Origin of the sequence: Acinetobacter sp. WCHAc060033, assembly GCF_004209125.1 — a bacterium.
Taxonomy (GTDB): Bacteria; Pseudomonadota; Gammaproteobacteria; order Pseudomonadales; family Moraxellaceae; genus Acinetobacter; species Acinetobacter wuhouensis.
The window spans coordinates 1-57,671 of record NZ_SGSW01000010.1 but is presented as its reverse complement, the minus strand read 5'-3'; the positions used below and the strand labels follow the sequence as shown (position 1 = coordinate 57,671).

At 38.1% G+C, this 57,671-nt stretch carries 53 protein-coding genes and 2 pseudogenes; 24 read left to right on the top strand and 31 right to left on the bottom strand.

The window, feature by feature from the left end:
• The first annotated feature begins 32 nt into the window (after positions 1-32).
• The 13 genes and pseudogenes from EXE10_RS06120 to EXE10_RS06065 all read left to right on the top strand — a co-directional run bounded on the left by EXE10_RS06120 (position 33) and on the right by EXE10_RS06065 (position 7,604).
• Positions 33-473 (top strand): hypothetical protein, encoded by a 441-nt coding sequence (locus tag EXE10_RS06120; RefSeq protein WP_130112733.1) that lies wholly within the window; start codon positions 33-35, stop codon positions 471-473.
• Between the two features lies 1 nt (position 474).
• Positions 475-861 (top strand): hypothetical protein, encoded by a 387-nt coding sequence (locus tag EXE10_RS06115; protein WP_130112732.1) that lies wholly within the window; start codon positions 475-477, stop codon positions 859-861.
• Positions 858-1,370, top strand: coding sequence for a hypothetical protein (locus tag EXE10_RS06110; RefSeq protein ID WP_130112731.1), 513 nt, complete (start codon positions 858-860; stop codon positions 1,368-1,370). The genes EXE10_RS06115 and EXE10_RS06110 overlap by 4 nt, the downstream gene beginning before the upstream one ends.
• 2 nt (positions 1,371-1,372) lie before the next feature.
• Positions 1,373-1,537, top strand: coding sequence for a hypothetical protein (locus EXE10_RS21435; protein WP_165382990.1), 165 nt, complete (start codon positions 1,373-1,375; stop codon positions 1,535-1,537).
• Position 1,538: 1 nt separating this feature from the next.
• The gene (locus EXE10_RS06105) at positions 1,539-1,784 is read left to right on the top strand and encodes a hypothetical protein (RefSeq protein ID WP_130112730.1); all 246 of its coding nucleotides are present in this window, start codon (positions 1,539-1,541) and stop codon (positions 1,782-1,784) included.
• Between the two features lie 12 nt (positions 1,785-1,796).
• Positions 1,797-2,786: a YqaJ viral recombinase family protein gene (locus tag EXE10_RS06100; RefSeq protein ID WP_130112729.1), complete on the top strand. Its 990-nt coding sequence runs from the start codon at positions 1,797-1,799 to the stop codon at positions 2,784-2,786.
• Positions 2,787-2,797: 11 nt separating this feature from the next.
• Entirely contained in the window at positions 2,798-3,808 is a 1,011-nt protein-coding gene (locus EXE10_RS06095) for a RecT family recombinase (RefSeq protein ID WP_130112728.1), read from the top strand.
• Between the two features lie 53 nt (positions 3,809-3,861).
• Entirely contained in the window at positions 3,862-5,367 is a 1,506-nt protein-coding gene (locus EXE10_RS06090) for a 3'-5' exonuclease (RefSeq protein WP_130112727.1), read from the top strand.
• Positions 5,355-5,672, top strand: a complete 318-nt coding sequence (locus tag EXE10_RS06085) for a hypothetical protein (protein ID WP_130112726.1) — start codon at positions 5,355-5,357, stop codon at positions 5,670-5,672. The genes EXE10_RS06090 and EXE10_RS06085 overlap by 13 nt, the downstream gene beginning before the upstream one ends.
• Before the next feature lie 57 nt (positions 5,673-5,729).
• Entirely contained in the window at positions 5,730-5,951 is a 222-nt protein-coding gene (locus EXE10_RS06080; protein WP_070152236.1) for a hypothetical protein, read from the top strand.
• Positions 5,944-6,309 (top strand): hypothetical protein, encoded by a 366-nt coding sequence (locus EXE10_RS06075; protein ID WP_130112725.1) that lies wholly within the window; start codon positions 5,944-5,946, stop codon positions 6,307-6,309. The genes EXE10_RS06080 and EXE10_RS06075 overlap by 8 nt, the downstream gene beginning before the upstream one ends.
• Positions 6,309-6,590, top strand: a complete 282-nt coding sequence (locus tag EXE10_RS06070; RefSeq protein WP_130112724.1) for a pyocin activator PrtN family protein — start codon at positions 6,309-6,311, stop codon at positions 6,588-6,590. Before EXE10_RS06075 ends, EXE10_RS06070 begins: the two co-directional genes overlap by 1 nt.
• Positions 6,591-7,193: 603 nt before the next feature.
• Positions 7,194-7,604: pseudogene (locus EXE10_RS06065) on the top strand (hypothetical protein).
• Positions 7,605-7,701: 97 nt separating this feature from the next.
• Here the strand turns inward: EXE10_RS06065 and EXE10_RS06060 are convergent.
• The 7 genes from EXE10_RS06060 to EXE10_RS06030 are packed head-to-tail and all read right to left on the bottom strand — an operon-like array spanning position 7,702 to position 18,877.
• Positions 7,702-9,099 (bottom strand): efflux transporter outer membrane subunit, encoded by a 1,398-nt coding sequence (locus EXE10_RS06060; protein ID WP_130112777.1) that lies wholly within the window; start codon positions 9,097-9,099, stop codon positions 7,702-7,704.
• A 17-nt stretch (positions 9,100-9,116) separates the two neighbouring features.
• Positions 9,117-12,209 carry an efflux RND transporter permease subunit gene (locus EXE10_RS06055; RefSeq protein WP_130112723.1) on the bottom strand — a complete coding sequence of 1,031 codons (3,093 nt, stop codon included), beginning with the start codon at positions 12,207-12,209 and terminating at the stop codon, positions 9,117-9,119.
• Complete coding sequence (locus EXE10_RS06050; protein WP_130112722.1) at positions 12,206-15,301, bottom strand: multidrug efflux RND transporter permease subunit; 3,096 nt, start codon at positions 15,299-15,301, stop codon at positions 12,206-12,208. Before EXE10_RS06050 ends, EXE10_RS06055 begins: the two co-directional genes overlap by 4 nt.
• Positions 15,302-15,304: 3 nt before the next feature.
• The gene (locus EXE10_RS06045; protein WP_130112721.1) at positions 15,305-16,513 is read right to left on the bottom strand and encodes an efflux RND transporter periplasmic adaptor subunit; all 1,209 of its coding nucleotides are present in this window, start codon (positions 16,511-16,513) and stop codon (positions 15,305-15,307) included.
• Positions 16,514-16,527: 14 nt separating this feature from the next.
• Positions 16,528-16,875, bottom strand: a complete 348-nt coding sequence (locus tag EXE10_RS06040; protein WP_130112720.1) for a DUF3325 domain-containing protein — start codon at positions 16,873-16,875, stop codon at positions 16,528-16,530.
• On the bottom strand, positions 16,872-18,569 hold the full coding sequence (locus tag EXE10_RS06035; RefSeq protein WP_130112719.1) for a PepSY-associated TM helix domain-containing protein: 1,698 nt from the start codon (positions 18,567-18,569) through the stop codon (positions 16,872-16,874). Before EXE10_RS06035 ends, EXE10_RS06040 begins: the two co-directional genes overlap by 4 nt.
• On the bottom strand, positions 18,566-18,877 hold the full coding sequence (locus EXE10_RS06030; RefSeq protein ID WP_087552918.1) for a hypothetical protein: 312 nt from the start codon (positions 18,875-18,877) through the stop codon (positions 18,566-18,568). The genes EXE10_RS06035 and EXE10_RS06030 overlap by 4 nt, the downstream gene beginning before the upstream one ends.
• Before the next feature lie 218 nt (positions 18,878-19,095).
• Between EXE10_RS06030 and EXE10_RS06025 the strand changes: the two genes are divergently transcribed.
• The 3 genes from EXE10_RS06025 to EXE10_RS06015 all read left to right on the top strand — a co-directional run bounded on the left by EXE10_RS06025 (position 19,096) and on the right by EXE10_RS06015 (position 23,224).
• Positions 19,096-19,605 carry a sigma-70 family RNA polymerase sigma factor gene (locus EXE10_RS06025; RefSeq protein ID WP_130112718.1) on the top strand — a complete coding sequence of 170 codons (510 nt, stop codon included), beginning with the start codon at positions 19,096-19,098 and terminating at the stop codon, positions 19,603-19,605.
• Positions 19,606-19,618: 13 nt separating this feature from the next.
• A complete protein-coding gene (locus EXE10_RS06020) occupies positions 19,619-20,572 on the top strand; it encodes a FecR domain-containing protein (protein ID WP_130112717.1) in 954 nt (317 codons plus the stop codon).
• A 135-nt stretch (positions 20,573-20,707) separates the two neighbouring features.
• Positions 20,708-23,224, top strand: coding sequence for a TonB-dependent siderophore receptor (locus EXE10_RS06015; protein WP_130112716.1), 2,517 nt, complete (start codon positions 20,708-20,710; stop codon positions 23,222-23,224).
• Positions 23,225-23,415: 191 nt separating this feature from the next.
• On the opposite strand, the gene modB is transcribed toward EXE10_RS06015, so the two are convergent.
• From modB to EXE10_RS05955, 12 genes are all read right to left on the bottom strand, one after another.
• The gene (gene modB / locus EXE10_RS06010) at positions 23,416-24,111 is read right to left on the bottom strand and encodes a molybdate ABC transporter permease subunit (RefSeq protein WP_130112715.1); all 696 of its coding nucleotides are present in this window, start codon (positions 24,109-24,111) and stop codon (positions 23,416-23,418) included.
• Positions 24,112-24,128: 17 nt separating this feature from the next.
• Positions 24,129-24,890, bottom strand: coding sequence for a molybdate ABC transporter substrate-binding protein (modA, locus tag EXE10_RS06005; protein ID WP_130112714.1), 762 nt, complete (start codon positions 24,888-24,890; stop codon positions 24,129-24,131).
• 40 nt (positions 24,891-24,930) lie between these two features.
• On the bottom strand, positions 24,931-26,157 hold the full coding sequence (locus EXE10_RS06000) for a molybdopterin molybdotransferase MoeA (protein WP_130112713.1): 1,227 nt from the start codon (positions 26,155-26,157) through the stop codon (positions 24,931-24,933).
• The gene (gene moaCB / locus EXE10_RS05995; RefSeq protein ID WP_130112712.1) at positions 26,157-27,080 is read right to left on the bottom strand and encodes a bifunctional molybdenum cofactor biosynthesis protein MoaC/MoaB; all 924 of its coding nucleotides are present in this window, start codon (positions 27,078-27,080) and stop codon (positions 26,157-26,159) included. The genes EXE10_RS06000 and moaCB overlap by 1 nt, the downstream gene beginning before the upstream one ends.
• A gap of 62 nt (positions 27,081-27,142) precedes the next feature.
• Positions 27,143-27,721, bottom strand: coding sequence for a molybdenum cofactor biosynthesis protein MoaE (locus tag EXE10_RS05990; RefSeq protein ID WP_130112711.1), 579 nt, complete (start codon positions 27,719-27,721; stop codon positions 27,143-27,145).
• Positions 27,722-27,725: 4 nt separating this feature from the next.
• Positions 27,726-27,998 carry a MoaD/ThiS family protein gene (locus tag EXE10_RS05985; protein ID WP_130112710.1) on the bottom strand — a complete coding sequence of 91 codons (273 nt, stop codon included), beginning with the start codon at positions 27,996-27,998 and terminating at the stop codon, positions 27,726-27,728.
• A 1-nt stretch (position 27,999) separates the two neighbouring features.
• A complete protein-coding gene (gene moaA / locus EXE10_RS05980; protein ID WP_130112709.1) occupies positions 28,000-29,058 on the bottom strand; it encodes a GTP 3',8-cyclase MoaA in 1,059 nt (352 codons plus the stop codon).
• A 144-nt stretch (positions 29,059-29,202) separates the two neighbouring features.
• Complete coding sequence (gene mobA / locus EXE10_RS05975) at positions 29,203-29,838, bottom strand: molybdenum cofactor guanylyltransferase (RefSeq protein ID WP_130112708.1); 636 nt, start codon at positions 29,836-29,838, stop codon at positions 29,203-29,205.
• A complete protein-coding gene (locus EXE10_RS05970; RefSeq protein WP_130112707.1) occupies positions 29,835-32,639 on the bottom strand; it encodes a nitrate reductase in 2,805 nt (934 codons plus the stop codon). The genes mobA and EXE10_RS05970 overlap by 4 nt, the downstream gene beginning before the upstream one ends.
• A gap of 205 nt (positions 32,640-32,844) precedes the next feature.
• The gene (nirD, locus tag EXE10_RS05965) at positions 32,845-34,455 is read right to left on the bottom strand and encodes a nitrite reductase small subunit NirD (protein ID WP_130112706.1); all 1,611 of its coding nucleotides are present in this window, start codon (positions 34,453-34,455) and stop codon (positions 32,845-32,847) included.
• 105 nt (positions 34,456-34,560) lie between these two features.
• Positions 34,561-37,107, bottom strand: a complete 2,547-nt coding sequence (nirB, locus tag EXE10_RS05960) for a nitrite reductase large subunit NirB (protein WP_130112705.1) — start codon at positions 37,105-37,107, stop codon at positions 34,561-34,563.
• Positions 37,108-37,142: 35 nt separating this feature from the next.
• Positions 37,143-38,525, bottom strand: a complete 1,383-nt coding sequence (locus tag EXE10_RS05955; RefSeq protein WP_171478492.1) for an MFS transporter — start codon at positions 38,523-38,525, stop codon at positions 37,143-37,145.
• Between the two features lie 439 nt (positions 38,526-38,964).
• Here EXE10_RS05955 and EXE10_RS05950 point away from each other — a divergent pair, with 439 nt between their 5' ends.
• The 5 genes from EXE10_RS05950 (at position 38,965) to EXE10_RS05930 (ending at position 43,928) form a co-directional block, all read left to right on the top strand.
• Positions 38,965-39,558: an ANTAR domain-containing response regulator gene (locus EXE10_RS05950; RefSeq protein ID WP_130112703.1), complete on the top strand. Its 594-nt coding sequence runs from the start codon at positions 38,965-38,967 to the stop codon at positions 39,556-39,558.
• Positions 39,555-40,559: an ABC transporter substrate-binding protein gene (locus EXE10_RS05945; protein WP_130112702.1), complete on the top strand. Its 1,005-nt coding sequence runs from the start codon at positions 39,555-39,557 to the stop codon at positions 40,557-40,559. The genes EXE10_RS05950 and EXE10_RS05945 overlap by 4 nt, the downstream gene beginning before the upstream one ends.
• 410 nt (positions 40,560-40,969) lie before the next feature.
• Positions 40,970-42,178, top strand: a complete 1,209-nt coding sequence (locus EXE10_RS05940) for a DUF1615 family protein (protein WP_068973967.1) — start codon at positions 40,970-40,972, stop codon at positions 42,176-42,178.
• Complete coding sequence (locus EXE10_RS05935; RefSeq protein ID WP_130112701.1) at positions 42,145-42,792, top strand: HAD-IB family hydrolase; 648 nt, start codon at positions 42,145-42,147, stop codon at positions 42,790-42,792. The genes EXE10_RS05940 and EXE10_RS05935 overlap by 34 nt, the downstream gene beginning before the upstream one ends.
• A gap of 158 nt (positions 42,793-42,950) precedes the next feature.
• Positions 42,951-43,928: a hypothetical protein gene (locus tag EXE10_RS05930; RefSeq protein WP_130112700.1), complete on the top strand. Its 978-nt coding sequence runs from the start codon at positions 42,951-42,953 to the stop codon at positions 43,926-43,928.
• 56 nt (positions 43,929-43,984) lie between these two features.
• Here the strand turns inward: EXE10_RS05930 and proB are convergent, their stop codons facing one another.
• The 3 genes from proB to EXE10_RS05915 all read right to left on the bottom strand — a co-directional run bounded on the left by proB (position 43,985) and on the right by EXE10_RS05915 (position 47,385).
• Positions 43,985-45,118, bottom strand: a complete 1,134-nt coding sequence (gene proB / locus EXE10_RS05925; RefSeq protein ID WP_130112699.1) for a glutamate 5-kinase — start codon at positions 45,116-45,118, stop codon at positions 43,985-43,987.
• A 23-nt stretch (positions 45,119-45,141) separates the two neighbouring features.
• Complete coding sequence (cgtA, locus tag EXE10_RS05920; protein WP_068973963.1) at positions 45,142-46,356, bottom strand: Obg family GTPase CgtA; 1,215 nt, start codon at positions 46,354-46,356, stop codon at positions 45,142-45,144.
• Positions 46,357-46,533: 177 nt separating this feature from the next.
• Positions 46,534-47,385, bottom strand: a complete 852-nt coding sequence (locus EXE10_RS05915; protein WP_130112776.1) for a PhzF family phenazine biosynthesis protein — start codon at positions 47,383-47,385, stop codon at positions 46,534-46,536.
• Positions 47,386-47,523: 138 nt separating this feature from the next.
• Between EXE10_RS05915 and EXE10_RS21870 the strand changes: the two genes are divergently transcribed.
• Positions 47,524-47,712, top strand: coding sequence for a hypothetical protein (locus tag EXE10_RS21870; RefSeq protein WP_228256789.1), 189 nt, complete (start codon positions 47,524-47,526; stop codon positions 47,710-47,712).
• On the top strand, positions 47,713-48,114 hold the full coding sequence (prfH, locus tag EXE10_RS05910; protein ID WP_228256791.1) for a peptide chain release factor H: 402 nt from the start codon (positions 47,713-47,715) through the stop codon (positions 48,112-48,114).
• 59 nt (positions 48,115-48,173) lie between these two features.
• On the opposite strand, the gene EXE10_RS05905 is transcribed toward prfH, so the two are convergent.
• Positions 48,174-49,520, bottom strand: a complete 1,347-nt coding sequence (locus EXE10_RS05905; protein ID WP_130112698.1) for a dicarboxylate/amino acid:cation symporter — start codon at positions 49,518-49,520, stop codon at positions 48,174-48,176.
• Between the two features lie 436 nt (positions 49,521-49,956).
• Here EXE10_RS05905 and EXE10_RS05900 point away from each other — a divergent pair, with 436 nt between their 5' ends.
• Complete coding sequence (locus EXE10_RS05900; protein WP_130112697.1) at positions 49,957-50,952, top strand: glycosyl transferase family protein; 996 nt, start codon at positions 49,957-49,959, stop codon at positions 50,950-50,952.
• A gap of 125 nt (positions 50,953-51,077) precedes the next feature.
• Here the strand turns inward: EXE10_RS05900 and EXE10_RS05895 are convergent, their stop codons facing one another.
• The 8 genes and pseudogenes from EXE10_RS05895 to EXE10_RS21430 form a co-directional block, all read right to left on the bottom strand.
• Complete coding sequence (locus EXE10_RS05895) at positions 51,078-51,305, bottom strand: hypothetical protein (protein WP_068973959.1); 228 nt, start codon at positions 51,303-51,305, stop codon at positions 51,078-51,080.
• Between the two features lie 657 nt (positions 51,306-51,962).
• Entirely contained in the window at positions 51,963-52,244 is a 282-nt protein-coding gene (locus EXE10_RS05890) for a hypothetical protein (RefSeq protein WP_130112696.1), read from the bottom strand.
• Between the two features lie 857 nt (positions 52,245-53,101).
• On the bottom strand, positions 53,102-53,284 hold the full coding sequence (locus EXE10_RS05885; RefSeq protein ID WP_130112695.1) for a hypothetical protein: 183 nt from the start codon (positions 53,282-53,284) through the stop codon (positions 53,102-53,104).
• Positions 53,285-53,288: 4 nt separating this feature from the next.
• Positions 53,289-53,711 carry a hypothetical protein gene (locus tag EXE10_RS05880; RefSeq protein ID WP_130112694.1) on the bottom strand — a complete coding sequence of 141 codons (423 nt, stop codon included), beginning with the start codon at positions 53,709-53,711 and terminating at the stop codon, positions 53,289-53,291.
• A gap of 496 nt (positions 53,712-54,207) precedes the next feature.
• Positions 54,208-54,567 carry a hypothetical protein gene (locus EXE10_RS05870; RefSeq protein WP_171478491.1) on the bottom strand — a complete coding sequence of 120 codons (360 nt, stop codon included), beginning with the start codon at positions 54,565-54,567 and terminating at the stop codon, positions 54,208-54,210.
• Positions 54,564-55,067, bottom strand: a complete 504-nt coding sequence (locus tag EXE10_RS05865) for a lysozyme (protein ID WP_130112692.1) — start codon at positions 55,065-55,067, stop codon at positions 54,564-54,566. The genes EXE10_RS05870 and EXE10_RS05865 overlap by 4 nt, the downstream gene beginning before the upstream one ends.
• Positions 55,054-55,326, bottom strand: a complete 273-nt coding sequence (locus EXE10_RS05860; RefSeq protein WP_130112691.1) for a holin — start codon at positions 55,324-55,326, stop codon at positions 55,054-55,056. Before EXE10_RS05860 ends, EXE10_RS05865 begins: the two co-directional genes overlap by 14 nt.
• A 60-nt stretch (positions 55,327-55,386) precedes the next feature.
• Positions 55,387-57,671: pseudogene (locus EXE10_RS21430) on the bottom strand (phage tail protein); the annotation flags it as partial.

Here is a 57,671-nt window from a genome sequence, read left to right as displayed (position 1 = left end):
GGTATAGCAATCGCTATAAGGAGATTATGAACATGGTTTCATTAAATTTCAAATCTATTTTGTTGGGTTTAGGTGGTGCAGTAGCAATGACAGCAGTTTTAGCGTCTGTGCAAATGTATCAACCAGCAAAGCTACCTGTTGAAGAACAGCAGCCGATCACAGTGGCATCAGACACCTACAAGGTAGATGAGCTGGATTTAGGACCATACAACGACTGTCAACATGACTGTCATGCAACCTTATTAACAGCAAATGACCAGTATTACATCGAGGTGAATTTTGACTATTCAGGTTTCGATGATGGTAACGGCTTTAATCGTGCTGTAGGCATTCAGATTGATCGCTTAGAACCTGAATTGGTTGGTGATGAAGATGGCGAAATCAATGCATATCTTGATCGTTATGAAATCGACAAGATCAATGATGCTCTTGAAGACTCTATCGCTGTGAAATTACAGAAATTGAGAGATTAATATGCTTGATTTAATTGAAATTAAAACAGCTTCTAGTGAACCAACTGATCACTCTAAAAGCCTTCAAGCTGATGTATATCGAGCTTTATTTGGTGAACCTGTTAAATACAACGAATTTGAATTCGATGTTGGAAATAAAACTGTTATTTGCCTAATGCATGGCTTTCCTTGGCATGTGGTTTCTAAAGATGAACCATTTGATCAGCATAACGGTGAATTTTGGGGATGGAATCCTTTCAAGGTAAAAGGTTCTGGACGCTTCGGTGGTGGTTGGGCTTTCAAATTTGGCATCACTTCAAATGAAAATTTTCGTGAATTAGTTATTGACGTAGGAATTGGTTCAATTCGTTTGGAAATCATGAATTCACGTAGAGGATTTAGAGCATGAGTTATACAACTGTTTTAGCTGTTCATCCTGGCGAAAAAGTCGAGGAACTATTTGAACTTGGTAATGCTTGGGGTTCAGCACCAGTAATTTGGGATGCCATGGCTCAAAAGTATCTGGATAAACCACATTTTATGGCTGCTACTTTTGAAGATAGTGGTGAAAAACTTTGGGCTCTGTGTCGTGATGAATCTGTTCCATTGGTTCATCGTACCCTCCATTTAATGACAATGGATCGAATGTACATTGAGAAAAAAGATTTCAAACATGCAGCACAAGATATACGTGCATTTTTAAATGATTTTCCTCAGCCTGAAGACCACATTAATCATTGGCCAGCAATTGCAGACTATTTAGATACTGATCCAGATGTACCTGCGATTGGATTTCATATGACTTCTGTTTCTGATAACCCATTTCACGGTGATTGGGATGAAGAAAATGAGGATTACGGTTCTCTAAATTGGGCTACTTGCCAAAGTGTCTATGAAAGTATCAAAGGGAGTGCGTAATCATGGGCACATTACAAGTTCAATACTCTAACCGATCTAATTTACCTGATTGTGATGTTGGGGTGGTGGCTAAAAATATTAAGTCTATTGTTGATGGTGAGGTTGTACATACTGGTGATGATTATCGCCCTCTCGCAACCAAATACTCTGAAAATCAGGTGGTGTGATATGGCTTCGATGACTGAAAGAAAATGCAAATATTGCTTAAAGGTCTTTTTAGCTCGTACTGCTGATGTAAACCGTGGATGGGCTAAGTTCTGTTCTAAATCTTGTAAAGCAAAAGAACAAGAAAAAAGGACAGGACAAAATGCAGCTTACAAAAATATGTGTAAGGAATTAGATGATGAGCGCATATACCACGAAGCCTGTGCAGCAAATGAAATGGGTTGGGATGGGCATAAGGATGCTTATTAAGGAGTTAAATATATGAACACTCAAGTTAATCGTGACCAATTTCTTGCTGGACGTAAAAAAGGGATCGGTGGTTCAGACGTCGCTGCAATCCTTGGTTTTAGCCCATACAAATCACCATACCAATTGTGGTTAGACAAAACTGGTCGTAGTGAACGTAAAGAATCACAAAATGAGTCTGCCCATTTCGGCAACTTACTTGAAGACGTTGTTGCAAAAGAGTTCTCACGTCGCTCAGGTATGAAAGTTCAACGTGTTACTCAGCAATTATCTCTTGAAAACATCGGAGAGTCTTGGGCTATCGGTAACATTGACCGTGCTGTTGTAAATCCTGAAATTGCAGGTCGTGTTTATTTCGATAAAGATGGCAAGTTGACCACTGACCAAGGTTTGGAATGTAAAACGGCTTCTGAATATCTTTCTAAATTATTCGGTGAAGAAGGTTCAGACCAAATTCCAGACTATTACCTTACTCAATGTCTTTGGTACATGAAGCTTACAGGCTTCCAAGTATGGCACCTTGCCGTTCTCATTGGTGGCAATAAGTTCCGTATGTATCGCATTGAACGTGATGACGATTTAATTGAATCAATCTTTAAACAAGTTAAAGCATTTTGGTTCAACCATGTCATTGCTGATGTGCCACCAGACCCTACTTGTTTTGATGATGTTTTACATCGTTGGTCAAATCATGTTGTGGGTAAACAAGTCGAGGCCACTTTTGAGCAAATCAAATTAGGTGAAGAACTGATTGCAGTTCAGGGTCGTCAAAAATCGGATAAGGCTCGTGAAGATGAAATCAAGCTACAGCTTGTTACCTCCATGCAGGATGCTGAAATGATGACTAGCCAAGGCACAACCCTATTCACATACAAAGAGCAATCATCTACTCGTATCGACAGTACGCTGTTGAAAAAAGAAGAACCTGATTTATTTGCGAAATATAGCAAAACTTCCAGCACCAGAGTTTTCCGTATTTCAAACAAATTTAAAGAAACAGTTTAAGGAATTTTATTATGAATACAGCACTAGCAACCCATAAAACAAATCAAGTTGGTTTCTCTGCATTTGATTTAATGATGGATGAAACGGTAATGGCTCGTTTTGAGCGTACCGCTGAAATTATGGCAGGTTCTCGTATGACTGTGCCAAAACATTTGCAAGGTAATGTTGGCGATTGCATGGCAATCATCATGCAAGCTGCTCAATGGCAAATGAACCCTTATGCAGTCGCTCAAAAAACTCACATGGTCAATAACGTTTTAGGATATGAAGCACAGCTTGTAAATGCAGTTATTACTTCACGTGCGCCAGTAAAAGAACGTTTACACTTTGAGTGGTACGGTGATTGGTCGAAAGTAAATGGTAAGGATGATAAATCCCCTACTCTTGGTGTTCGAGTATCTGCAACATTACGAGGTGAGAACGCACCACGTGTAATTGATATTTCTATGGCACAAGTAGGAACAGTTCGTAACTCACCGCTATGGGGTAATGATCCACGTCAACAAATTGCATATTTAGCAACTAAACGTTGGGCACGCCTATATTGTCCAGATGTAATTCTTGGTGTTTATACACCAGATGAAGTCATTGAACGTGAAGAACTTGATGTTACCCCTGTTCAATCAACAGTAAAAAAACATCAAGGTTCGAGTGGGCTTAAAGCTCAAATGGCTGAACGTGAACAATCACAAGAAACTGTCATAGATATGGCTCCTAATTTTGATGTTGAAGGGCTCATTAATCAAATTAATGCTCTAAGCACAATTGAGGAATTAAAGGCTTTAGCTAAAACAATTCCTGCCGATCTTGGCGAACCTGCAAAAACAAATATTTCTACTGCGTATGCCAACCGTAAAAATTATGTGCAATTACTGGTTGATTTGGATGGTGCCGATACCATCGAGTTAATCAATTCAATTATGGCTGAACGTTTTGAACCTAATACAAGTTCAATGAGTGATGAGCAAATTGATGAAGTTAGCGCACTATTTGAACGTAAATCAGCAGAACTTACACCTTAACTAATGGCATGTGGTGCCCTCACACATGAGGGTACCAATAGTGAGATAGAAATATGAATCCAACTATTGAACAACAACATGCCATTGATATGGCATTACATGGACAGTCTTGTAAAGTGACCGCATACGCTGGTGCTGGTAAGACCTCTACCCTTAAACTGATTGGTAATGCAAAACATCACCAACATGGAATGTACTTGGCATTTAACAAGGCAATTGCAACAGAAGCACAGTCTAAATTTAACCATAATGTTAAGTGCAAAACCTTTCATGGCCTAGCTTATAACTCTGTTCCACGTTGGCTGACCAATAAACTAAAAAATCGTCGCTTGATGTCAAACCAATTGGCATCTCGACATGATCTTGAGAATTATCAAGTACCAGTGGCATTGGTTAAACAACGTGGTGAGGATGACCAGAAGCGTTTATTTAATTCAAAACGTATGGCCACATCTATGATGAATGCTGTTGGTTATTTCTGCCGTTCTAATTACAGCGAAATTCAACTCTCACAAGTCTATGCTGCTTTGCCCGATTGGATGGATGATACATACCGTGCTGAATTGGCAAATATCCTTTTACCTAAGGCACATGATTACTGGAATGACATTTTAAATCCTGCTGGCATTAATCGTCTCGAACATGACCACTACCTAAAATATTGGGCATTGAGCAATCCAGTGATTAATGCTGACTTTATTTTATTTGATGAAGCACAAGATGCTGATCCAATCATGTTAAATGTCTTGAGTAAACAACGTGCTCAGGTAATTTATGTGGGTGATCGTCACCAGCAAATCTATGCGTTTCGTGGTGCTGTCAATGCGATGCAATCCCTAGATATTGCTGAAACACGTTTGAGTCAATCATTCCGTTTTGGTGAAAACATTGCTGATCTTGCGAATAAAATTTTGTTCAATGTTTTGGATGAAGAAATTCCATTACGTGGTTTTGAACAGATAGATTCACAGGTTAATGAAATTAGCGATGAAATTGCCGATGCATTTATTTATCGCACCAATGCTGCTGCCCTTTCTAATATGGTTGAGCTGGTCAAAATTGGACGTGAACCACGTTTAGAAGTTGATACAGGTTCTTTATTAAAAAATATTGAAGATGCTCAAAAAGTTAAGTCTGGAATAAAAGTCCACGATGGTAGTGTGTTTGAAGGCTTTAGCAATTGGGAAGAAGTCATTGAATACACCAATGAAGTTTCAGGTAATGACTTAAAAGCACTTGTTAGCCTTATCAATAAAGTGGGTGAAGAAGCTCTAATCAGCTCATTACTAAAAAGTAATTCTAGTGATTATGACTGCATTGTGACTACAGCTCATAAGTCTAAAGGCTTGGAGTTTAACAAGGTCAAGCTTGGTGGTGATTTCTTTTATAAAGAAGCTGCTGCACCTGGTGAAAAAATCCTAACCGAAGATGAAGCTCGCCTTTTATATGTTGCTGCCACTCGAGCTAAAAAGCAGTTAGATATTTCTGCATTGAACCCACTATTTAAAGCTATCGGATATAACGCCCAAGCTGAGGTAAATGCCTTATGCGTCCAATAGTAAAACAAAAAAACTTCTTAGGCTTCAAAATCTGGTTAGAAAAACTGGGGTATGAAGTGAAGCAGTTAGATGGTGGTTTTGTGGCACGAGCAAAAAGTCGAGAAGCACAACGAGCATATAAAAAGTCACATCATTATGTGCGTGTTGGCTCAGACCTTTCAGGTAATCAAGCAGCTTATGAGCTTGGGGCTGAATTTGAAAACCATCTTCGTGCACCTGAACAGACTTGTACAGCAAAAGCAGAAAAGGAAATTCTGCATATTGTTAAAGGTGAATCACATGGAATGGGTTATCTGGTGGCTTGAAATTATGTTGGTAGTGAACGGATTTGTATTTATTAACTTTGAATTATGGTGGCTGTGATGAAAAAAATTATCACTAAAACTTCAGAAGCTGCACTTAATGATATTCAAAGTGCAATCTCTGAATTAAGAAATTGCCAGGACGAAATCAGAAAAGGACTGACTGCTCAAGTTTATGTAGATTTGGCAAATAAAAAACTGTCGAATGCAATTAAACATATGCTTGATGCTGAAAGCTGGGTCGATGCAATCAAAGATTCACAGGAGCAAGGCCATGATTAATGAAAAACCACCGATTGAAATACAAGAATGTCCTGTTCAAATGCCTGTATCTTATTTTGGTGCTACCTATCAAGACTCTCAATGTATTGATGGCTATCTATGGGACTTAGATAGTGGTGATGGTGAATATCTAACAAGTGGTGGCGATATTCCCTGCCCATTCTGTAATCCAATTGATCATCTTGAATACCAATTAAATGATGATCAGGATAAAGTGATTTGCTCTGTGTGCCGATCTAATTTGAGTCAACTAAATTGGGCAGAAACAAGCAAACCTTCTGTAAAACTTTATGGATTTTGTTCTAAGTGTGAATGCAACCAATGGGCTGACATTGACGAAACACAGGAGAATGAGTAATGGGAGTAGCTATCAATCGAAATGACCAAATCGACACATCAATGATGTTGATTCTGCGTTATAAAAGACCTGTTGTTGCCTTAAAAGATATTGTTGAAGATTACATGCCACATTTAGATATGGCAGCTGCAAAACAACGAGCAGCTAAATGTAAACTACCTTTCCCAGCATTTAAGGTAGATGGTAATAAATCTGAATACTTTGTAAACTTAACAGATGTCGCAGTTTGGTTGGATTCACTGCAAAAAGAGTCTCGGAGAAATTGGAGTGAGGTGAATTGATTTCACCTCATTTTTTACGCCAATTTTACGCCATACGCCACGCAAAAAACACTAAGATATTGATTTTAAATTATTATTATAAATAGTCCAACCCACCTGCCATCGGTGCGACAAATATAGGAGAATGCTTTGATCGATCGAATAAATCAGCAATAACATTGTTTTTACTCAATTTTAAATTTCCTGTATTCTCAAACATTTTCTCATATTTCAAAGTATTCACCGCTTAAAGAGTGCTACAATTTTTAATATTGTAGCATTTATAAAAATTGTAGCACGAACATAGGGATAGACATGAACGATTACAAAACGTCAAAAGGTTGATAAAAGATTTACGAATACAGCTCATAGACGTATCAAGCATCCAGATAAAACCACATTCAATAAAACTAGAACTTTTGCCAAAGAATCACTTGCGAAAGAATTGATTAAACACTTTGAAGAGGAGATACTTGTTAATCCCGCTATTCTAAATCCTGAAGTTCAAGTTGTGTCAAAAACTTTAGAACAATTTATCTTGTGGGGCTTAGGAAGATAATATATCTAAATATATCGTAACCTATTAATATAAAATATAAAAATAGATATTATTAGTGTTCTAAAATTACAGAAGCGAAATTCAGACAAATTATTCACTCTTTTACCATGGATTTTACTGCTACTGACACTGCAGAATTAGCCAATATTTATGTCCGTACCATCAATTGAAGCTTTATTAAAATTCATAATAAAATGACCCAAGCTTGTGAATAAACTTCTTCTTTTGAAGGTGTGGTTGAACTTGATGATCTTACTTTGGGCACGTCGTGTTCGTGGTAAATGAAATTGAATCGTTTTTGGGATATGCCAAAAAGCGTTTAATTAAATTCAATGGAATTAACAAGAAAATGTTGTTATCTGCATCTTAAAGAGACTGAATATCGCTTCAATCATAGGCACCGTAATTTGTTCCTCAATTTGCTTAAACTGCTCCATAAAAATCATTTTCAGCTTCCTAAGCAATTAATTTTTTAAATCCTTCTAAACTTAAGTATTTCATATTTTAAATTATCCATGTGAAAGCCTTTTCATTTCAGCATATATCAAAACTCAAATATCTTAACGCCCCATCTCATTTCACTCTTCCCCCTAATGCTGCAACCAACTGCGCCGTATTATTTAACTGTGATTGCTGTAATTGTAAAATTGTTTGCTCAGTTTGTAATCTGAGATTTTGCGCTGCGATCACTTCCAAATAGTTCACTAAACCTGCGTTATAACGTCGCATTGCCACTTGCTCATTTTCAATTGCCAAAGCCAATAATTTGCTTTGTTCAACTTGTTGCTGTTTAAAACTTGATGCCTGTAATAAAGCATCTTCGACTTCTTTCCAACCTGTTAATATCGACTGTCTATAAGCTGCTAATTTTTCAGCATAATGTGCTTGTGCCTGTGCGATTTCAGCATCACGTTTACCACCATCAAAAAGCATCGCTGTCGCTTGTAAACCTGTAGACCACAAATAGTGTGGTGATGAAAAAAGATGAGCAAAAATCTGATTATTTAAATTCCCATTTAAACCTATCGTCAGATCAGGTAACCATGCTGTTTGTGCTAAACCTAATGCTGCATGTGTGCTTGCTAATTCTCGTTCTGCACGAATCACATCAGGACGTTGGATTAATAATCGACTTGGCAGCTGTGTTGGAAGCTGTGGAATAGTCAAAGTCTGCTTTTGTTTCCTTAATTGGAATTGAGCAACGCGTTTGCCTTGTAATACAGCCAAAATATTTTCTTGTAAATTTCGATCTCGTGTAGCTTTAATCTGCTGAATTTGTACCTGTTTTAATTGAGTTTCTGCTTGAATCACATCAGCACGTGCGATCATGCCTGCATGATATTGATTCTTTAAAATCTGAACTGAACGTAGATAACTTTTTTCAGTTTGCCCTAGTACATCTGATTGTGCATCTAGTACACGAATCGTCCAATACGCTTCTGTCGCTAAAAGCTGTTGATTAAGTTTAATCGCATCCAAATCCGCTTGATTTGCTTCAAGATTGGCTTGTTGCCCTTCGATGGCTTTCGCCACTCGTCCCCACAAATCTGGCACCCAACTGGCTTGAATACCTAAGCCAAATTGACTACTTGTTGAGGTGTTTTTTGCGCCATTACGGTTTGCAGAACTCGTTGCAGTAATATTGGGGATACGATTGGCGCGCTGTATTTCAAGTAAAGCCTGTGCTTGTTGATAACGTGCTTCAGCTTGCTTTAATGTGAAATTTTCTAGATTTAATTGTTGCATCAATTGGCTTAAGACAGGGTCTTGATAAATTTCCCACCATTGCCCAGCAGAAATTTGAATGGTTGAGGTTGGTGTCCAATTTAAATCTGCATATTTATATTGATCATCTGCTTGTACAATTGGAATCTGATATTCAGGCGGATGTACGACAACATGAGAACTACATGCGGTTAAAATGAGTATGCAACTGAGGCTGATCACATTTTTATAAACTAAACTTTGCATCATATTTTCTATTTCCCTCAATCAATTGCATGCACTTTTTTCGATTTTTTAAAAAATTCAGCACTTTTTTCTAAAACTAGATACAACACAGGTGTGGTATATAAGGTGAGTAATTGCCCAAGTGCTAAACCACCTACGATCACCACACCTAAAGGCTGACGTAATTCAGCACCTTCGCCCCAACTGAGTGCCAATGGAATAGCACCTAATAACGCTGCGGTATTAGTCATTAAAATGGGTCTAAACCGTAGTTCCGCAGCTGATAATATGGCTTGATTAGCTGATTTTCCTGCCCGCCTTTCCTTCAAAGTAAAATCAATAAGGAGAATGGCATTTTTCACCACAACACCAATCAGTAAAAACATGCCCAACAAAGCGATTAAGCTAAAATGAAAACCGAATGTCCACAGCGTCAATAATGCCCCTAAGGCAACTGCGGGGATGGTGGACAGAATGGTGAATGGATGTACCACGCTTTCATAAGTCACGCCTAGAACAATATAAATCAACAAGATCACCGCTAAAATCAGCACAGGTGTAGTTAATCCGCTTTGTAAGCTTTGAGCTTCAGCCTCTTTATCACTGGTCATAAATATTTCGTTTGGTAACATGACTTCAGGTAAAACTGAACGAATCGCAGCATCGGCTTGTTCATTGCTATATTCAGGTTTAACCACATAGCCAATGCCCATCGCTGCATACTGATTACGGCGGTAAACTCGATCATTGCTGATACCATAAGACCATGTGGCAAAATTACTCAGTGGAACGGATTCACCATGCTGATTGGGTACACGGATATGCGCTAATGATTCAGGCTGTTCAGTGAAGCGTTTATCGACTTCCATCACCACATGAAACTGTTGCGTTTGATCATAAATCGTTGAAATTTGACGCTGTGAAAATGAGTTATTTAATACACTGGCAATACTTTCTATATTTACCCCTAAGCGTTGAGCAGCCTCACGATCAATATCAAGCGTTACGTGTTGTGCACCTTCATCACCCATGGATTCAACCTCTTCAAGCTGAGGCAGTTTTTGCATTGCCAAAGCAACTTTAGGTACCCATTCACGTAACAAAGCCACATTGTCAGATTGCAAAAGCAACATATAATCCTGACCACTGCCACCAAATGGATCATCAAGTTCAAGTTCCTGTTTTACACGTGCTGAGAAAATCGCACCTGCCTGCCACGGCGCATTTTGTTTCAAACGCTCGACAACATCATGCGCACTTTGACCATTGCGTTCTGCTTTAGGTTTTAAACTCACCATCAAAGATGAATTGGTTGTACCACCTGAACCTCCTGATGTACCTACGACATTTTGCACAGCAGGATCTTTTAATAAGTACGCACTAAAAGCCGCAATTTTGGGCTGCATAATTTGAAATGAGAATCCATCATCGCCCCGAATAAATGCATCAACTTGCCCTGTATCTTGCTCAGGCAATACACGTTTAGGCAAAGTCTGATACACATAAACAGAACCTGCGATTGCACCGATCCACAATAAAATCGCCAGATAACTGTGTCTAAGCATCCATTTTAATGAGTTAATATAAGCCTGATTAAGCTTCTGCATCCAACGATGACTATATTGATATAAAGTTTGAGCTTGATCGTTTGGCAATGGTTTCAAACAACGTGCCGATAAACTTGGTGTAAATATTAAAGAAATGACAACAGATAAAATAACGATGAACACTAAAGTTAAAGAAAATTCTCTAAATAAACGCTCAATCACACCGCCCATAAACAAAATAGAAATAAAGATCACCACCAAAGCTAAATTCATAGCAATCAAGGTTGTACCGACTTCCTGAATCCCCTTTACAGCAGCATGAATGGGTTGCTCACCTTGTTCAATATGACGCTCAATATTTTCAAGCACCACGATTGCGTCATCAACGACAAGTCCAATGGCAACAATGACCGCCATAATCGACAAATTATTCAGTGAGAACCCTGCCAAATACACCAAACTGCTTGCACCAATCAACACTACAATCAAAGCAACAGCAGGCACCAATGCACTTTGTACTCGTCCAAGCATCAAAGCCACCACAATCACCACTAAAATGATCGAAAATAATAAGGTCTCTCGTGCTTCGTCCAAACCTGCCCGAATAATTTTCGAACCATCCATTACTGTGGTGAGTTTTGCATCCTCAGGCATCATCATTTGTAATTCAGGCAATCTTTGTTTAATTTTCTCAATGGTTGCAACTGTATTGGCATTGGGTTGTCGGCTAATTTTAATAATGACCGCAGCTTGACCATTATGAAAACCACTGACATAACGGTTTTCTACTGAATCTTGAACCTCTGCAACGTCTTTTAACCGTACAATCGTTTGAGCACTTTTATAAATAGGAAGATTGGCAAAATCTTCAGCTGTTTTTAATTGGTTTGAAAGTGCCACTTGCCAACGTAATTGCTCAGTTTCAACCACACCGAGTGCTTGTGTGCGGTTGCTTTTAACAATCGCTTCACGCACCTGTTCTAAACTTACACCTTGTGAAATCAGAGCATTGGGATTTAAGGTAATCCGCACAGCGGGCATAGAAGCACCGTCAATCGAGACTTCCCCCACCCCACTCACTTGTGCCAAATTAGGTTGTAGCAGATCACTGGCAACTTCGTATAATTTACCTGCCGATACATGCTGTGAACTCAATGCCAAATAGAAAATAGGACTTTGACTTGGATTCACTTTGAAATATTCAGGTGGGCTTGGCATACCTGAGGGTAACTGAGACATTGCAGCATTAATAGCGGCTTGTACTTCTCTTGCGGCTTCATTAATATCTGTTGCCAAATCAAAATGTAGCACCACCTGCGCTGAACTTTGACTGCTTGATGAGTTAATGGCTTTCACCCCAGACACACCCATCATGGCACGTTCCAGTGGTGTTGCTACTGTAGCAGACATACTCTCAGGGCTTGCACCGGGTAAACTTGCCCGCACCACAATGGTTGGAATATCTGCTTGGGGCAAGGCTGCAACAGGTAAGCGCAAATATGCCAAAACACCTAATAGTACAATTGCAATGGCAATTAGCACACTTGCAACAGGTCGATGAATAAAGGCTGAGAGTAATTTCAAAACTCTCTCCCAACATCATTACTTACAAATGAGCTTGCATCTGATTGGCTAAATGACTGCTGTATGCGATCGAAAAACAAATACACCACAGGTGTAGTAAAGAGTGTCAGAACCTGACTAAGCAACAATCCCCCCACCATGACAATGCCAAGCGGTTGCCTCAGCTCCGCCCCCGCACCTGATGCCAACATCAATGGAATTGCCCCAACCAACGCTGCGAGTGTCGTCATTAAAATAGGACGGAAACGCATGAGTGCTGCTTGGTGAATTGCTTGTTGAGGTGATAAACCCTCATTGCGCTGAGCTGCTAAGGCAAAGTCCACCATCATAATTCCATTTTTTTTCACCAAACCAATCAACAAGATAATGCCAATTAAAGCGATCATGTCTAAAGGTCGATTGACCATAAACAAGGCAAGTAAAGCTCCAATTGCTGCTGAGGGTAATGTGGAAAGAATGGTAATAGGGTGAATAAAGCTTTCGTACAAAATTCCCAATACGATATACATAGTGACAATCGCAGCAATCACTAACCAGAATGTATGTTGTTTTGAATTTTCATAGGCTGCCGCAGCACCTTGCAATTTCACTTTGACATCTATCGGTAAATTAAGTTGCTGTTCAACTTGATGAATCACCTGAATTGCATCACCCAATGCCACGCCCTGTGCTAAATTAAATGACACCCCATTGGCTGGAAATTGTGATTGTTTTTGTAGCAGAATCGGTACACGCTTTTGAACAATTGTTGCCACTGAACTGAGTAGAATCGGTTCACCATTTTTATTGTGGATATAAGTCTGTGCGAGAGCATCAAAACCTTGTGTCGCCTCTGGAGCAAGTTCCAACACGATGCGGTATTGGTTCGACTGTGTGTATAAAGTGGCAATTTGTCTTTGTGCAAACAAGTTTTGCAGCGCTAAACTAATGTCTTCAATATTTAAATCTAAACGTGCTGCTGCATCACGATTGACATCAATAAAAGCTTGTAAGCCCAATCCGCCACCATCACTGGTCACATCAGCAAATTCAGCCTGTTTACGTAAAGCATCAACTAAAATAGGTGTCCATTGCTCTAAATCTGCACTGCGAGTTGCAGTAAGACTCAACTGATATTGCGTTCGGCTAATTTTATCGTCAATACTCAACTCTTGCACAGGCTGCATCCAGCCTTGAATACCTTTGACTTGGTCAAATTCTCCTCGCAAACGAGTCATCACTTGTGATGCGGGATCACGTTCAGCATAAGGTTTCAGATTAATCAGGATTCGACCATTACTGAGCTTCGGATTATTAGCATCAATGCCAATAAAGGAGGACAAGCTCTCCACCGCAGGGTCTTTTAAAATTTGTTGTGCCAAAGCCTGTTGACGTTCACTCATGGCTTGGAACGAAATATCATCAGGTGCTTCTGTCACGACCTGAATCACACCACTGTCTTGTACAGGGAAAAAGCCTTTAGGAATCATCCAATACATCACACCTGCCAACATGACCATACTCAGCATCACGACCAAAGTGAAAGTTTGATGTTTAAATACCCATTCTAAACCTTTGCCATATTGCTGAATCACCCAATCCAAACTCCATCGGCTACGTGAAGCCGTGTGTTTCGTATTTTTAAGTAAATAAGCGCACATCATCGGAGTAAGCGTGAGAGAAACGACGAGTGATAAGGCTATTGCTGCTGCCAAAGTCACGGCAAATTCATGGAATAAACGCCCCACGACATCGCCCATAAACAATAAAGGAATAAGCACGGCGATTAACGATATGGTCAGTGAAATCAGAGTAAAACCAATTTCTCGTGAACCTTTGAGTGCCGCTTGTAACAAGCTTTCGCCTGACTCTCTATGTCGGGCAATATTTTCCAACATCACAATCGCATCATCGACCACAAAACCTGTGGCAATGGTCAGCGCCATGAGGGTTAAGTTATTGATTGAAAACCCTAAAAAGTACATTAAAACAAATGTACCGATAATCGACAGCGGTACGGCAATACTCGGAATAATGGTGGCAGAGAGATTTCTTAAAAATAAGAATGTCACCATCACCACTAGGCATACTGCAAAAACTAATTCTTTTTGCACATCATGAATCGAACTACGAATACTTTCAGTTCGATCAGTCAAAATACGAATTTTGACATTGTCAGGGAGATTCTGTTGTAGCTCAGGTAAAACTTGTTTAATTTGATCGGCAACTTGAATCACATTGGCATTCGGTTGACGTTGCACATTCACTAGAATTGCAGATTGGCTGTCTGCCCATGCTGCCATATAACGATCTTCACTCCCCTCAATCACAGTTGCAACATCTTTGAGGCGAATGGGTGCTCCATTATTCCAACGCAGAATTAAAGCTTCATAGTCTGCAATTGAGCGAATCTGATCATTGGCATCCAACATTGTGGTCCGAAATGGCCCGTCAAAACTACCTTTCGGTTGATTTGCATTGGCAGAATGAATGGCAGAGCGAACATCTTCCGCACTCATTTTATAATTTGCCAGCGCAGTCGGATTCATTTGCACTCGGATTGCAGGTCGTTGCCCACCTGCAAGACTGACCATTCCTACACCTGTCAATTGCGACAGCTTTTGCGCAACGCGAGTATCCACCATGTCATATACAGTGGTTAAGGGTAAGGTTTCTGAGCTAATCGCAAGGGTGATCACAGGAACATCAGCAGGATTGACTTTGCGATAGATCGGTGGCGTAGGTAAATCACTCGGTAACTTACTACTTGCAGTACTTAATGCAGACTGAACTTCTTGCTCGACGACACCCAATTCAGCACGGAGATCAAACTGCAATGTAATCACGGACGCCCCAACTGAACTATTGGAGGACATCTGTTTTAAGCCTGCAATTTTCCCCATTTCACGTTCAAGTGGTGCAGTAATGGTTCGTTGTACAGTGTCTGGATTTGCACCTGGCTGAAAGGTATACACCTGAATAATTGGATAGTCCACTTGCGGTAACGCAGATACAGGAAGCATTCGCCAAACAAGCAGACCACTCACTAGCAATGCCAACATTAGAAGCGTTGTTGCTACTGGACGTAAAATAAAGAACCTTGAAATATTCATGATTTATCCAGTAGCAGATTCCGTTACAGGACGATGTTTTTGCTCATCAGAAATAATTTGAACTTCTTTACCATCTGAAAGTCGGTCAATTCCCTCAAGTACCACTTTTTCAGTACCGTCTAAACCTGCTAAAACTTCGATCTGACCATTGCTACTTAAACCTAATTTTAGGCTTCTAACCTCGGCTTTATGGTCTTTGTTGATGATATAAACATACGTGCCTTTTGCACCATGCTGAACGGCATCACTCGGAATACTGACAGCATTCTGAATGGTCTGTGCATTTAAACGAACATTGACAAATTGATTTGGAAATAAGCGATCATCACGATTATCAAATGTCGCCTTTAGCTTTAAAGTCCCTGTACTAACATCTATTTGATTGTCCAAAGCTTGCACATGACCCACTGCGAGCTGCTGCTGTTCAGCTTTGTCCCATGCACTGACTTTGACCTGTTGACCTGATTTTATGGTTTCACGTAATCCTGCGAGATGATTCTCAGCGATGGCAAACTGCACATAGATCGGGTGAACTTGCGTGATGGTCACCAAAGCGGTGCTTTCATTGGCTTGAATCAAGTTTCCTACATCTTTTTGCTTAAAACCAACACGTCCCTCAATCGGTGAATAAATTTTGCTATACGACAATTGTAGTTTTGCTGCATCAACCTGTGCACGATTGGATTGGATTTGCCCTTTAAGCTGATTTACCAAAGCTTGCTGTTGTTCAACTTGTTGCTTTGCAATAGAATCTTGCTTAAATAATAATTGATAACGACTAAGCTCATTTTCTGCATTTTGCAGTTGTGCAAGATTTTGCTGTCTTGTACCCTCAGCCTGTGCCAAAGCCACTGTAAATGGTGTAGGATCAATTTGAGCAAGCAATTGCCCTTTTTTCACCCATTGTCCTTCTTTAAAATGAACCTGTTGCAATACCCCTGAAACTTGACTTTGCACATTCACAGTATGGACAGGAACAACGGTACCAATGGCTTTAATTTCAACATCTAAGTTATTGCGCTGTACAGGGACGATACGTACAGGAACAGGCTTACTCCATTGGCTATATTCTTCTTTGGGTTTATTTGAGACTTTTTTCCAATACATCCCCCCAATAATCAACACAATCAATAAAAAAAAGCCAATCCCATATTTCAATTTTCGACCGAAAGAATGATGCTTCTTTGTTACATCTACCATTGAATCACTCATAAAAACTCACTCATTTACAGTCGAAAAAATTGCAATCCAATCACAATCAAAAAAGCCATACTTGATAAATTTAAATTCAATCGTGCTTGATAAGATTGAATAAAGACGATGATGCCAGCGATGAGCGTAATCACACCAAACCATGCAGCAATGCCTATAGAGATTCCCCATGCCCAGATACAGTGCAATAATGAAAGTGCTAGAAAACTCCATCCCAAAATTTTGATGATCTGATTTTTTTTTAAAGACAATGGCGCTTTTAAAACCAATTTTGCATTGCGTTCCAGAGAAAGATTCAAAGCGAATAATCCGAGGTAACTTAGAAATATCGTGGTTAAAATATTGATCGACACAATGCTCATGACAACTCCTCTGAACGCGGAATTTCAGTCACATCATCTGTCTGAGCAACACGTGGTTTTTTGGCTTTTTTAACAACAGGTTTTAAAATAGAATCCCGCTTGCTCCACACGCGATAACTTGCCCACGCAAAGATGACCCCAAGGAAAATAAATCCCAAATCTATACTGGCTAAAGCGAAATCTTGATGACGCAGTGATACAACCAAATGACGATCTGTCGTAATAAAATTAAGGATAGGCAACAATAAATAAGCCAAAGCAGCAAAAGCCAATATCTCAATCCAAGCTCGTACAATGGGTCGACTCAAGGCATAAATAAAACTCAACAATAACATGATATATAAGCAATGCACTTCCCAATTGGCACGGCTGGCAAAGTCGCTAGGAATCAAACGGTTTGCCCAAAAATAAACCGCGATGGCAAGAGGTAAACCTGCAATCATGGCAATATTTAAGCGTTCAACAAGTGCATGTCCAAAGCTCATTCGGTTTGACTTTAATTGTTTTGGTCGGCGTTTGACTGTCCACAGCACTAAACCTGTTGCAATCATGGCAGTGCCTAAAAGTCCTGTCAGCACATATAAAATACGTACAAATGGTGATGCAAATAAGCCCTCATGTAATCCCAGTACTGTTGTACCAAAGACCATTGGTGCTTTATCCTCATTGGACTTTTCCTGAACAATCTTTTGACCTGTATATAAATCAAAACTTAAAGATGTTCGTTTTCTTGCAATCGTGTCACTACCCGTTTGGTAGAATTCAATTTTTGCAGGTGTTTTACCTTGATCAGGATAAAAATTTACCTGACTGATTTTACCAGCCCCGCCCCATTCATTTTGAGCGTTTGTGAGTAAAGGTTGAATAGGGACAAATTTTTGTTGTATTTCACCCATTGTTCGCGGAACAGCAGAATGCTCCTTATTAAAACGTGAATTTGTTGGATAAAGCTCAGCATAATAACGCTCTGTATTTTTCTCTCCCGCACCGTACACCATAGGGACGCCCAAAGGCATATAAGCATTGGCAAAGAAAATTAAACCGCTATAGGTGATCATGATATAAAAAGGTAAAGCAATCACACTAATGACATTGTGCGCATCCAACCAAGAGCGTTGACCTTTGGCGGGTCTAAAGGTAAAGAAATCTTTAAATATTTTTTTATGAGTAATAATGCCCGATATAATGGCAACAAACATAAACATCGTACAAATGCCTACGATCCGAATACCCCAATCATAAGGAATATAGTGCAAAGCATAATGCATACGGTAAAGTGTAAAACCACCACCCGTTTCACGTGGTTTAATTTGCTCTGAAACAGGTTGACCCGATGAAACATCAAGCACTTCTTTCTGATACTTACCCCGTTGTCCTTCCTCTTTTGGTGGCAAAGTCCAATTCACTGCAAATGCATCTGCACCACGTTGATTAGTTTGTAGGTTAATCCCCCAACGTTCAGCTGTTTGTGCTTCAGGATGATGCATTAAATACGCATAGGCTTTATCAACCTGTTCTTTTTCAGAAACCAATACATTGGACTGTAGAGGCTGCTCTGGTTGCATCCATCGTGTCAGTTCAATTTGAACATAACCTGCTGTGCCCGTTAAGAATACAAAAAATAAAACCCAACCAACAACTAAGCCAGTCCATGTATGAAGCCAAGCCATACTTTGACGAAAGCCCTCTTTCATATGCTCCCCCAAGTTTTTAAGGCACTCACGATACAACCAAGACTCAATAACAGACCAATGGATAAGCAGACTGCTTTCAAAGTACTTTTCATACTAAATACAGCCAAGATCAACACCAACCAAACAATAAAACTGAGCAAAAAACCTGTATATGTGGCAATTGCCTGTTGACTTGGAAAGAATAATCCCACCATAGCAACTGTTAAATTTGCCACACCAAAACCACCAAATACGGCAAGTAAAATGCGTATAAACACAGTAAATCGATAATGCTGTTGAGCATTGAGTTTGAAAGAATGGGATTTCATGACTAGACCACTAACATTGCAAACGTAATACAGTGATTACGCATCGTTACCTACTAAGACGGATGAGATAGATAAACAGATCAAAATAAATGTTACTTTGTGTAAGTAATAATATTGCATTTAATAATGATTATCATTAAGATTCAACAAATATTTTTATTAAATTCTATTTCTTTACTTGAAATTGGATTTGATTGATTCTGTTTTAAGGCTATTCGATGAATTTAAATGTACATAAGCAGTTATGGTTTAGCCATGTTTATCAAGCACATCAAACGACTTTACTCTCTTGGTTTAAGCATAAACTTCAACATCATCATCAATCTGAAGATTTAAGTCAGGAAGTTTTTTATCGTGCTCTAAAAAGCCATTATCAACATGAAAATATTCAAGAACCCAAAGCATGGTTACTCGGCATTGCCAAACATGTCATTATTGATCATTGGCGTCATCAACAAGTTGAACGTTTATATTTAGAGGCATTAGCCCAATTGCCTGCTGAGTACTATCCATCTGCTGAACATGAAATCTGTATTAGAGAAACTTTATTTCAAGTCCATAAAGTCTTAGAAAAATTACCCGTACGAGCAACTCAAGTGTTTTTATTATCACAACTTGATGGTTTGACTTACAAAACCATTGCAGAACAGTTGCAAATTTCTGAAGCAACAGTAAAACGCGATATGAAGCTTGCTTTTCTTGCTTGTATAAGCTTACAACAACAATAATTTAAATTCACTTATGGCAAATCCAGAAAAACTATCCGAACACGTTTTAGATGAAGCGACTGACTGGCTCGTAATTCTACATTCTGGAGAAGTCAATGATGAACAATATCAGCAATTTGAACAATGGAAAAATCAAAAACCTGAAAATGCACTTGCCATTGAGCAAGTGCAAAAATTCATCTCAGGACTCAATGAACTACCCGCAAATTTAAAACCTCAATCTTTTGCTCATTCAAAGAATGAATTTCATCAAACTTTAAAAAATAATACGTTATTGAGCATAATCGGTCTTTCTATGCTCTCATTTTTTTTGTATCAATTACCTTGGTCAAAATGGCAAGCGGACTATCACACTGATATTGGTGAAATTAAGAATATTCCTTTAGAAGATGGTTCCCAACTTATACTCGCCAGCAATAGCTACATCAATGTTGAATACACAAAGCAATCACGGAAAATTAAACTTATTACAGGTGAAATTTATATAAAGACTGCAAAAGACGCTTACAAACGTCCGTTCTTCGTGAGCACTTCAAATGGCGAATTGGAAGCATTAGGTACTCAATTTACTGTACGGCAAGAAAAGGAGAAAACTAAATTAAATGTTTATGAACATGCTGTAGCCATTCACTCCTCTGAGCTTGCAAAAGAAAAAATAATCAAACAAGGATTTCGTGCTGTTTTTAATGCGCAACATATATCTAATGCAATCCCTTTAAAAAATGACCAACCCTATTGGACTCAACATTTACTTGTCGTTGAAAACTGGTCTCTCAAAAAGGTTTTATACGAATTATATCGCTACCAGAAAGGTACTTACTATATAGATCAAAATATTGAAAATATTAAAATTTCAGGTGTATTTTCCTTAGTAAACATTGATCAAAGCCTTGAGACGATCGCTCATGCCAACGGTCTTAATTTAGAATTTTATAGTCCATATATACTCCATGTTGAAAAGTATTAGTTTGAACTTTGTTGATTGCTCAATAGCAATAAAAAATATCTTTTAAATTTCAAAACATATAAAAAATCGTAAAACAATGAGCTCTTTTTTTTATTCATTCGACTAATAGATAAACATTCTTTCAGATGCAAATTTATGTCGAAATTTCAAGTAAAAAACACATTAGCTATTGCTATTCGGGCAGTTCTACTAAGTACTCCAGCACTTACATTAGGAGTACTATCAACCAGTGGATATGCAGCAACTACACAAATGGTCAAAGTAAACAAAAGCACACTTGACCAAGCTTTAAAACAGCTTGCGATTCAAACAGGAATAACGATTAGCTATGATGCACAAGCGTTTTCAAAAATAAATAGTAATGGATTACAGGGACAATATTCACCTGAACAAGCTTTAGAAAAGTTATTACAACCTGTCAATTTAGAAGCTGTTAGACTTGAAAATGGTGGTTTTAGTATTAAACCACGTCACAAAATAGCCAATGAAACTCAACATTCCCAACTCAGCACAACTCAAGTAAATACAACAACTCAAGATCTAAACGTTTCCGCTAGTGAAGTTACACAATTACCCGCAATAATAGTCACGGCAAATCAAGAAAAACCATTAACGACAGAAGGAACTAAGTCATATACGGCCAAGTCAACAACAGCCTCAACAGGTTTAACACTGTCACTAAAAGAAACACCACAATTAGTGAGTGTTGTTACTCGACAACAAATGGAAGATCAAAATCTTACTCAGCTTATGGATGTCGCCAATCAAGCCGCAGGATTAACCATTAAACAAGGGGGGAATATCGGCTCAGACAACTCTCCAATTTATGCACGAGGTCAAACTGTAGATAGTTATTTATTAGATGGTATAAAACTACTCAATTCATATTCCAGTATTTTTCAAAGCCAAGATACAGCACTTTTTGATCGAGTTGAAATTGTTCGTGGAGCGAATGGGTTGATGACTGGTGCAGGTACAGCCAGTGCAAGTATCAATATGGTACGCAAGAAACCATTAGAAGATTTTAAAGCATCTGTGAGTGCAAATACCAGCTCATGGGATACTTACCGTACTGATCTCGACGTCTCTAGTCCACTCAATAAAGAAGGTACAATCCGCGGACGTACAGTATTTGCATATCAAACAGGTGATTCATATATAGACTGTTATAGCGAGGAACGAAAAGTCGCTTATGGGGTTGTTGAAGCAGATTTGAATGATAGAACCAAAGCCAGCCTTGGCGTGAGTTATCAACAGATTGATATAGATGGCATTGCTCGTAGTGGTTTACCTACCTATTATACAGATGGGACAGCGATTAATTGGTCACGATCTGATTCAGCTGCCGCAAATTGGGCAACATCTGATCGCTCAACGACAGGCTATTTTGCCGATATTGAGTATCAGCTTAATGATAATTGGAAAATAAAAGGGGTTGCATCTCGTACCATTACCTCTTCTGATGAAATTGTCGGCTATGTATTTTCTGGTTCTGGAATAAATAAAGATACTGGTGCTGGCAGTGTGCTTTATGCAACGCGCTGGGACTATAAACCTACCCAAGATTTATTCAATTTAACCGTGAATGGCTCATTTGATTTGTTGAATCAAACGCATGAAGTTGTTGTTGGAACTACTTATGCCAAAAGTAAAAATAAACGTCCTAGCTCAACGGGTTGGAATGTTAGCACTATAGATAATATTTTTACTTGGGATGGCTACAGCCCAGCTAAACCAGATTTAAAAACTAATGGTTGGTATAGTACGGATGAAAAAAGCCTTTCTGCATTTAGTGCTGCTCGTTTAAAACTAAGTGACCCACTTGCCATGATTATCGGTGCTCGATTTGATGATTGGGAACGAATTTCAAAAACTAATCCAGAAACTGGTGGCACAGCGACAAACAAAAAGCAAAAAGAAAATGAAATCATTCCTTATGTAGGGCTAACATACGATTTCACCCCAAATTGGACAGCTTATGCTAGCTATACCACTATTTTCTCACCACAAGATCGATATGATGTGAATGGAAATTTTATCGATCCATTGATTGGTAACAGTACTGAAATTGGAGTCAAAGGTGAATTTTTTGATAATCAGTTAAATATCGGTGCTGCAATCTACCAAACAAAAGAAGACAATAAAGCTATTTTAATTACTGGTGCACCGCAAATTACACTACCAAATGGACAAAAAGTATCACCATATCGTGCTGAATCAGGTACAAAAAGCCGTGGGATTGAGCTAGAGGCTACTGGTAAACTTTCTGATTTATGGCAAATTTCAGCGAGTTTTACACGCAATATTTCCCAAGATAGTAAAGGTAACAACTTAAATAGTGATGTCCCAAATAATACAGCTAAATTATTTACTTCATATACATTACCACAGTTAGATGAGGCACTAACCGTAGGTGCTGGAATCCGTTGGCAAAGTGATATTTACACATATATCACACGTACTGATTCATTTAAATCTGAACAAGGGAGCTATGGCATAGTTGATTTAATGGCGCGTTATAAATTCAATGAAAATCTCACAGCAAATTTAAATGTTAATAACTTATTGAATGAGAAATATCATTTATCAACTTTAAATAGTTACTATGGTGCACCAACCAACTTTCAAGTAGGTATCAAATATAGTTGGTAAGATCATACGATTTTAATAATCTGCCCCTAAATGCTTGTTCATCTTCTTTTGATGAACAAGCTTACGAAAGCGAAAGTAAGCAAAAATCATTTACAAACCTTTCTTATTCAAATATTTATAAATAATAAGAGTGTAATATGAGTAAAAGAAATACATTCATTTTTTAGTCAATATTTAAAATATTCCCAATATTATCCATTTGGTTCATTTTTGTATTTGTGAAGAACAAGGTAATTAACAATCAAAGCTCCAAATGCCAAAATCAATGACAATATAACCAAACGCATTGCCATGATTTCCCCGTCAGGTTGTTGTAAAAATGAATAAATCGCAATGGGAATAGTCCGAGTTTCATCAGGAATATTACCAATGAATGTTATTGTTGCGCCAAATTCACCAAGACTACGACTAAAACCTAAAATACAGCCCATCAAAATGCCTGGATATGCCAAAGGTAAGTATATTTTAAAGAATATTTGCCTGAAACTTGCACCTAGAGTTTGTGCAACTTCTTCCAAGTGCCGATCTGAAAGTTGAAATGCCAAGCGAATTGGTTGCACAAGTAAAGGAAAACCGACAATCATTGACGTCAGTACTGCCCCTTTCCAATTAAATGCTAACTCAAAGCCTATCGCAGATAAATATTGTCCGATAAACCCTTGATTACCAAATAGAATCAATAAGAGATAACCCAAGACCACAGGTGGTAAAACTATCGGGAGTTGTAAAAAAGCTTCGACAATGACTTTAAATTTAAAATCATAACGCGCCAGAACCCATGCCAATCCAATAGCAAAAGGCAAACTAAATGCGGTTGCAAACAGCGCAACTTTCGCAGACAGATATAGTGCGCTGAGTTCTTCGGGGCTAAGGCTAAATAGGTTCATCGATCAATTCGGCTGATTTATGGATTTACAACAAAACCATATTTCACAAAAATTGCCTTTGCCAGAGGATTGCGATGCACAAATTGATTAAATTGCTGTGCATCAGCATTTTTTTCACCTTGTTTGGTCAAAGCCATTGGATAAATAATCGGATGATGACTATTTTGTGGAAATGTCCCAATAATTTTAACTTTTTGACTGATTAAAGCATCGGTTTTATAGACGATTCCTACTTCACACTCACCTCTTTCTACAAATGCCAAAGCTGAACGTACATCGTCAGTTCCAACAATACGACCCTTTAAATTGTCCAACCAATTGAGTTTAATCAGACTTTGTTTGGCATATTTTCCAACAGGCACGGATTCCATTTGTCCTGTACATAAACGTCCTTTAAAGACTTGAGCAAAATTAAAATTTGGTTGTGCTTTAAATGAAATATTTAAAGTTTCTGGACTGATCACCACCAATTGATTGCTTAATAATGGTCTAATTTGTTGTGCATAAATCATTTGCTTTTGAACGAGATAATTCATCCAATCCACATCCGCAGAGAAAAATATATCACTTTTTGCACCTGCTTCAATTTGTTTAGCGAGCGCTGAAGATGCACCGAAAACAGGGATAATATCGGTTTGAGGATGTTGTTTTTCATAGATTTGGACAATATCTGTCAGTGCATTGGTTAAACTTGCAGCGGCATAGACTTTAACGGTTTCAGCATGACCAAAGCTCACAAAAGAGATCAATCCACTCGCTAAGAGCATTTTGTTAATCATTGAATTTCCTCTTTTATTGTTCATCATCAATAAATTTGAATTAAATAAAAATACCTTGCACGATTTGCCCTGCTTGCATCTGTTCATGTGCTGGAATGCGTACGAGACTATTGGCGTGCATCAAATTACTCAACATGTGGGATTGTTGTTTGCCTAGACTTTTTACTGTTAAATTTTCCTGTTCAAAATGGGCTGACATTCTCAGAAAACGCTCTCGTGTATCCGCTTTTAAATCATGACTGAGCCTTGCCTGAAACCATTGCGGGAGCTGTTTTTGACCTTGTAACGCATTTAATAATGTTGCCGTATAAATCTGCATACCAACATAGACCGCAGCAGGATTGCCCGGTAAACCCAACAAATAACAATGTGTTTGATCAACTTTGGATAGTTCTGCGAAAAACATAGGCTTGCCAGGTTTCTGTTTGATTTTCCAAAAGATCTGTTCAAAGCCTAAATCTAAAGCCACAGGGCGAATAAAATCATAATCACCAACAGAAATTCCGCCTGTGGTCAGAATCAGTTGATAACTTTTAATTAAATCATGTAGTAAGGTCTTTACTGCTTCCACTGTATCTGCCACATGGAAAATATCGACCTGTTGGTTACGCTGTGCAAACCATGCTCGAATCAACGGCGCATTGGCATCAAAAATTTGACCTGTTGCAAAGTCCTCTATCGTTTCAGACACTTCGTCACCTGTGATCACCACAGCGATTTTAGGATACTGATAAACCTTAACTTGTTGAATGCCTGCCATACTCAAGGCAGCCATTGCCCCAACAGAAAGTTGTTGTCCCTGCTCTGCTAAGCATTGCCCAATGGCAATTTCTTCGCCTACATCTCGCAGATCAGCATGTTGTTTTAATTGTTCTGTAATTTTAATTTGATTTGAATCAAGTAAATCTACGATTTCCTGCCGTGCAATCGTAGTTGTTCCTACAGGAATTTTTGCACCTGTAAAAATCCGCATGGCTTGACCTTGCTGCAGAAATAGTTCGGTTGTTTGCCCTGCCCGAATTTCTCCAATCAGATCAAATACGGTTTCTGCTTCTATCTCATCCTTTGCACAAATTGCATAGCCATCCACCGCACTTTGTGAAAATAAGGGTAAATTGATCTGTGAGTAGACATTTTCAGCCAAATAACGATTTAAGGTCTGTAGTAGTGGAATGCTTTCCACTGACAAAGCTTTGGTTTTTTCTACAATTAAATTCAAAGCTTGATCAACAGAAATTAAGCTGTGTTCTGCACCACATCCTGACATTATAAATACCCCCCTTGATGTGGAATATTCTTTTGTACATCAAATAGATGAACTAAAGCAGGTAAAACGGCAGTTAAAGATTCCAATGCCCCTTGACGACTGCCCGGCAAAGTCATCACCAAACTATTTTCAATATAACCTGCCACGCCACGACTCAACGCAGCATAAGGGGTACGGCGTTGCCCAAAACTGCGAGAAGCTTCCATCAAACCGGGAATTTCACGTTTTAATAAAGGTTGAATGGTTTCTACAGTCAGATCTTTCGGTCCAAGTCCTGTACCACCCACAGTTAAAATCAAGGGATAGTGATTTTTTTGTTGTTCGATTAACGCTAAAAGTTGCTCAGGTGAATCAGCAATGACCTGATAGGCAATATTGCTAAAATTGGCTTCCTGTAAAATCTCCAAAACATTTTGCCCTGCGGTATCCGGCTTTTTGCCTGCGGCAACAGTATCGGACAGTACAATCACCGAAGCCGATAGACTTTCTTTGAGGATGCGAGTGAAATGTGACTTCCCACCTTTTTTCTTTTGTAATTGGATACCATCGAGTAATAAATCCTCTGGTTCACAGTGCGGTTTTAACATATCGTAAAGGGTTAATCCTGCCAGACTCACCGCAGTTAAAGCTTCCATTTCCACACCCGTTGGACCAATAGTTTCTACGGTAGCAATAATTTCGACATGCTTTTCAAACAGTTCATAGTCAACATCAGCTCGATAAATCGGTAAGGGATGACATAATGGAATCAGTTCATCGGTTTTTTTCGCCCCCAAAATCCCTGCAATACGTGCTGTTTTGAGCGCATCGCCTTTTTCAGTATTACCATTGCGTAACAGTTCGATGCAATGTGACGGTGCATGTAAAATCCCTGTTGCCACTGCGGTACGGTAACTGTCTGCTTTCATGCCCACATTTTTCATTGCACATTCCTCTATTTCTAATTTTAAAAATCATGCTGTAAATAGTAAAAATATCTTTGGATTTACATCCATTCCTGCTCAGTAAAATCTATACATTCAGTGTCATCTGTATGTTGATGACTATATTCAAAATCATGCTCACAATGATGATGGGAATGTGATTTCATCTGTTCTGAATCAGCATAATCTTTACGAATACAACAGCCTGCAACATATTGACTTGTGCCATCCACATAAAATTCCTCTTTCCATACAGGCACTTCATGTTTTACCCGTTCTACCGCTTCCTCACAGGCAGCAAAGGCTTCACGGCGATGTGCTGCATAGGCAATCGCAATAATGGCTTTTTCACCAATTTCTAATGCCCCTACCCGATGAATTACCCGCACATAAGACACGCCGTATTTAAGCTGAATGTCTTGTTCAATTTGACGAATCATTTTTTCTGATACAGGTGCATAGGAGGTATATTTCAGTGCCTGAACTGCTTTGCCTTCATGATGATTGCGTACTGTTCCAATAAATATGCCAATGCCACCACATTCAGGGAAAGCCTGAATTGCATCGAAACTCTCTTGGCTTAAAGGTACGTCCTGAATTCGTTTAAAATCTTTGATGGGTGTTTTAACTTGAATATTCATCAACTTAACCTCCTGCAACAGGGGACAATAAAACTAAAGTTGTATCTGTATCCAATAGACTTTGACGTGGAATAATGTCCTCGCCTACCGCACAAGCACAGCGTTCCAACAGCGCAGAAGATTCAGGATATGTCCGTACCACATCAGCGAGTACATCATGAATCATCACTTGAGATGAAAATTGCAGGTTTAAATCCTGTGGTAGTTGTCGTTCGATTGCACCAAAACACTGCACTTTAACTGTAATCACTTTGGAAATATTGCATTGATCTGACATTTTAACCTCCAATCATATACATGCTAATTTTGCGAGATTCGATATTTTTCACAGATATTTTAAATGCTGATTCTTCCTGCTGAATCGCATCAAAACCTTGTTTTTTATGCCAAATATATTCCTGTAAAGTGTGATGTAGCCTAAATTCTGCATCACTCTGCTGTGTATTTAATCCTTGAATTTGTGCTTTTAGATCCATGCCTTTCGGTGCAAATAAGCAGTTATAAAACTCTCCTTTTGCAGTTAAACGTAAACGATCACATGTCCCACAAAAAGAATTGGAAATCGTGGAAATAATCCCTATCGGATGACCATTAATTAAGTATTGCCGAGCAGGTTCTGAAGATTTTCCCTGTTGGGTCGTGACCTCAAAATCTTGTTTCAATCTATTTAAAATCTCTTGTTCAGTCACGACATGCGCTTTTGACCATTGTGCATCGCCATCCAAAGGCATAAATTCGATAAAACGGACAACACAGTTATTTTGGATTGACCAATGTGCCAAAGGTAGAATTTGATCTTCATTCATGCCTTTAATCAGAACGGCATTGATTTTAATCGGTAATCCAACTTCTTGAGCCTGTTGAATGCCATCAAGTACAGCTTGTAGTTGTTTTTGGGTCAGTTCCAAAAATTGCTCTGCATCTAAACTGTCTAAACTGATATTTAAATCATCGAGTCCCGCTTGTTTTAATGCCGCAGCATATTGCGCTAAATAATGCGCATTGGTCGTCATCGAAACTTTTTTGAGTCCATTTTTTTTCAGTTGTTGTAATGTTGAAATAAAATGCACTACACCTTGGCGCATTAAAGGCTCGCCCCCTGTAATGCGAATATGTTCAATACCACGGCGCACCATAAAATCACAAAATTGATAGAGTTCTTCGAAACTGAGTAAATCCTGTTTTCTCATCCACTGTGGATGTTCAGGCATGCAATAAACACACTTAAAATTACAGCGGTCTGTCACTGAAATTCTCAGTTTGCGCTTTTGGCGACCAAATTGATCCTCAAAGGGACTTGTGCCATTTTGTATATTGCGATGTGATATTGCGTTCATACACAGACTCTTTCGCACTGTTTAAGTTCAGAATTTCTTAAACTTAAAAACTGCGTCATTTTATTGACAATAAAATTGCAAAAAGTGTTCCAACATTACGCAAAACAGAGTTTTTACTGAAAATAAAATACTGATGGTTAAAATCTAAAGAGATTTCAAGAGTCGATATTGTTGTAATTCATCCAAAGAATTAATGCTGTGAAAAAACAGTGCGTGATTTTTAAAAGTTGCAATTTGAGCGTGCAAATCCGCAAAACACTGTTTTAAACTGCGCTGCTGTTGTGCAAGATGCATAGCGATGACTTGTACAGCACTACGTTTTACCAAACAAAATGGATAGAGTGCTGTTCCATTGATTTCTACATACGCCACTTCTGCCAAAGCATTACGTGCCAAAGCCTGATGCAGTTTTTCAAGCACACGTTTGGGAATAAATGTCACATCACATGGCACAAATAGCACATAATCACTTTGCACATGTGACCATGCACTTTTCATTCCCATCAAAGCACCATGAAAACCTTGCTCATCATCTTGATAACAGTGAATATTGGGAATCAATTTTTGATAAATAGAATCATCCCGATGGCTATTGACCCACACCTGAGTGACTTTACTTTTAAGCTGTTGATGAATTTTAATCAGTTGGATTTGATCATCAAATTTTTGCAGTAATTTATTTAAGCCATTCATGCGCCGTGCCTGACCACCTGCCAAAATGACCAATTCCGTTGGTGGATAATCTTTTCCCATGCTGATATTTTTTATGTTTTTTTTCATTCAGTCGCCTCCATTTGACAGGCTTTAATCAAACCACGAATTTCAGGTAAACATGAGCCACAGTTGCCACCTGCTTTTAAACAGGCTGTGACTTGTTTTTCATTGGAAATATTATTTTCTTTAATGGTCTGAATAATGCGATTTTTGCCGACTTTAAAACAGCTACAGACCAAAGTACCTTCGTTATTGCCCATCGACATGGCTTGTCCTGCAAGTAAAGCCTTACGATGCATCGCACTTAAACGTTCACGTTTAAATAAGCTCGCCACCCAATCCCGATCAGGTAAAAGTGCTTTCGGTGCAATATATAAACTTGCCACCAATTGTTCATTTTGCAATACCACCGTGTGGCTAATATGTGCGGTTTGATCTTCAAGATTCAGCCATTCAAAACTCTCATCATCAAAAGGCAATAATTCTTTTAAACACTCCGTGGTTTGACTAAAACGGTGACGATCTGCGAGTTCATAACGTACCGCTTTTGCCGTCTGAATCTTTGTCCACCACACGACATTTTCAATGCTGTTTTTAACTAAATGAGTAAAATTATCTCTGACATAAAATACGCCTTGCCACTGCGTATAAAATGGATGAATGATCACAGGTGTATGTTTAAATTCAGGTTCTCCTGAAATGGCATCTACCACAGGATTCACCACTTTACCAATCCGTGCATCGGAAGCGAATTGATCATTCCAATGAATCGGTGCAAAAACCTGTCCACGGCGAATATGATCACTTACAGTTGCACGCAATACACAGTTACCCCATGCGGATTGAATCTCCACCAACTCCCCATCTTGAACCCCGAACTTTAAGGCATCCTGAGGATGAATTTCACAAAAAGGCTCAGCTTTATGCGTACTTAAATTGGCAGATAAACCTGTACGTGTCATCGTATGCCATTGATCCCGAATCCGCCCTGTATTTAAAATCAGCGGATATTCACGATTTGTTTGATGCACAGGATCAATTGCTACAGTGGCAATAAATTTGGCTTTAGCATCGGCATGGCTAAACTGACCATTTGAAAATAATTGTGCATAATCATCATTCGATTGATCAGGTCGAACTATGGGCCATTGAACAGGTTTAAGTTGGTTGTATTCCTCAAAAGAAAGATCAGTCAATCCTTGTAAATTAAAATAACGAAAATGATTGATCTCTGAACGCTTTGAAATTTCAGCATTTTGATAGGCAGAAAGTTGGGCATGTTCGATAAAAATCTCATGACTATTTTCAAAATCAAAACCACTAAAACCTAATTTTTTCGCCACTTGTGATACTGCCCACCAATCGGCTTTGGCTTGCATCGGTGCATCTAAAAAGGCTTTTTGACGGGAAATACGGCGTTCTGAATTGGTGACTGTACCATCTTTTTCTCCCCAACCAAGTGCAGGCAACAGTACATCTGCATATTGAGTCGTATCTGTATCTTGGCAAATATCAGACACCACCACGAATTCACATTTTTCCAAAGCACGCTTGACTTGATCTGCATCAGGTAGACTCACCACAGGATTGGTCGCCATAATCCAAATGGCTTTAATTTTACCGCTTTCAACTGCTTCAAATAGGTCGACCGCTTTTAACCCCGCTTGCTTGGCAATATGAGGACTCTGCCAAAATTCTTGTACTAATTGTTGATGCACAGGATTTTCGAGTTCCAAGTGAGCCGCTAACATATTCGCCAAACCACCGACTTCACGACCTCCCATCGCATTGGGCTGTCCTGTCATAGAAAAAGGTGCTGCGCCTAATTTACCAATTTTCCCTGTTAATAAATGACAATTAATAATGCTATTGGCTTTATCTACTCCACGAGAGGACTGATTGACCCCCATAGAAAATAAGGTCATCACCTTTTCAGTTTGGGCAAATTTTTCAAAAAATAATTGTAATTTTTCAAGGGAAATCCCTGTTTTAACAGCAACATCTTCAATATTTTTTTCAGCTAAACTACTGTCTAAAGCTGCATTTAAACTTTGTGTATGATTTGCAATAAATTCATGATCTTCATAACCATTTTCTACAAGATATTGTAATAAACCATTGAATAATGAAACATCTTGACCAATTAAAATCGGTAAATGTAAATCAGCAGCTTCACAAGTCGCAGTAAAACGTGGATCAATCACCACAACGAATAAATCTCGCTCTTCTTTGGCTTTCATAATTCGTTGATATAGAACAGGATGACACCACGCCGTATTTGAACCTACAAGCACCACCATATCGGTATGTTCAAAATCTCGATAACTTGCAGGCACTAAATCCTCACCAAAGGCACGCTTATGCGCTGCCACAGCCGAGGACATACAGAGCCGTGAATTGGTATCGATATTTGCTGTGCCCAAATAACCTTTGACGAATTTATTCACCACATAATAGTCTTCTGTCAGTAATTGCCCTGAGACATAAAAGGCAATACTGTCACGCCCATATTGATCAATATAATGTTGAAATTTATTGGCAATTAAATCTGTAGCTGTATCCCAGTCTGCTGTTTGACGCGTATAGGCATTGGTATGTTCTGACTCGACTTTACGTCCAAACATTGGATGTAACACACGAGTTTCTAAACCTACTGTATCGGCTAGATTACTGCCTTTAATACACAGTTTTCCGTAATTCGATGGATGCTTTTGATCCCCAACCACTGACACTTTTTGTCCTAGAGCAGTTTCCTGCACTGTTGCGGAGACACCACATCCCACACCACAATAAGGACAAGTTGTATCTGTTGTTTTGATTATATTTTCTGTGGAGCTATGCAGTTCCATTACAGAGATACTATTCATTTTCTGCGATGCTCCTAAATTAGGTATCTTTGGTTCAGTCCACTGCGATCAATGCAAAAATAATTTTTTGTACATAAGCTTTAATCCTCCCCATTCCTCCTTTAATAAAGGAGGGAGTAATTGCATCACTACAAAAAAGTAGATACACGATACTCCTCCCTTTTCTAAAGGGAGGTTGGGAGGGATTTTGCTAATAAGTAATGAATCACCCTGCTTTCTTTAAAGCAAAATCTTTACCAAAGAGCAATTTATTACGAATCGAAGAAATTGGTGTTTGATCAGAAATCAGTTCTGCATACCATGCACCGTCTTCAGTATCACCAAACAAAACCGCACCGATGACTTTATCTTTTTGAATAATAATACGTTTATAAATCTGACGTTTTTCATCATTTAGAATAATGTCTTCAAAATCATCTTTAGGTTCAAAGTTACCCGCAGAGAATACATCACAACCACTGACTTTTAACTGCGTTGGCACAGTTGGCGCTTTAAAGGTTAAACTGCCATGCTCTGCCAAGTGTGATGCACAAATAAACGCCTGTCCCCACAGTGGCTCAACCAAACCAAAGGTTTGATTACGATGTTCAATACATTCCCCAACCGCATAAATACTTGGGTCATAGGTTTGCATGGTGTCATTGACCATGACACCACGGTTACAACGTAGTCCTGCACTTTGCGCCAAAGCCATGTTCGGACGAATACCCACCGCAAAAACCACTAAATCAGCTTCTAATACTGTGCCATCTTTTAAACAGACTTGTTTGACGTGCCCATTTTCACCGAGTAAAGCTTCAGTATTGGCTTCGGTCATAATCTGAATGCCTTTTGCTTCAATGCTATGACGCAACATTTGGCTTGCTTTAGCATCTAATTGACGCTCCATAATGCGATCCATCAAATGCAATACAGTGACATTCATACCACGTTGTTTTAGTCCGTATGCAGCTTCTAGCCCCAATAATCCACCACCAATGACGACGGCATTTTTTTTGTCTTTGCAGTAGTCGAGCATGGTATTGACATCATAAATATCACGGAAGCTGATCACCCCTTTTAAATTTGCACCTGAAATCGGTGGGACAAAAGGTTTAGAACCTGTCGCTAAAATCAGGCGATCATAATCCACCATTAAGCCTTTTTCGGTATAGACCTGTTTACGTGGACGGTCGATTTTGACCGCAGGATCACCTGCTATGAAGCGAATATTTTTATCGCTATACCATGCATGAGGATGTAACATAATGTCATCAATGGTTTTATCCCCCGATAACACAGGTGATAGCATAATACGGTTATAGTTACCCCATGGTTCTTCACCGATTACGGTCACTACATAACGCTCAGGTGCCATATCGAGCAGATCTTCTAGACAACGCATACCTGCCAAACCATTGCCCACTAAAACCAGCTTCATTTTCTCTTGAGGAGAAGCATTATTGGTAATATAGGTTTTTTGTGGTGTCGGGCTGATCATGACACGACCATTTTCAATTTTGCTGGGGAAAACCAAGAGTTTTTGATCTTTATCTTCCAAGCAACGTCCTGTCGCCAAGCTAAAATGCTGTTTGTAAATCGGTGATGCCACCACACGTTCACCTTGTAGATCGCCAATAATGCCTCGAGCCATGACAAAGGCTTTACTGAACGGGTCTTGATTACTTAGGGCATAGACACGTTTTTCATTTGCAATACGAAAAATGGCAATTTGCTGTTTGCCAATCAAAGCACCTACACCAGTATTCGCAGTGATATCATCCAAAGCGCAAATATCTATCCAATCTAATTCATTCATATCTTTTAAAATCGTCATTTTATTATCCTTTTAAACTTTTATTTAAGCTCTATATCCTTTCCCCCTCTGAGGGAAATTAGAAAGAGGGCTTAAAAACTAAATAAAAGTTTTTACTTTTATAAATTAAGCTTCAACCACAGGAATACGAGTTACATCACGTTCTGCATCAGTTTTTGGACGAATTTGTCCACGCACTTCTGCAAATTGGATGTGTGGATCTTGCTGTTGTTCTGCTTTGGCATTGACGAAGGTCACAAAGCGCTTACGCACCTCAGGGTCTTCAATTGCAGTACGCCATTCATCTTGATAAGTGCCAACGACATGGCTCATACGGCGTTCAAGTTCATCCGCCAGACCTAAAGAATCGTGAATAACGACATCTTTGAGGTAATCTAAACCACCTTCCATATTGTCACGCCATACCGACGTCCGTTGTAAACGATCCGCAGTTTGGATATAGAACATAAAGAAACGGTCGATATATTTGATTAAAGTTTGCGTATCCAAATCAGAGGCTAAAAGTTCCGCATGGCGTGGTTTCATCCCACCATTACCGCACACGTATAAGTTCCAACCTTTTTCAGTTGCAATTACACCCACATCTTTACTTTGCGCTTCGGCACATTCACGAGTACATCCTGAAACTGCCATTTTTAATTTATGCGGAGAACGTAGACCTTTATAACGATTTTCTAGAAAAATGGCTAAACCGACTGAATCGTCTACCCCATAACGGCACCACGTACTACCCACACAGGATTTCACGGTACGTAAAGATTTACCGTAGGCATGACCCGATTCAAAACCTGCATCAATCAGTTTTTTCCAAATTTCAGGCAGTTGATGCACTTGCGCACCAAACATATCGACCCGTTGTCCACCTGTGAGTTTGGTATATAAGCCATATTCTTTGGCAATCTGACCGATCGCAATTAAGCCATCAGGAGTGACTTCACCACCTGCCATACGTGGCACAACAGAATATGAACCATCTTTTTGGATATTGCCTAGATAATAGTCATTACTGTCTTGCAAACCAGCATGGCTCGATTTAAGGACAAAGTCATTCCAACAAGATGCGAGAATATTAGCTGCCGTTGGCTTACAAATATCACAGCCTAAACCATGCCCATGTTGTTGAATCAAATCATCAAAAGTCTTGATTTCATTGACCCGTACCAAGTGATATAGCTCTTGACGTGAGTATGCAAAGTGTTCACAAAGATGATTATTGACCGTCACACCTTGACGTTGTAATTCTGATTTCAACACTTGCGTCACAAGAGGTGCACAACCACCACAAGCCGTTGCTGCTTTGGTACATTTTTTCAAAGCACCCAATGAAGTTGAACCATCTGCGATTGCTGAACAAATATCTGCTTTAGACACGTTATTACATGAACAAATCGTTGCACTATCAGGTAGTAGATCAACACCACTACCACCTGATTTTGCTGAAGATTGTGCATAACCAGGCATGATTAAACTTTCAGGATTTTCAGGTAATGCCAACCCGTTTAGCATCATTTGCAACAAGTCATTATATTCTTTGGCGCAACCCACTAAGACTGCACCAAGCAGTTTGGTTTTTTCGGCATTCACCACGATTTTTTTATAGGTCATGGATTCTTCATCAGCATAAAAATAGCTGAGTGAATTTGGTGTCATCGCATGTGCATCACCCACAGATGCGACATCTACGCCCATCAGTTTTAACTTAGTACTCATGTCTGCACCTGCAAACTCAGTACAAGTTTGTTCTAAAACATGCTTCGCAGCGATACGTGCCATGTCATAACCGGGTGCAACTAAACCGTAAATTTTATTTTGCCACAGTGCACATTCACCGATTGCATAAATATCAGCATCAGAGGTTTGACAATAATCATTAATGACAATACCGCCACGCTCACCAATCGCTAAACCACTGATCCGTGCCAATTCATCACGGGGACGAATCCCTGCTGAGAATAAAACAATGTCAGTTTCAAGTTCAGAACCATCACCAAACTTCATCACATGCGTTGTATTTACACCATCTTCGATGGCTGAAGTTGCTTTTTGGGTATGAACTTTCACCCCTAAATTTTCAATTTTAGAACGTAAAACTTTACCGCCCAAATCATCAATTTGCACCGCCATTAAACGTGGTGCAAACTCGATGACATGCGTCTCTAGGTCTAAATCACGTAAGGCTTTGGCAGCTTCTAAGCCAAGTAAACCACCGCCAATCACCACACCTGATTTTGCATTTAAACTTGCAGCACGAATTGCATCTAAATCGTCAATAGTACGGTAAACAAAACAATTTTCACGATCATTGCCTTGAATAGGTGGAACAAAAGCATAAGAACCTGTGGCAAGAACAAGTTTGTCATAGCCAATTACATCACCATGATTGGTGGTCACGGTTTTATTAGCGGTATCAATCGCTGTAGCTTTGGTGCTTAGACGTAAATCAATACCATAAGCATCCGCAAAATCTGAACGGCAAAGGGTTAAATCTTTTGCTGATTTACCCGTGAAATATTCAGTTAAATGTACACGGTCATACGCCAAACGTGGTTCTTCTGCCAGAATGGTAATTTCTACGTCATCACTTGCATGTTCCAACACAGATTCAATGAATTTGTGACCTACCATGCCATGACCAATCATCACTAATTTCATCTCAATTCTCCTCAATTTTTATCGTTATTTATCTATTAAGCTGCACTATTTTGTTTCATAGTTGCGGAAGCCTGTTCCATCCGACTACGCTCCAATAGCGCTTCTTCAAACAATTTTTGTTCTTTTTCTTTATGTTCCACTGAGAAGCGAATCATCAGCACACAACTTGCAGCGATTACCACTAAACCACCGAGTACCATCAAAGTTGTTTGAATGTCTAACATCCCCTTAAGTAAGAAACCTGCTGCAACTGCACCAACATTTCCTCCTGCACCAATAATGCCTGCTACACCACCCAAAGCATCACGGTCAATAAATGGAACAAGCGCATAAGTCGCACCGCATGCCATATGCGTAAAGAGTGCGAATACTGTCATGGCAAGAATCGCAAGGATTGCTGTATTCATTTGTGAGAATACAATCAGGAATAAACCTTCCATCAAGATCATTGCGAATAACACTTTGGTACGACCATCTAAACCTTTTTGAGTCGCAACTTTGTCGGAAACAATGCCACCCAAAGCTCGAGCAAACAGTGCCAATAAACCGAAAATGCCTGCTGCCATCCCTGCTTCTTTTAAGCCAAAGTGGAAATGATCTACGTAATACATTGCGACAATGTTATGAATAAAGATTTCGATGCCAAAACAAGCTGCATACGCACCAAATAAAATCCAAACACGGTAGTTTTTTGCTGCATGTTTGAGAATGGCAATCCCACCTTTTTTATCGCTTCCCACTTGAATGCCTTGTGCACGCAGTTCTTTAAAATCACCTTGTGGACAGTCTTGGGTAAATTTCCAATACATCGCTCCAACAATCAGCATCAATACACCGGGTACAATCAGTGCAACTCTCCAACCCATCGTTTGCTCTACACCGAACATCACCAATGCACTAAGCATCAAAGGCATTAACGCTTGTGTAGCACCACCACCGGCATTGCCCCAACCTGCTGTGGTGGCATTGGCAGTCCCGACTACATTCGGTGCAAACATAATGCTTGTATGGTATTGCGTGATGACAAAGCTTGCGCCAATCGCACCGATCAATAAGCGAAAGAATAAAAAGGATTCATAGCTATTTGCAGAAGCCACACCAAAAACAGGGATACTGCCGATGATCAGTAATGCGGTATAGGTTTTACGTGGACCATATTTATCACAGAGTGGGCCAACAATCAGACGTACAAGAATCGTGATCGCAACGGCAGCAATATTAATATTGGCGATTTGATCTTTAGTAAGATGAAATTCACCTGCGATGACAGGCATCAGAGGTGCACAGGCAAACCATGCAAAGAAACAGACAAAAAATGCGAGCCAACTCATGTGGAAAGCACGCATGGCTGCATTGCTGAAATTAAAAAGACTGATTTTTGTGGCTTTTTTCGTATCTAAATTTGAAGACATCGCCATCTCCTACCTGAACTGAACGTATTGGGTTTTCCAAAAAGCAAATAAAATAAATGATGCTTTTCAGATCGATCAGAGCGGACGTCGTTGGCCGTCTTACAAATTTTAAGAGTCGTCTTTGACTCATAGGAGATATAGCAATGACTATGCCAATATTCGAAATTAATCTTAAATCATTGTTTTTATTTGCTAAATAAAAAGAAAATGAATTTGAATAAATAAAATACACATAAATTGATGAAGTAAAGTCATTACAAATAATCTCGCCCACGCTTGCTAATGCAATGAATTTGCGCATTTTGCATCATTCAAGTGCATAAGCATCTGGATAAATGAACAAATTGTTTGAGAGACCTGTGGTTGACTTGCCACACCACCCATTTTTGCAATGGCATAATAATTGCTATGGCTTGTATTACCCTCAGGCTTTTCCTGATTCATCATGCCAAAACTTAAAATAGCCTTGATTGATGATGATTCTGAACGTGCAGAATTCGTCAAAAAAACATTGATCGAACATCAGTTTGACGTGGTTGCCTGTCTGATCACGGACCAACTGAATATTTTTTACTTACAACAAATACAAGCAGATGTGATTTTATTGGACATGGATCACCCGCAACGGGATGTCATCGAAAGTTGCGTCAGTCAGTTTGATTTACCGACTGTTCTTTTTACCAAAAACAGTCATCAAGACACCATTAAAAATGCCATAGATGCAGGGGTCACGGCGTATATTGTCGATGGGATTGATCCAAACAAACTCGATAGTATTTTGCAGATTTCCATTCAACAATATAAAAAGCATAAAAAGCTTGAAGCTGATTTAAAAGATACCAAAACCAAACTCGCTGACCGTAAAGACATTGAAAAAGCAAAAGTTTTACTCATGAAATTACATCAGCTTAATGAAGAACAATCCTTTCAGTTGCTACGAAAAAATGCCATGAGCCATCGTATGACCATTGGAGAAATGGCACGCAGACTTATTGATGCGCAAGCACTACTACAAGGTCAAATAAAGGATGCAGAATGAATCATTTAGAAAAAACAGATATTCAGTTGGGCTATGTCCCGCTTTTGGACTGTATTGCACTGTTATGGGCTCAGCATCAGGGTTATTTTGCTGAACAGGGTTTAAATGTGACTTTGGTCAAGGAAGCCTCTTGGGCAAGTTTGCGTGATCGTTTGGCTTTTGGTTTTTTAGATACAGCACATTGTTTATCGGCAATGCTGCCAGCAGCCATGATGGGTTCAGATCACATTGGCATTCCCTTGCAAACGCCGTTGGTATTAAGTGTCAATCGTGCATTTATCAGTATCAGTCAAAAATTATGCTTTGATTTAAATATTTCAACACAAGATAGCCCAAAACAATCTGCTGAAAAAATTGTACAGGCAATACAACAACAGCAAACTATTCATCTTGCACATGTTTTTAAACATTCAATTCATCATTATTGTTTAAGAGAATGGTTGGCTTTGGCAGATCAACACATTGCACAGTCAGCAAAATTGCTGACTTTTCCACCACCTTATATGGTTGAAAGCATTGCCAAACATACGATTGATGGTTTTTGTGTTGGAGAGCCTTGGAATATTCAAGCTGAAATTCAAGGTTACAGTCATGTCATTGCTGAAAGTAAAGCGATTATTCCAGAAGTTGCAGATAAAGTTTTGGCGGTCACACAAGATTGGGCAATACAATATCCTGCAACGCTCAATGCACTTTGCACAGCGATCATGAGGGCACAACAGGATTTGCAACAGATGTCTACAATTGATTCTGCGATTAATATTAATGAAGTGTGGAAAATACTCGTTGACTATAACATTATTCGTTTTGATTGTTCTGAGTCAGTTCATGTGCCTGAATTTCATAAAATTCAACATATTATTCAGCATTTTGTACCGCAGGAGGTTACACCCAAAGCCTCAGATTTTGAATGGATGATTGGACAAATGCAGAAATGGGAGCATGTAAATCTTGATCATCAAAACATTTCTGAGATTGCACAACGATGTATTGTAAAATAAAATAGATGCTTTAGTTTCTCATTAATCTGATACTAGGATTGCAAAAGAAGATACCATACAAATTAGATATGTTTGCTCCCTCAGCCCCAAGGTTTTAATCCGTATACGTAGCTAATTCAGTCTTTAAGAAATTAATCAATTGTTGTACGTTCAATTTAAATTATCTGTCTAGGTAAAGGATCTATGATTATTATCAGCAAAGACTCTTATGAAGCCTACAAAAAAACACAAGATATTGATATAAATATATAATTCTCTTATATCGAACCCACCTGCCATCGTTGCGACAATTAAATTATTTGACAGTTGATACTGACCGATATACATATATATTCATACATTTTAAGTTAGTCATAGTATACTGCATCAGCTCACTGAGCTCATCCATTTCTAGGTGTGTTTTCATCAGTATGAAAAAAATTGGTCAACAAAAAAACCTTCTCCGTTCACTCTGTTTAGTGTCACTTGCTATAGGTTTAACTGCTTGTGGTAATGGTTCTTGGTGGTCACATGATGATGAACCGACTTTAGAAAGTGATCAAATTCGTAAGCTTATCCCTAGTCGTGTCAATGATCGTAAATCATGGGCGCAAGATATTTTTGATATATCTGAAGAATTAAAAATCCCGAAAACTAAAGAAAATATTTGTTCAATTATCGCGGTAGTCGATCAGGAATCTAACTTTATTGCCAATCCCAATGTCCCAGGATTAGGGGCGAAAGCAGTAAAAGAAGTAAGCTCACGTTTACAAGAAAAATTTGAAGCGAAATTAGGAACAACCATCGGTGGGCCAATTGCAGGTTATTTTCAGGATGTGTTAAAGAACCAACCCACACCTGAAGACAATTACTTAAAGCAGATGAGTCGAGTAAAAAATGAGAAAGAGCTTGACGTTCTTTATCGTGAAATATTTGACTATATGACTAAACATTATCATATCAGTGCATTAACTGGTGCTGCCAAATTTGTTGGTCAAGATTTTGCTGAAAAATTAAACCCGATTACCACTTTAGGTTCGATGCAAGTACACATCAATTACGCCAAAGATCATAAGCGTACTAGTATGAGTACCAATGAATTACGTGATGACTTATATACTGAGTTTGGTGGGCTTTACTATGGTATCCATCGTTTGATGATGTATCCAGCAAAGTATGATAAGCCAATTTATCGTTTTGCTGATTATAATTCAGGGATGTACTCAAGTCGTAATGCTGCTTTCCAGAAAATGATCGAGAAAGTATCTGATATCGATTTAGATCTTGATGGTGACCTCTTATCTTATGATAAAAATGGTGACCCACGCCCTGCGATGACCACAACTGAAAAAGCACTCACTACTTTATTTTCAAAAAATAATGTATTGGTCACACCTCGTCAGCTACGCAATGATTTAAAACAAGAAAAAGAAGACAGTTTCGAAAAAACACAAACATATATCGCGGTGTCTAAGCTCTACCAATCCAAAACAGGTAAAGAGCCAATCTATGCTATTATGCCTGAAGTGGTGATTTCTGGCCCTAAATTAAGTCGCGATTATAATACAAACTGGTATGCAAGCCGCGTAAACGGACGATATGAAACATGCATGCAACGAGCAAAACGTATAAAAACCTAGCCTTATTTGATTTTGATGGTACCTTGTGTAAAAAAGACAGTTTCACAGGGTTCATCTTTTACGCTTTGTCAAAACGCCATATCGTTAAACAGGGTATTAAAATACTCCCATGGATTCAGGCGTATTATTTAAATATCTACCCTGCTCATGCGATGCGGATTAAATTATTTAAATCCATGTTTAAAGACGCAAATGCCGCTGAAATTTTAGATCTTACAGAGGATTATTGCTCTCGCTTAATTGAACAACTCGATCAATCACTATATCAACGACTGATCGACCATCAGAATCAAGGTGATGATGTCGTTCTGGTTTCAGCCTCAGTCGATATTTATCTTGAAATGATGTGTCAAATTTTAAAAATCGACCTGATTTGTACTGAAACAGAAATCATTAATGGTATTTTTACAGGTAACTATTCCACGCCTGATTGTAGTTGTGAGCAAAAACGCATCCGTATTTTAGAAAAATATGATCTTAATCAATATGAAAATATTTATGCTTATGGTAATAGCATAGAAGACAATGAAATGCTGAGCCTAGCTGATTTTAAATATATGGTCGGAGAAGATCAGAATTTACCAAGATTAAATAGTGCTCGAAAATTAGCTTAATTATAATTTTTTCAATTACATAAACTAATATCTTAAATAAACATTTAATACGCGAAACAAATCTCCGCTTAATTTTTAATTCAAGCTGAGTGATTAACTCGATTGAAATAAAATAGTTTGCTATAAATAAAAATATAATTCCATTTCAAATACTAAAAATGAATCATTCCAAAAATAATCTACTCAAAGCCTTACATACTGTCCTATCAAAAAATGTATTGGGTGAAAAGCAATATATCAGCCGTTTTAAAGGTTTTGTCGGTGAACTCAATTTCCATGAATGGGTAGGTCAAAATCGAGATATTTCAAACTTTTTCACAGGTGGTTATTTCATTCCCAAACTACCCAAATCACGTTCGATAATCAATCCGATCTATTTTACAGTGAGTTCGGATCATCCTGATCGCTATATAAAAATCTATGATTCACTCTCAAAATTACCCTGTGAACATTTATATTTTATACAGTGGGATAAAAATATCCCTTTTGATCAATGGCATATTTCAGAACAAATTCTTTTCAATGAAAGCCTGAAAACACCTAAAATAAACGTATTTCAATACGATCCCACGACACATCATTTCCATAAAACAAGCTTAGAAACTTTTTTAAATCATTTCCCGAGCAGAGTAAATACAATTCAACCTCAACAAATTTCACAATCAATTGTAAATCTCTGGCAAGAAAAATTAGTAGGTTTTAAATTTGAATATTTACTAGATCTATATGTTCAGCGGCTCATTTTTGATGGCTACATTGGCTATTCAAGAGTACATGGCATCCCGAGTGATATTGATGCGATTGCCTATAAACCTGATACACAAAGCTATACGCTCATCGAGGTTAAAGAAAAAGATTTAAGCAAAATGCACCCTCAAGGCTTTGGTATGGATATAAGCCGAATTAAGGACTTAACAGATCTCAGCACGGCTACAGGTTTAGCCATAAGCTATGTTGTAAAAAGAATCGACAATCAAAAAGATCGAAATTTTCTAGAATGGAAAATTATTAGTCTTCAAAATTTTATCAATCATTTACAAGATAGGACAATCCAAGGAGGATCAGGAATGGGATTTGAAAATGGGCACTACCCTACGCAGATATGCCCATATCAATATTTCAAAGACTTAAAATAATAAAAATGCTTTCTATCATTTTATTATTTAAAACAAATCATTATGTCAATTTTAACTTAATAAATAGACATGTGATTACGGTGAATCATTTCCAAAGAACGTGCTTCACCTAAGACCTGATGGACTTTATCAGAAGCCAAACCTTTGACGATTTCAGCTGAACGCGAGCTGAAATTCACTCGACCAACCGCAATACGATGACCATGTGTATCGACACATTCCACCACATCACCACGCTCGAAATGACCTTCTACAGCTTTAACACCGACGGGTAATAAACTACGGTGGTTTTCTTTAATCGCTTTCACAGCACCATCATCAATTACCAAACGCCCTGCGGTTTGTAAATGTGCAGCAAGCCATTGCTGATGTGCAGTTACACGGTCATCATCGGTGATAAACAAAGTACCAAGCAATTCACCCGCCATTAAGCGAGCAAGGACATTATCACTTTCACCACTGGCAATGAGTGTAGGACAACCAGACTTCGCAGCCAAACGAGCAGCACGTACTTTGGTCAACATCCCACCACGACCAAACTTACCACCACCGCCAGCCATATCAAACAGCGATTCATCCATTGCACGAACTGTATCAAACAATTTTGCATTTGGATTTGAACGAGGGTCTGAATCAAACATACCTTGTTGATCTGTGAGAATAATCAATAAGTCGGCATGCACCTGACCTGCAACCATCGCAGCAAGTGTGTCATTATCACCAAAACGAATTTCATCGGTCGATACTGTGTCATTCTCGTTAATCACAGGAATCACCCGCCAATCAATCAAATTTTGCAATGCGTCACAAGAATTTAAATAACGACGACGATCTGCTAAATCATCATGGGTCAATAAAACTTGTGCAGTTTGAATGGCATGATTTTCTAAAACACTAGACCAAGTTTGAATCAAGCCCATTTGCCCAATGGCAGCACAAGCTTGTAGACTGGGTAGATCGGTGGGTCGATTCTCAAGCTTCATACGAACCATACCTTCAGCCACAGCGCCTGAAGACACGAGAATAATCTCATGCCCTGCATTGTGTAGATCTGCAATTTGTTTCGCCCAGTGCGAAATTGCATCCAAATCTAAACCTTGCCCATTTGCTGTGAGTAAAGATGATCCGATTTTAACAACGATACGTTTTAAAGCCTTGAGCTGACGTTGCCCATCTACCACTTCTATCATCTTGTCCTCAGTTGTACGCTTGATTAACGTACGTAATACACTTCCATTTCGCCATCGTCACCATCATCGTCCTCATCATCATCTGCCAATAGACCAGCCAGACGTTGTTGACGACGCATTTCACGATAAGCTTCTTTTGCGGCAATTGTTTGTTCACGTGTTTCAGCTTCAAGCTGATCACGGAATGCTTTCACTTTTGCAGCATACTCTGGATCTTCTGCTTCCAACTCACGTTGTTGCTCGATTTGATCCATGAGGTAATACACAACTTCTTTTGTGCCCTCAGACATTAAGCCTGAAGTTTTAAATACTGGACCATCCCATTGTAATTCTTCAAGAATATGGTTACACCATTCTTCACGTTCGGACTCTGGTAATTGATCCAATTTATTGAGTACAAGTACTACAGGTAATTTTGCCAAAGTTGGTGAGAACTTTTTCAATTCTTCCAAAATTGCTTTCGCATTATATGCAGGATCTGAACCATCAATCGGTTGTACATCGACAATGTGTAGGAGAATACGTGTACGTGCCAAATGCTTAAGGAAACGAATCCCTAAACCTGCACCTTCCGCTGCACCTTCGATCAAACCAGGAATATCTGCCATCACGAATGAACGATGACGGTCAGCATCGACCACACCAAGGTTAGGAACCATGGTGGTAAATGGATAATCTGCAACTTTTGGTTTTGCAGCCGATACCGCACGGATAAATGTTGATTTACCCGCATTCGGCATACCCAATAAGCCTACATCCGCAAGAACCTTAAGTTCTAAACGAATTTCACGGAATTCACCTTTAAAACCGTGAGTACACTTACGCGGTGAACGGTTGGTTGATGATTTGAAATGTGTATTTCCTAAACCACCATCACCACCGCCTGCAACAAGTACCTTTTGACCATTTTCAATTAAGTCACCAATAATATCGCCAGACTCGGTATCTACAATTGTCGTTCCCACTGGAACATATAGAGTAACGGATTCACCACCACGTCCAGCACAGTTTGCGCCAGCACCATTTTTACCACGTTCAGCGCGAAATTTACGGGTATAACGGTAATCTACTAAGGTACTGGTATTGTCGTCAGCTTGAATATATACGCTACCACCACGACCACCATCACCACCATCTGGACCACCAAATGGTACGAATTTTTCACGGCGAAAACTGGCTACGCCATTGCCACCGTCGCCAGCCTCTACGGTAATGACTGCTTCATCAACAAAGCGCATGCTGCCAATCCTCTGAAATCTTTAAAACCGCATATTCTGCCATATTTTGAAAAAATTCTCGAATAGTATTCTTCAGCAAAACATGAAATTTGCTTTAAATTATTCTAATTTCACAAAGATTTTTTAAATTCAATTTTATTTCAGTCGATTCCAGCCAGATTGAATGGTAAATTCAATCTATATTTGCTTAAACGAATCTCTCGATTCCACCATCACATCATCCAAAAATAACTCAGCTTTCATATATAATTGACATTGCCCCGCTATCTCAACTCGATCATTTTCTAATAACTTACAATATAAAAGTCCACCACGTTGTGAAGCTTGATATGCTGTTAAAGATGCTTTATCAAAGTGAGGCTGCCATAGGGGAATTAATGAAGTGTGCAAAGAACCCGTAACAGGATCTTCATCAATACCCATTGACGGAGTGAAATAGCGTGAAACGATATCAACATTGTTAAATTTCTGATCAAATAAATCATTTTTGGCTGTAATCGCAACACGACGTCCACCCAATTGTTTTATTTTCTCAAAATCAGGCTGTTCTTTTAAAATGACTTCGGTAGATGGATAAACCACAATATAAGCTTGCGGATTGATATAAACTTCTGAAAAGTCATGCGACAGTGCTTGTTGCAATAAATTAGGAATATCATCGAGTAATGTTGGCTTTTGCTGCGGAAAGTTCATCACAATAAAACCATTTTCAGCTTTTCTTACATAAAACTGTCCTAATTCAGCCACATGAAATGTAATATTTTCCAGTTCAGGGTTTTCTCTAAAAATAATAAAACTCATAGCCAAAGTGCCATATCCACAAAACTGTACTTCTTTCACAGGAGAGAACCAGCGAATTTCGTAATTCTGCCTAGTGACCTTTGTAGCGAAACTGGTTTCAGACAGATTATTTTCAAGTGCGATTTTTTGCATTAAATCATCATCTAACCATTCATCCAACAGCAAGACTGTTGCAGGATTTCCTGCAAATAATTGATCTGTAAAAGCATCAACTTGGTACATTGTCAGCATATTTTTTCCAATACTTGTTATTACATTCCATTCTAAAATCAAATATAGAATATTTTGTTTCAATCAAACATTTGTTGTTTTATTGATTTGTTTCTAGAATCTCGAAACTTTTTTAAATCACCATGGAAAATTCTATTGTCTATCGTCCAAATTAGTGCTGCGCTTGGACCCGCAGAATGTGAACTCGCTGTAAAATACACTTTGCAAGAAATGGAAAAAGAAGCAAAACTTCAAAAAATAGAACTCAACATTATTGAAAGCCACGAAACAAAGTATGGTTATTCTTCAATTCTTTTAAATGTGAATGATCATGCAAAAAATTAGCTGAATAATTGGCTCGGTACGATCCAATGGACATTTCAAAGTAAAATTCGACCAAATCATAAACGTAAAAATTGGTTTGTCGGTGTTTCACTCATGGTAGTACCACAACAACTTACGACTGATGACACCATTATCTTCCAAGCATGCCGTGCTTCAGGTGCAGGCGGGCAACATGTTAATACCACTGATTCTGCCATTCATGCGACACATGTTGCTTCAGGAATTAGTATAAAAGTCATGTCTGAACGTAGCCAACATGCCAATAAGCGTCTTGCAAAGGAATTGATTGCTTTGAAGCTCCAACAACAATTGGAAAACCAACAAGCCAATAATAAGCAAGCTCAACATCAACAGCATGCATTGGTTGAACGAGGAAATGCGATTCGATGTTTTAAATTATAAAATCGAAACAAAAATGGAAGCCGAAGCTTCCATTTTTGAATCTTTAAATCAAGAATAAATTAAGCATGTGCTTCTTTTGATTCTTCAAGCATTTTACGATCCACTTCTTCAGGATTGTTCAACGCTTCATTCAGTTTAGCTGTATCCAATTTGCCTACCCATTTTGCAACAACAATTGTTGCCAATGAGTTCCCCACCAAATTCGTTAATGCACGCGCTTCAGACATGAAACGGTCAATACCCAGAATCAACGCCAAACCTGCAACTGGAATATGACCTACTGCTGACAAAGTCGCAGCCATCACAATAAAGCCTGAACCTGTTACACCCGCAGCACCTTTAGAAGAAATCAATAACACTGCTAGCAATGTAATTTCATGCCAAATATCTAAATGTGTATTGGTTGCTTGCGCAATAAAGATCGCAGCCATCGTTAAATAAATAGATGTACCATCAAGGTTAAATGAATAACCAGTCGGAATAACTAGACCAACCACAGACTTTTCACAACCTGCAATTTCAAGCTTTTTCAACATACGTGGTAACACAGATTCTGAAGAAGAAGTCCCCAATACAATCAATAACTCTTCACGAATCATGCGGATCATTTTTAAGATACTGAAACCACAGATACGACTGATCGTACCTAAAATGATGAAAATGAATAGCAAACAGGTAATATAGAAGCAAACAATCAATTGTCCAAGTTGAGCAAGACTGCCAATGCCGTATTTACCAATCGTAAATGCCATTGCACCAAACGCACCGATTGGCGCAAGTTTCATGATCATATTTACAATGTTAAAAAATACATGTGCAATCTGATCAATAAACTTCAATACAGGCTTACCAGCATCGCCTAACTTGTGTAATGCAAAACCAAATAACAATGCAAATAAAAGCACTTGCAGAATTTCACCTTCTGCAAAAGCTCCAACGACTGTATTTGGAATAATATGTAAGAAGAATTCAACTGTCGATTGCGCAGCACCTGATTCTACATACTTTGAAATACCAGATGTATCCAAAGTCGCAGGATCAATATTCATTCCCGCACCAGGTTTAGCAACATTGATTACCACCAAACCGATAATCAGTGCAATTGTTGACACAATTTCAAAATATAAAAGCGCAATACCACCCGTTTTACCGACTGATTTCATGCTTTCCATACCAGCAATACCACTGACAACAGTACAGAAAATCACAGGAGCAATAATCATTTTGATGAGCTTAATAAAAGCATCACCTAAGGGTTTAAGTTGCTCACCTAAACCAGGAACAGTTTTCTCAACACCATTGATTAAGTGCGTGGTCGTTGGGAAATAATGTCCCACGATTACACCTAAAATAATGGCAATAATCACTTGAAAATAAAGTGACTTATATAGAGGTTTCTTAGCCATGATAATTAATTCTTTCTCTATTTCTTTGTGAAGAAATATTCAATGTTAATGCCACCTAAATGTTGTCCATCTCTAAACCCCCTTTTAATTCAATTAAAAAGAATCTAGAAAACCTTATTTTTTAAAAAATAAAAGCCCATTTAGAAAACCTCAGCTTTCTAAAGGAAGGACAACAAATAACGATGTTTAAGATCTATTCTCTATTACGCGATAAGCCAATAAGAATAAACGCAGCACAGGAGATGAAAAATAAAACACAATTCGTATGACATTTTAATTAATTTTTACTCATCAATCTCAACTCAAATGTTAAAATTGCTTAATAATTATTCAATTTATGCTTAGACCTTAGTCTAATACCAGCTATACCTATGTCATTTCAAGCATTTGTGGCATAGTGTAGAGGACAGTTTTTTCTCATCTTCGCCTATCAAAAATGAACACAAAACGTAATCTCTATAAAGACTTTGAACACCCTTTTGCCCAATTTGTCAGAATCGTGGGAAAAGGAAAAAATGGTGCACGATCACTCACTTATGATGAAGCATACCAAGCTTTTTCAATGATTTTGAAAGATGAAGTTTTAGATGTTCAACTCGGGGCATTTCTCATGCTACTCCGTGTCAAAGAAGAATCAGTAGATGAACTCACTGGCTTTGTCCAAGCGACCAAAGACCAATTGAATTTTCAAACTCTGGATGTGGGTCTAGACTGGTCATCTTATGCAGGTAAACGTAAACATTATCCGTGGTTTTTATTGGCTGCACTGACCTTAGCCAAACACGGTTATAAAATCGTGATGCATGGTGCTTCTGGTCACACCATGAATCGTGTTTACACCGAACAAGTTTTAGAATATTTAGGCTTCCCCATTTGCCAAAATGAAACTGACGTAAAACAACAACTTGCTCAACATAATTTTGCTTATTTACCTTTAGGTGTTATTTCACCCGTCTTAGAGGATTTAATTAATCTTCGCAATGTCATGGGACTACGTTCGCCTATTCATACACTCGCGCGCTTAATCAATCCATTTAATGCCAAAGCGACCATGCAAGCGATTTTCCACCCTGCTTATCGTAGTTCGCACCAACAGGCGGCTTTTCAACTGGGCTATAAAAATAGTGCTGTGATCAAAGGTGAAGGTGGAGAATTTGAACGTAATCCGGATGCGAAGACATTGATCTGTGGGATTAAAAATGGCGAATTGTATGAACATGAACTGCCAAAACTGACGGATAATCGCAGCCCTATAGAAGAAGAACTTGATTTAGCTGTATTCAAAGCTGTTTGGGAAGGTACGCAAAACCATGAATATGGTGAAATCGCGGTACCTGAAACAATGGGAATCGCGCTATATACCATGGGTGTTGTAAATAGTTATGAAGAAGCAATGCTCACTGCCCGAAAACTTTGGAAAAATCGCTTCTAACTACCAACAACAATCACCGTTTGAATTCTATAAATATTTCTAAACGTAAAAAGAGTTGGATTAAAGCCAAATCCAACTCCTCTTATTCATACAGTTTCAGCCAATTAGCTTATTCATCAAACCTACTAATTGACTTGCTCAATGACACGATAAATGCTGTCACTTTCACGGCTTTCAAACAACAACTCGATACTGGGTAAAATCTTTTCACCTTCAACAATAATATGATCAATTTTTTTAAACAATGCTAAACCTTGCGCATGCTCCTGTTCATGCAAATTATTGAGCCAAGCCATAGCATTGACCTCATTACTATATTGATCTTTGACTTTTACGGTGATCATCTGATTCATTGCTCTTCCCTCTTTTTTTAATCCTGAGTTTTTATAGCATGACATGAATACGAGTTTTCATAGGAAGATGTTAGATATTATGGCAATGTTAAGACTTGGTAAGCTTGTATCAAAATCATAATAAAAATTAAGAAATTACAGTGCATCACTTTTGTAATAGTGGGACTTTAAAATTATTTCATTAGATTTCAAAATTGAAAAAGCTCGCATTTCTGCGAGCTCTTTAGGTTGGAAAGCTAGTACTTATTTCTTGTTTAGACTGGAGCTATAAACTCAATAAGCTGTCATTGATCTGTCCAACTATAATAGTAGCCTCATATGGTTAATGACCTACTGTAGTTTTAATATAGTCAGTAATCATTTTCTTAGCAAGATGCGGTAACACTATTCAACTTTATTACAGCAATATTGAAATTGAAAATTTGTAAAATTGGAGGATAATAATGCACGTATTCAAAACACCTATTAATAAACATCATTTTAACTACTTTAAATAAAAAGCTATGGATAAGAATAAAAAAGACTTTTTTATCGGACTTGCGATCATCATCGTATTCATCTTTTTATATAAAATTGGATGGATCACCACTTTGCGCCCGATGCGTCATTATTAAATGCTATCTTGATCACAATAGCCTCATTTAACTTCACCATTCATTAATCCAATAATTTCCAATCTCGTCCAATTTGCACAAAGTTAGGTAACTTATCACTTTGCATGACATTATTCTCTTGATCTACAGCAAACTTTGTCCATAGTTCAATTTGATCTGGATCAATCATTTCATAAAAGGTAAATTCACCAAGTGCAGCTTCTAAGGCTGTATCATTTGCAACAAGGTCATGCAAAGCACCACCTTTTATTAATGGCGATGGTTCGACTAGAATGCATTCACCTTTAATTTTGCTACCACTTAAATCAAAAAAAGAAAATTTCATTGTTATTTTCACTTAAAATTAAAATTTAGAGGAATATAGCACATAATTGATCAGTAATTATGATTGCTTTTATGGCAATCTACGCAAGATAAAAGTTTTGCTGAACACATAGAATTCATTTTACATTTGTACTGATCCAGCCATACTTTTGTTTATCTTCTTTTATCTTGAGTAAAAATGAAAAGAATCAACTCTTTGATTAAATGAAAGAATAAAGGAATGTTAAAAATAAAGACGATCACCATAAATATGATCGCAATCATTGATAATGCTAAATCGAAATTCGCCAGTTGTTCTAATGGTTCTGTATAGACGTTTAATAGCAAAAATAGTGCGAGGGTGTTAATCAATAGTAATATGCTCACAATAACTGCGTACTTTTTATTTTCAAAAGATATTTCATTCAAAAACAATGTCATTATTGATCCACTATAAGCACATGATATCAAAGTGAAATACAACATAAATGTAAATGATTTCAATAAAGGCATTAGATTTAGCGCAGCATAAGCAATAACAAAACCAAGAATAATTTTGAATATCACTGTAGCGATTCTTTGCATATTCTATGAACCAGATGAATTATCGTTTTATTATTTTTAGTGTCTAAAATGGTGCGCCCAGCGGACACAAGAAATATAATATAAGTATATGTTTATTAAATATAAAATATTATTGATTTTGAAATATACCGTATTAACTACCGCAAAAAATAAAAGTGCTTTTGTTTTTCTTCTTTTGATAGGATCACTTTATCACAAATAAAAGAAACTTAAAAAATGGAGCCATGGCTCTACTACTACCTAAAATTCAATCTTAAATTTTTTGGCTATACGGAATAAGTGGTGGAAAGGCTCTTAATTAAGAGCCTTCAATAATTGATTAAGAGCTTCATCATTTGACTTTAAATCATGCTCAATTTTATATTTTTCTATAGTTTCTAAGCTTTCTTTTGAGAGCCAAAGATCTTTCCTCACAAATCCTTTTTCTAACATTTCTTGACGTTGTTTAGCTTTACGTTCTGCTGCTGTTTGAGCCATTTCATTATTCCTTAACTAAAATTGATTCACGGCCAAACATATGGATAATAAAGACAGCACCTTGCTCATCATGATCTTCACAACCATCAAAACCCATTTTTTTAGCACACTCACCGCGACGAGCTTGAATAAACCAATCTGCATCAGCATCACCAAAGTCATGATTCCAAACACTATCTGAGCCGTCCAATAAACTTTCAGCATCATCCAAATCAATTCCAAAGCGTTCTGCAATTTCAGAAATCACTTGATCGTCATGTAAATCACAAGCTTCAATAAATCTCATTTCTTCAGCATCAATTGAGTAAGTGATAGTTTCACATGCAGACATTTCATAGACATTTGTGGAGAAAAATAAGCAATCATCAAAATTGCCAAATTTTGAAACTTTCTCAATTTTGTTTGGGCTTGTGTGGAATAACTTCATTATCAATCTCCTTGTCTATGTATTAATTATACAGTGTGACCGCTCACAATGAAAGCATTAATTTAGATCTTTTGATATGCCAGATAAATGGTCGTTTCCACACGTTATTCCGCATAGCCAATTTTTTAATTGTCATATTTTAAAATGATTTTATATACATAATACGCAAGTTTTATTGTTGTTTTGGCTAAATTGTCATTACAGTTAAATATTTTATATAGAAATTCCGACTAAGTTAAAGTGAGTGTGTTTGGTTGAAATTCAGATATGACTAATTATATAGTTTGTCAACCAATCTAGCTTTTTTTGACTTTTTAATAGTTTTTTATTCCAAAATTATTCCTGAGAATAAAGCCCTCACTTGAGAGCCTTAATCTTTGCATCATTCAAAGTACTACATTCATTGTATTTAGCGACAGTATCAACAACCCATAATGTAATTTCTTTACCTTGCCCTGATTCCAATTTAAGAAGTTTAGGGCAAGGGATCATTAGATTAGCTGGAATTGTCGGAGATAAGTGAGTTGATGATGCGCATGCCGTCATCATCAATACAAACATTGTTATAAACAGGACGCTCAACGATCTTTTGCACTTCACGTGTAACTGTTTCGACTTTGACACGTTGCTCTGATTTAAGTTGCTCATAGTCTGCGCTCACTTGATTGACTTCATTTTGTTTTTTGATCAATGCTTGTTGTTGATCGTCTTTGAGTTTTTGAATCTTGGCTGTGCATTTCTGTTCAGCATCTTGGAGCTTTCCACTTAGATGATTTGTGTAAGCAATTTGCACTAGGTATAAAACAAAAAAGACCGCAATTGCGATCCAGTGTTTGAATTTCCAGAGGATAATCATTGAGCACCTATACATTTTTTATGTCGTTCGAGTTGCCGAGTCCAGACGCCCCAACAGTTATTTGATCGTATCGAACAGTCTTTTTTCGCCACATATTTCCATTTCAGTAATGCATCGCATGCCTGCCGATGCTTACCCTGCTTCAAGTTGCGAAGCATTGAACTGTTGTTCCAATTCGCTTGTCCAAAGTTGTATGTGAAATCTAAATATGTGTCGTATTCAACTTGAGTTAGCTTCACACCCTGCAACGACTTGCGAAAAGCGATTTCATCTTTGGCAACGTGGGCTTTAGAGATTTGAATCGCGCGTTCTTTTGTAATTGGCTTGTCAGTCATTTTGACTCTTGTGCCATTTTCATACGAAGTAGATCCGATACCAATTGTGGGGACTTTTGCGCTATCTAAATATGGTTTAGATACGAATCCCTCATACTTTTCCAAGCCCACAAAAAAAACCGCCGAAGCGGTTAATCCCACCGCCCAAACCTTAGTCTTTGACATTGCACTCATCCTTTAATTTTAAGATTCTTAATTGATGTTCAGATTTGCGCATTTCGTGCTCTACTTTTTCACGTCGATTTTTTGCAATAGCAAAGTACAGTTGAATAAATAAGCCTATTAACGCCACACATAAACCACCCCATGCGATAACATCAACTTTGGCTAAAAATGCGAAGAATGATGTAGCTCCACTTCCAACCGTTACTTTTTGAGTTATTGCTACAGCACTCGCTTCAATTGCTGCCTGAGTTTCAGACATGTAACCCCCTATTTTTGGCAATAAAAAAGCACCCTATTGGGTGCTGTGAGATATAAAAAATTAAACTAAAGGCGCTTCATACTTATATGGATGATCAGCAGGAAGATTAGCTGTCAATCCATACTTGTGAGCAGCCCAACCGAATAATTTTTCTCGATCTAAGGAAATGTCAGAATTTCCAGTCAACATTGTTGCGCATCTAATACGATTTTGGCTATTACTATTAATAAACTGTATTGATGATCCGTTATTATTGCTAAATACAGTTTGTGAAGGAGTCGATATAAAGTCTGTATCTATCTTACCATCTACGAAAATTTTAATCCCTTCTTGCAAATCAACTTGAACTAAGAGCATTTTCCAGCTATTGAATTTTCGTATATTTGGTGAATATGCATTCCATGTGCCACCGCCGTTAGAGTGTGTGTTAACAACATATCTCTGGAAATCAATACGATATGCACCAACCTCAAAGCGACTATCCCCAATATTATAAAAATACCCTTCTATGCTCTCATTTTCATTGATTAGCATGAATACATAAGCGAACCTCTTGCCATTAAATTGACTTGCTGCCAATGTTGATGAAATCAATCCGCTTTGATCCGACACAAAGAATTTAGAAGATATGGTAGCCGCATTTTGCATCAACATACCAACAGAAGAAGTGAAATTAAATCCATTTCCTGATTTGTCATGAGCAGTAAATATCTTGCTATTTGCATCTGGAACTTCGTCATTTGCATCTAACCAAATTAATTTACTTAAATATTCAGGCGTCCATAGCTCAATAGAAGATTTAATAAAACTATATTCAAATCGCTGAAATGACTCGAATCCATCTCTTTTTGAGAAAATTTCAAGTCTATTATTGATCGCCATTTTACTTTTCAAAATAGAAAACGAATTGGATATGTTATCTGCTGAATCTACGATATTATCGTTGTCTGAATCCTTTAACTCATAAGAATAAGTCACTCCATTCTCTTTAGTTATACCCTCGTCAAACCAACCGATTATATTACCGCCTGTTTGTTGCCCTCTGTTCCTGTCAACAAAATCAATTTTAATATCTTCGATTATTTCAGCTTCTGGATAATACTCACCATTAATTTTCACATTTGCGGGTGGATAAGGTCGAATAGCACGTGCGTTAAACTCAACAATTTTTGCACTTGAAAAATCAATATTTTCCATTGCGCTTGGCGTTGTTGTTAATACTCGATACTTAACATCTTCACTCTGAATGTACTGCGTTGAATCAACACCGCTGAATTCATCTGAAAAGAAAATAGTTCCACTTACGTGTTTATGTGGAACAGTATCCAATGCGCCACGCTTAACAGTTATTTCATTTGTTAATTCATTAAATGATTCATAAACCATAATTTCATCATTTAAAATAACCCACGTTCCACTTGTTGCGCCTGTAAATTTAGATGCATTAAATTCAGTATTTTTTACCTTAAATACAGTTTCTATATAACCAATTTCTTGGTCTAAATAAACCGCAGGACAGTAATTCACAATGCCGACTTGTTGAAAGTTAATTGAGCTTCCTGTAGCTCCGTCCGTATATAAAACCGCGTTTAGTGAATTGTTTTGTGGTCTCACTGCGGAAGCAATCAGATAGCCAATTTCAGGCGAATTATTTAATTCAAGATCAACCTGTGTCTGTGTATATTGCTGAACTGCCTCATAATAAGGCATTTCAAATGCAGTATTTAAATTAGGCAATGGTGATAATCGGTTATTAATTGGCTCATCTGCATCAGTGTTTGAGTAATCGATATTTGAATATAGAATCACTTCGATAAAATCAATAATAACTGTATTATTTAGCCCATCCCCTAAATTAATATTCATTACACGAACAGGTAAATCAATTAAATTTTTATTTAGCCAACTTAATTTAACAACATCATATTTATTAATATTTCTCGCTTCCACAATGCCAGTTTTGAAAGAGCCTTTCCAAGTTGGTGAAGATAACTGTTTTAGTTTCCAGTTTCCGACTTTTTCAGCATTAGTACGATTCATGAAATATGGAAAATCGACATTATCAGAAACATCAAAACCACGTGTTCTTTGCAATCCATTTTCATATAATAAAAATGAAGAGTTTTTAATTAAATTACGATCGTAATAAGACACGTTAATTGAACTAATAGCTTCATCTATATTTAAAATATCAAACTCAATATTTTTAATATTGCTTTCATTGAATTTTAAAGCTGTGTCAAGATTAAGCATGTCATCACGAAATAGAATGACTTCATATAATCCAGTTTGACGATTTATTCTTAACCCGCCCTCAATATGATAACAAAGCTCATCTAATGCTT

Excerpts from the sequence above, each read along its gene's own strand:
- EXE10_RS06110 (WP_130112731.1), top strand. The coding sequence starts at position 858 with ATGAGTTATACAACTGTTTTAGCTGTTCATCCTGGCGAAAAAGTCGAG.
- EXE10_RS06045 (WP_130112721.1), bottom strand. The coding sequence starts at position 16,513 with ATGAGTGATTCAATGGTAGATGTAACAAAGAAGCATCATTCTTTCGGT.
- EXE10_RS06015 (WP_130112716.1), top strand. The coding sequence starts at position 20,708 with ATGTCGAAATTTCAAGTAAAAAACACATTAGCTATTGCTATTCGGGCA.
- EXE10_RS05860 (WP_130112691.1), bottom strand. The coding sequence starts at position 55,326 with ATGTCTGAAACTCAGGCAGCAATTGAAGCGAGTGCTGTAGCAATAACT.
- EXE10_RS05885 (WP_130112695.1), bottom strand. The coding sequence starts at position 53,284 with ATGGCTCAAACAGCAGCAGAACGTAAAGCTAAACAACGTCAAGAAATG.
- cgtA (WP_068973963.1), bottom strand. The coding sequence starts at position 46,356 with ATGCGCTTTGTTGATGAAGCAGTCATTACCGTAGAGGCTGGCGACGGT.
- EXE10_RS06090 (WP_130112727.1), top strand. The coding sequence starts at position 3,862 with ATGAATCCAACTATTGAACAACAACATGCCATTGATATGGCATTACAT.
- EXE10_RS06095 (WP_130112728.1), top strand. The coding sequence starts at position 2,798 with ATGAATACAGCACTAGCAACCCATAAAACAAATCAAGTTGGTTTCTCT.
- EXE10_RS06000 (WP_130112713.1), bottom strand. The coding sequence starts at position 26,157 with ATGTCAGGATGTGGTGCAGAACACAGCTTAATTTCTGTTGATCAAGCT.
- EXE10_RS06025 (WP_130112718.1), top strand. The coding sequence starts at position 19,096 with ATGAATTTAAATGTACATAAGCAGTTATGGTTTAGCCATGTTTATCAA.
- modB (WP_130112715.1), bottom strand. The coding sequence starts at position 24,111 with ATGAACCTATTTAGCCTTAGCCCCGAAGAACTCAGCGCACTATATCTG.
- EXE10_RS06040 (WP_130112720.1), bottom strand. The coding sequence starts at position 16,875 with ATGAGCATTGTGTCGATCAATATTTTAACCACGATATTTCTAAGTTAC.
- EXE10_RS05935 (WP_130112701.1), top strand. The coding sequence starts at position 42,145 with ATGCATGCAACGAGCAAAACGTATAAAAACCTAGCCTTATTTGATTTT.
- EXE10_RS05945 (WP_130112702.1), top strand. The coding sequence starts at position 39,555 with ATGAATCATTTAGAAAAAACAGATATTCAGTTGGGCTATGTCCCGCTT.
- EXE10_RS06050 (WP_130112722.1), bottom strand. The coding sequence starts at position 15,301 with ATGAATATTTCAAGGTTCTTTATTTTACGTCCAGTAGCAACAACGCTT.
- nirD (WP_130112706.1), bottom strand. The coding sequence starts at position 34,455 with ATGACGATTTTAAAAGATATGAATGAATTAGATTGGATAGATATTTGC.
- EXE10_RS05990 (WP_130112711.1), bottom strand. The coding sequence starts at position 27,721 with ATGAATATTCAAGTTAAAACACCCATCAAAGATTTTAAACGAATTCAG.
- EXE10_RS06115 (WP_130112732.1), top strand. The coding sequence starts at position 475 with ATGCTTGATTTAATTGAAATTAAAACAGCTTCTAGTGAACCAACTGAT.
- EXE10_RS06080 (WP_070152236.1), top strand. The coding sequence starts at position 5,730 with ATGAAAAAAATTATCACTAAAACTTCAGAAGCTGCACTTAATGATATT.
- EXE10_RS05970 (WP_130112707.1), bottom strand. The coding sequence starts at position 32,639 with ATGAATAGTATCTCTGTAATGGAACTGCATAGCTCCACAGAAAATATA.
- EXE10_RS06120 (WP_130112733.1), top strand. The coding sequence starts at position 33 with ATGGTTTCATTAAATTTCAAATCTATTTTGTTGGGTTTAGGTGGTGCA.
- EXE10_RS06035 (WP_130112719.1), bottom strand. The coding sequence starts at position 18,569 with ATGAAAGAGGGCTTTCGTCAAAGTATGGCTTGGCTTCATACATGGACT.
- proB (WP_130112699.1), bottom strand. The coding sequence starts at position 45,118 with ATGATAGAAGTGGTAGATGGGCAACGTCAGCTCAAGGCTTTAAAACGT.
- EXE10_RS21435 (WP_165382990.1), top strand. The coding sequence starts at position 1,373 with ATGGGCACATTACAAGTTCAATACTCTAACCGATCTAATTTACCTGAT.
- EXE10_RS06070 (WP_130112724.1), top strand. The coding sequence starts at position 6,309 with ATGGGAGTAGCTATCAATCGAAATGACCAAATCGACACATCAATGATG.
- EXE10_RS06085 (WP_130112726.1), top strand. The coding sequence starts at position 5,355 with ATGCGTCCAATAGTAAAACAAAAAAACTTCTTAGGCTTCAAAATCTGG.
- EXE10_RS05905 (WP_130112698.1), bottom strand. The coding sequence starts at position 49,520 with ATGGCTAAGAAACCTCTATATAAGTCACTTTATTTTCAAGTGATTATT.
- EXE10_RS06100 (WP_130112729.1), top strand. The coding sequence starts at position 1,797 with ATGAACACTCAAGTTAATCGTGACCAATTTCTTGCTGGACGTAAAAAA.
- EXE10_RS06105 (WP_130112730.1), top strand. The coding sequence starts at position 1,539 with ATGGCTTCGATGACTGAAAGAAAATGCAAATATTGCTTAAAGGTCTTT.
- EXE10_RS05900 (WP_130112697.1), top strand. The coding sequence starts at position 49,957 with ATGAACACAAAACGTAATCTCTATAAAGACTTTGAACACCCTTTTGCC.
- EXE10_RS05870 (WP_171478491.1), bottom strand. The coding sequence starts at position 54,567 with ATGATTATCCTCTGGAAATTCAAACACTGGATCGCAATTGCGGTCTTT.
- nirB (WP_130112705.1), bottom strand. The coding sequence starts at position 37,107 with ATGAAATTAGTGATGATTGGTCATGGCATGGTAGGTCACAAATTCATT.
- EXE10_RS05940 (WP_068973967.1), top strand. The coding sequence starts at position 40,970 with ATGAAAAAAATTGGTCAACAAAAAAACCTTCTCCGTTCACTCTGTTTA.
- modA (WP_130112714.1), bottom strand. The coding sequence starts at position 24,890 with ATGATTAACAAAATGCTCTTAGCGAGTGGATTGATCTCTTTTGTGAGC.
- EXE10_RS05985 (WP_130112710.1), bottom strand. The coding sequence starts at position 27,998 with ATGTCAGATCAATGCAATATTTCCAAAGTGATTACAGTTAAAGTGCAG.
- moaCB (WP_130112712.1), bottom strand. The coding sequence starts at position 27,080 with ATGAAAAATGTGGGCATGAAAGCAGACAGTTACCGTACCGCAGTGGCA.
- moaA (WP_130112709.1), bottom strand. The coding sequence starts at position 29,058 with ATGAACGCAATATCACATCGCAATATACAAAATGGCACAAGTCCCTTT.
- EXE10_RS05950 (WP_130112703.1), top strand. The coding sequence starts at position 38,965 with ATGCCAAAACTTAAAATAGCCTTGATTGATGATGATTCTGAACGTGCA.
- EXE10_RS06030 (WP_087552918.1), bottom strand. The coding sequence starts at position 18,877 with ATGAAATCCCATTCTTTCAAACTCAATGCTCAACAGCATTATCGATTT.
- EXE10_RS05865 (WP_130112692.1), bottom strand. The coding sequence starts at position 55,067 with ATGTCAAAGACTAAGGTTTGGGCGGTGGGATTAACCGCTTCGGCGGTT.
- EXE10_RS06075 (WP_130112725.1), top strand. The coding sequence starts at position 5,944 with ATGATTAATGAAAAACCACCGATTGAAATACAAGAATGTCCTGTTCAA.
- mobA (WP_130112708.1), bottom strand. The coding sequence starts at position 29,838 with ATGAAAAAAAACATAAAAAATATCAGCATGGGAAAAGATTATCCACCA.
- EXE10_RS05890 (WP_130112696.1), bottom strand. The coding sequence starts at position 52,244 with ATGAAATTTTCTTTTTTTGATTTAAGTGGTAGCAAAATTAAAGGTGAA.
- EXE10_RS05930 (WP_130112700.1), top strand. The coding sequence starts at position 42,951 with ATGAATCATTCCAAAAATAATCTACTCAAAGCCTTACATACTGTCCTA.
- EXE10_RS06020 (WP_130112717.1), top strand. The coding sequence starts at position 19,619 with ATGGCAAATCCAGAAAAACTATCCGAACACGTTTTAGATGAAGCGACT.
- EXE10_RS06060 (WP_130112777.1), bottom strand. The coding sequence starts at position 9,099 with ATGCAAAGTTTAGTTTATAAAAATGTGATCAGCCTCAGTTGCATACTC.
- EXE10_RS05895 (WP_068973959.1), bottom strand. The coding sequence starts at position 51,305 with ATGAATCAGATGATCACCGTAAAAGTCAAAGATCAATATAGTAATGAG.
- EXE10_RS05880 (WP_130112694.1), bottom strand. The coding sequence starts at position 53,711 with ATGAAGTTATTCCACACAAGCCCAAACAAAATTGAGAAAGTTTCAAAA.
- EXE10_RS05955 (WP_171478492.1), bottom strand. The coding sequence starts at position 38,525 with ATGGCGATGTCTTCAAATTTAGATACGAAAAAAGCCACAAAAATCAGT.